The 55,973-nt window shown below is 64.8% G+C and carries 52 protein-coding genes and 1 pseudogene; 12 read left to right on the forward strand and 41 right to left on the reverse strand.

Annotated elements, in window-relative coordinates; genetic code table 11:
- Together ACQKKX_RS18370 and ACQKKX_RS18375 are read right to left on the reverse strand one after the other, a co-directional pair.
- The coding region (locus ACQKKX_RS18370) for a response regulator (protein ID WP_427572709.1) at positions 1 to 375 on the reverse strand (375 nt) is incomplete at its 3' end.
- A complete protein-coding gene (locus ACQKKX_RS18375) occupies positions 372 to 1,079 on the reverse strand; it encodes an ATP-binding protein (protein ID WP_427572711.1) in 708 nt (235 codons plus the stop codon). The genes ACQKKX_RS18375 and ACQKKX_RS18370, both read right to left, overlap by 4 nt.
- Positions 1,080 to 1,098: 19 nt before the next feature.
- On the opposite strand from ACQKKX_RS18375, the pseudogene pepN reads away from it, so the two are divergent.
- Positions 1,099 to 3,126, forward strand: a pseudogene (pepN, locus tag ACQKKX_RS18380) (aminopeptidase N); the annotation flags it as partial.
- Between the two features lie 62 nt (positions 3,127 to 3,188).
- Here the strand turns inward: pepN and ACQKKX_RS18385 are convergent.
- Positions 3,189 to 3,737, reverse strand: coding sequence for a TetR/AcrR family transcriptional regulator C-terminal ligand-binding domain-containing protein (locus ACQKKX_RS18385; RefSeq protein ID WP_427572712.1), 549 nt, complete (start codon positions 3,735 to 3,737; stop codon positions 3,189 to 3,191).
- Positions 3,738 to 3,849: 112 nt separating this feature from the next.
- Here ACQKKX_RS18385 and ACQKKX_RS18390 point away from each other — a divergent pair, with 112 nt between their 5' ends.
- Entirely contained in the window at positions 3,850 to 5,043 is a 1,194-nt protein-coding gene (locus tag ACQKKX_RS18390) for an MFS transporter (protein WP_427572714.1), read from the forward strand.
- Between the two features lie 153 nt (positions 5,044 to 5,196).
- Positions 5,197 to 7,545, forward strand: coding sequence for a PAS domain-containing sensor histidine kinase (locus ACQKKX_RS18395; protein WP_427572716.1), 2,349 nt, complete (start codon positions 5,197 to 5,199; stop codon positions 7,543 to 7,545).
- A 7-nt stretch (positions 7,546 to 7,552) separates the two neighbouring features.
- Here the strand turns inward: ACQKKX_RS18395 and ACQKKX_RS18400 are convergent, their stop codons facing one another.
- The 4 genes from ACQKKX_RS18400 to ACQKKX_RS18415 all read right to left on the reverse strand — a co-directional run bounded on the left by ACQKKX_RS18400 (position 7,553) and on the right by ACQKKX_RS18415 (position 14,515).
- A complete protein-coding gene (locus tag ACQKKX_RS18400; protein ID WP_427572717.1) occupies positions 7,553 to 10,513 on the reverse strand; it encodes a bifunctional [glutamine synthetase] adenylyltransferase/[glutamine synthetase]-adenylyl-L-tyrosine phosphorylase in 2,961 nt (986 codons plus the stop codon).
- A gap of 170 nt (positions 10,514 to 10,683) precedes the next feature.
- Positions 10,684 to 12,075 (reverse strand): sensor histidine kinase, encoded by a 1,392-nt coding sequence (locus tag ACQKKX_RS18405; protein ID WP_427572719.1) that lies wholly within the window; start codon positions 12,073 to 12,075, stop codon positions 10,684 to 10,686.
- A gap of 26 nt (positions 12,076 to 12,101) precedes the next feature.
- Positions 12,102 to 12,872, reverse strand: a complete 771-nt coding sequence (locus ACQKKX_RS18410) for a response regulator transcription factor (protein WP_427572721.1) — start codon at positions 12,870 to 12,872, stop codon at positions 12,102 to 12,104.
- Between the two features lie 80 nt (positions 12,873 to 12,952).
- Positions 12,953 to 14,515 (reverse strand): Do family serine endopeptidase, encoded by a 1,563-nt coding sequence (locus ACQKKX_RS18415; protein WP_427572723.1) that lies wholly within the window; start codon positions 14,513 to 14,515, stop codon positions 12,953 to 12,955.
- Between the two features lie 341 nt (positions 14,516 to 14,856).
- On the opposite strand from ACQKKX_RS18415, the gene ACQKKX_RS18420 reads away from it, so the two are divergent.
- Positions 14,857 to 16,638 carry a methyl-accepting chemotaxis protein gene (locus ACQKKX_RS18420; protein WP_427572724.1) on the forward strand — a complete coding sequence of 594 codons (1,782 nt, stop codon included), beginning with the start codon at positions 14,857 to 14,859 and terminating at the stop codon, positions 16,636 to 16,638.
- Between the two features lie 81 nt (positions 16,639 to 16,719).
- Here ACQKKX_RS18420 and ACQKKX_RS18425 read toward each other — a convergent pair whose 3' ends face one another.
- The 18 genes from ACQKKX_RS18425 to ACQKKX_RS18510 form a co-directional block, all read right to left on the reverse strand.
- Positions 16,720 to 17,175, reverse strand: a complete 456-nt coding sequence (locus ACQKKX_RS18425; protein ID WP_427572726.1) for a cytochrome c-type biogenesis protein — start codon at positions 17,173 to 17,175, stop codon at positions 16,720 to 16,722.
- Positions 17,172 to 19,169 carry a heme lyase CcmF/NrfE family subunit gene (locus ACQKKX_RS18430; RefSeq protein WP_427572727.1) on the reverse strand — a complete coding sequence of 666 codons (1,998 nt, stop codon included), beginning with the start codon at positions 19,167 to 19,169 and terminating at the stop codon, positions 17,172 to 17,174. Before ACQKKX_RS18430 ends, ACQKKX_RS18425 begins: the two co-directional genes overlap by 4 nt.
- Positions 19,166 to 19,684: a cytochrome c maturation protein CcmE gene (ccmE, locus tag ACQKKX_RS18435; RefSeq protein ID WP_427572729.1), complete on the reverse strand. Its 519-nt coding sequence runs from the start codon at positions 19,682 to 19,684 to the stop codon at positions 19,166 to 19,168. Before ccmE ends, ACQKKX_RS18430 begins: the two co-directional genes overlap by 4 nt.
- Positions 19,681 to 20,880 (reverse strand): c-type cytochrome biogenesis protein CcmI, encoded by a 1,200-nt coding sequence (gene ccmI / locus ACQKKX_RS18440; protein WP_427572730.1) that lies wholly within the window; start codon positions 20,878 to 20,880, stop codon positions 19,681 to 19,683. The genes ccmE and ccmI overlap by 4 nt, the downstream gene beginning before the upstream one ends.
- A 218-nt stretch (positions 20,881 to 21,098) precedes the next feature.
- Positions 21,099 to 21,452, reverse strand: coding sequence for a hypothetical protein (locus ACQKKX_RS18445; protein WP_427572896.1), 354 nt, complete (start codon positions 21,450 to 21,452; stop codon positions 21,099 to 21,101).
- Between the two features lie 240 nt (positions 21,453 to 21,692).
- Positions 21,693 to 23,087 carry an ATP-binding protein gene (locus tag ACQKKX_RS18450; protein ID WP_427572732.1) on the reverse strand — a complete coding sequence of 465 codons (1,395 nt, stop codon included), beginning with the start codon at positions 23,085 to 23,087 and terminating at the stop codon, positions 21,693 to 21,695.
- Positions 23,077 to 23,748 carry a response regulator transcription factor gene (locus ACQKKX_RS18455; protein WP_427572734.1) on the reverse strand — a complete coding sequence of 224 codons (672 nt, stop codon included), beginning with the start codon at positions 23,746 to 23,748 and terminating at the stop codon, positions 23,077 to 23,079. Before ACQKKX_RS18455 ends, ACQKKX_RS18450 begins: the two co-directional genes overlap by 11 nt.
- Positions 23,749 to 23,805: 57 nt before the next feature.
- Positions 23,806 to 24,024 (reverse strand): hypothetical protein, encoded by a 219-nt coding sequence (locus ACQKKX_RS18460; RefSeq protein WP_427572897.1) that lies wholly within the window; start codon positions 24,022 to 24,024, stop codon positions 23,806 to 23,808.
- Between the two features lie 174 nt (positions 24,025 to 24,198).
- Positions 24,199 to 24,411, reverse strand: coding sequence for a hypothetical protein (locus ACQKKX_RS18465; protein ID WP_427572736.1), 213 nt, complete (start codon positions 24,409 to 24,411; stop codon positions 24,199 to 24,201).
- Positions 24,412 to 24,432: 21 nt separating this feature from the next.
- Positions 24,433 to 28,251, reverse strand: coding sequence for a baseplate multidomain protein megatron (locus tag ACQKKX_RS18470; protein WP_427572738.1), 3,819 nt, complete (start codon positions 28,249 to 28,251; stop codon positions 24,433 to 24,435).
- Positions 28,252 to 28,708: 457 nt separating this feature from the next.
- Entirely contained in the window at positions 28,709 to 29,164 is a 456-nt protein-coding gene (locus ACQKKX_RS18475; protein WP_427572739.1) for an NlpC/P60 family protein, read from the reverse strand.
- Positions 29,161 to 30,036: a DUF2163 domain-containing protein gene (locus tag ACQKKX_RS18480; protein WP_427572741.1), complete on the reverse strand. Its 876-nt coding sequence runs from the start codon at positions 30,034 to 30,036 to the stop codon at positions 29,161 to 29,163. Before ACQKKX_RS18480 ends, ACQKKX_RS18475 begins: the two co-directional genes overlap by 4 nt.
- The gene (locus ACQKKX_RS18485) at positions 30,033 to 30,668 is read right to left on the reverse strand and encodes a phage distal tail protein, Rcc01695 family (RefSeq protein WP_427572742.1); all 636 of its coding nucleotides are present in this window, start codon (positions 30,666 to 30,668) and stop codon (positions 30,033 to 30,035) included. The genes ACQKKX_RS18480 and ACQKKX_RS18485 overlap by 4 nt, the downstream gene beginning before the upstream one ends.
- 919 nt (positions 30,669 to 31,587) lie before the next feature.
- Positions 31,588 to 31,788, reverse strand: a complete 201-nt coding sequence (locus ACQKKX_RS18490) for a hypothetical protein (protein WP_427572744.1) — start codon at positions 31,786 to 31,788, stop codon at positions 31,588 to 31,590.
- A 309-nt stretch (positions 31,789 to 32,097) separates the two neighbouring features.
- On the reverse strand, positions 32,098 to 32,637 hold the full coding sequence (locus tag ACQKKX_RS18495) for a phage tail tape measure protein (RefSeq protein ID WP_427572745.1): 540 nt from the start codon (positions 32,635 to 32,637) through the stop codon (positions 32,098 to 32,100).
- A 63-nt stretch (positions 32,638 to 32,700) separates the two neighbouring features.
- Positions 32,701 to 32,934, reverse strand: coding sequence for a rcc01693 family protein (locus ACQKKX_RS18500; protein ID WP_427572746.1), 234 nt, complete (start codon positions 32,932 to 32,934; stop codon positions 32,701 to 32,703).
- Positions 32,931 to 33,323: a gene transfer agent family protein gene (locus ACQKKX_RS18505; RefSeq protein ID WP_427572748.1), complete on the reverse strand. Its 393-nt coding sequence runs from the start codon at positions 33,321 to 33,323 to the stop codon at positions 32,931 to 32,933. The genes ACQKKX_RS18500 and ACQKKX_RS18505 overlap by 4 nt, the downstream gene beginning before the upstream one ends.
- On the reverse strand, positions 33,323 to 33,730 hold the full coding sequence (locus tag ACQKKX_RS18510; RefSeq protein ID WP_427572749.1) for a phage major tail protein, TP901-1 family: 408 nt from the start codon (positions 33,728 to 33,730) through the stop codon (positions 33,323 to 33,325). The genes ACQKKX_RS18505 and ACQKKX_RS18510 overlap by 1 nt, the downstream gene beginning before the upstream one ends.
- Before the next feature lie 256 nt (positions 33,731 to 33,986).
- Between ACQKKX_RS18510 and ACQKKX_RS18515 the strand changes: the two genes are divergently transcribed.
- Positions 33,987 to 35,207 (forward strand): MFS transporter, encoded by a 1,221-nt coding sequence (locus tag ACQKKX_RS18515; protein ID WP_427572750.1) that lies wholly within the window; start codon positions 33,987 to 33,989, stop codon positions 35,205 to 35,207.
- Here the strand turns inward: ACQKKX_RS18515 and ACQKKX_RS18520 are convergent.
- The 5 genes from ACQKKX_RS18520 to ACQKKX_RS18540 all read right to left on the reverse strand — a co-directional run bounded on the left by ACQKKX_RS18520 (position 35,170) and on the right by ACQKKX_RS18540 (position 38,507).
- Positions 35,170 to 35,580, reverse strand: a complete 411-nt coding sequence (locus ACQKKX_RS18520; RefSeq protein ID WP_427572898.1) for a DUF3168 domain-containing protein — start codon at positions 35,578 to 35,580, stop codon at positions 35,170 to 35,172. The two genes, ACQKKX_RS18515 and ACQKKX_RS18520, sit on opposite strands and share 38 nt — an antisense overlap.
- Positions 35,580 to 35,918, reverse strand: a complete 339-nt coding sequence (locus tag ACQKKX_RS18525) for a phage head closure protein (RefSeq protein ID WP_427572752.1) — start codon at positions 35,916 to 35,918, stop codon at positions 35,580 to 35,582. The genes ACQKKX_RS18520 and ACQKKX_RS18525 overlap by 1 nt, the downstream gene beginning before the upstream one ends.
- A 3-nt stretch (positions 35,919 to 35,921) precedes the next feature.
- Positions 35,922 to 36,491, reverse strand: coding sequence for a head-tail connector protein (locus ACQKKX_RS18530; protein WP_427572754.1), 570 nt, complete (start codon positions 36,489 to 36,491; stop codon positions 35,922 to 35,924).
- A 115-nt stretch (positions 36,492 to 36,606) separates the two neighbouring features.
- Positions 36,607 to 37,887 (reverse strand): phage major capsid protein, encoded by a 1,281-nt coding sequence (locus ACQKKX_RS18535; protein ID WP_427572755.1) that lies wholly within the window; start codon positions 37,885 to 37,887, stop codon positions 36,607 to 36,609.
- 44 nt (positions 37,888 to 37,931) lie between these two features.
- Positions 37,932 to 38,507: an HK97 family phage prohead protease gene (locus ACQKKX_RS18540; protein WP_427572756.1), complete on the reverse strand. Its 576-nt coding sequence runs from the start codon at positions 38,505 to 38,507 to the stop codon at positions 37,932 to 37,934.
- A 111-nt stretch (positions 38,508 to 38,618) separates the two neighbouring features.
- Between ACQKKX_RS18540 and ACQKKX_RS18545 the strand changes: the two genes are divergently transcribed.
- Positions 38,619 to 38,858 (forward strand): hypothetical protein, encoded by a 240-nt coding sequence (locus ACQKKX_RS18545; protein WP_427572757.1) that lies wholly within the window; start codon positions 38,619 to 38,621, stop codon positions 38,856 to 38,858.
- A 3-nt stretch (positions 38,859 to 38,861) separates the two neighbouring features.
- Here ACQKKX_RS18545 and ACQKKX_RS18550 read toward each other — a convergent pair whose 3' ends face one another.
- From ACQKKX_RS18550 to ACQKKX_RS18570, 5 genes are all read right to left on the reverse strand, one after another.
- A complete protein-coding gene (locus ACQKKX_RS18550) occupies positions 38,862 to 39,203 on the reverse strand; it encodes a DUF6107 family protein (protein ID WP_427572758.1) in 342 nt (113 codons plus the stop codon).
- A gap of 325 nt (positions 39,204 to 39,528) precedes the next feature.
- Positions 39,529 to 39,678, reverse strand: coding sequence for a hypothetical protein (locus ACQKKX_RS18555; protein ID WP_427572760.1), 150 nt, complete (start codon positions 39,676 to 39,678; stop codon positions 39,529 to 39,531).
- A 146-nt stretch (positions 39,679 to 39,824) separates the two neighbouring features.
- Positions 39,825 to 40,088 carry a CopG family ribbon-helix-helix protein gene (locus ACQKKX_RS18560; protein ID WP_427572761.1) on the reverse strand — a complete coding sequence of 88 codons (264 nt, stop codon included), beginning with the start codon at positions 40,086 to 40,088 and terminating at the stop codon, positions 39,825 to 39,827.
- Positions 40,089 to 40,143: 55 nt separating this feature from the next.
- Positions 40,144 to 41,343 (reverse strand): phage portal protein, encoded by a 1,200-nt coding sequence (locus tag ACQKKX_RS18565; RefSeq protein ID WP_427572762.1) that lies wholly within the window; start codon positions 41,341 to 41,343, stop codon positions 40,144 to 40,146.
- Positions 41,344 to 42,325: 982 nt separating this feature from the next.
- Entirely contained in the window at positions 42,326 to 42,937 is a 612-nt protein-coding gene (locus ACQKKX_RS18570) for a glycoside hydrolase family 19 protein (protein WP_427572764.1), read from the reverse strand.
- Positions 42,938 to 43,118: 181 nt separating this feature from the next.
- Here ACQKKX_RS18570 and ACQKKX_RS18575 point away from each other — a divergent pair, with 181 nt between their 5' ends.
- Complete coding sequence (locus ACQKKX_RS18575) at positions 43,119 to 43,244, forward strand: hypothetical protein (protein ID WP_427572766.1); 126 nt, start codon at positions 43,119 to 43,121, stop codon at positions 43,242 to 43,244.
- Positions 43,245 to 43,416: 172 nt separating this feature from the next.
- Here ACQKKX_RS18575 and ACQKKX_RS18580 read toward each other — a convergent pair whose 3' ends face one another.
- On the reverse strand, positions 43,417 to 44,673 hold the full coding sequence (locus tag ACQKKX_RS18580) for a DNA-packaging protein (RefSeq protein ID WP_427572900.1): 1,257 nt from the start codon (positions 44,671 to 44,673) through the stop codon (positions 43,417 to 43,419).
- A 1,129-nt stretch (positions 44,674 to 45,802) separates the two neighbouring features.
- Complete coding sequence (locus tag ACQKKX_RS18585; RefSeq protein ID WP_427572768.1) at positions 45,803 to 46,354, reverse strand: hypothetical protein; 552 nt, start codon at positions 46,352 to 46,354, stop codon at positions 45,803 to 45,805.
- On the opposite strand from ACQKKX_RS18585, the gene ACQKKX_RS18590 reads away from it, so the two are divergent.
- The 3 genes from ACQKKX_RS18590 to arsC are packed head-to-tail and all read left to right on the forward strand — an operon-like array spanning position 46,353 to position 48,225.
- The gene (locus tag ACQKKX_RS18590) at positions 46,353 to 46,817 is read left to right on the forward strand and encodes a hypothetical protein (RefSeq protein ID WP_427572769.1); all 465 of its coding nucleotides are present in this window, start codon (positions 46,353 to 46,355) and stop codon (positions 46,815 to 46,817) included. The genes ACQKKX_RS18585 and ACQKKX_RS18590 overlap by 2 nt on opposite strands.
- Before the next feature lie 35 nt (positions 46,818 to 46,852).
- Positions 46,853 to 47,761 carry a dihydrodipicolinate synthase family protein gene (locus ACQKKX_RS18595; RefSeq protein ID WP_427572771.1) on the forward strand — a complete coding sequence of 303 codons (909 nt, stop codon included), beginning with the start codon at positions 46,853 to 46,855 and terminating at the stop codon, positions 47,759 to 47,761.
- A 38-nt stretch (positions 47,762 to 47,799) separates the two neighbouring features.
- Positions 47,800 to 48,225, forward strand: a complete 426-nt coding sequence (arsC, locus tag ACQKKX_RS18600; protein WP_427572773.1) for an arsenate reductase (glutaredoxin) — start codon at positions 47,800 to 47,802, stop codon at positions 48,223 to 48,225.
- A 436-nt stretch (positions 48,226 to 48,661) separates the two neighbouring features.
- Here the strand turns inward: arsC and ACQKKX_RS18605 are convergent, their stop codons facing one another.
- Positions 48,662 to 50,284 carry a protein adenylyltransferase SelO gene (locus ACQKKX_RS18605; protein WP_427572775.1) on the reverse strand — a complete coding sequence of 541 codons (1,623 nt, stop codon included), beginning with the start codon at positions 50,282 to 50,284 and terminating at the stop codon, positions 48,662 to 48,664.
- A gap of 487 nt (positions 50,285 to 50,771) precedes the next feature.
- Between ACQKKX_RS18605 and ACQKKX_RS18610 the strand changes: the two genes are divergently transcribed.
- Positions 50,772 to 51,386 (forward strand): Uma2 family endonuclease, encoded by a 615-nt coding sequence (locus tag ACQKKX_RS18610; protein WP_427572777.1) that lies wholly within the window; start codon positions 50,772 to 50,774, stop codon positions 51,384 to 51,386.
- 1,305 nt (positions 51,387 to 52,691) lie between these two features.
- Positions 52,692 to 53,114 (forward strand): SufE family protein, encoded by a 423-nt coding sequence (locus tag ACQKKX_RS18615; RefSeq protein ID WP_427572778.1) that lies wholly within the window; start codon positions 52,692 to 52,694, stop codon positions 53,112 to 53,114.
- A gap of 186 nt (positions 53,115 to 53,300) precedes the next feature.
- On the opposite strand, the gene ACQKKX_RS18620 is transcribed toward ACQKKX_RS18615, so the two are convergent.
- The 3 genes from ACQKKX_RS18620 to ACQKKX_RS18630 form a co-directional block, all read right to left on the reverse strand.
- A complete protein-coding gene (locus ACQKKX_RS18620; protein WP_427572780.1) occupies positions 53,301 to 54,317 on the reverse strand; it encodes a DUF6456 domain-containing protein in 1,017 nt (338 codons plus the stop codon).
- Positions 54,310 to 54,714, reverse strand: coding sequence for a helix-turn-helix domain-containing protein (locus ACQKKX_RS18625; protein WP_427572782.1), 405 nt, complete (start codon positions 54,712 to 54,714; stop codon positions 54,310 to 54,312). Before ACQKKX_RS18625 ends, ACQKKX_RS18620 begins: the two co-directional genes overlap by 8 nt.
- 675 nt (positions 54,715 to 55,389) lie before the next feature.
- Complete coding sequence (locus ACQKKX_RS18630) at positions 55,390 to 55,818, reverse strand: MucR family transcriptional regulator (protein WP_427572783.1); 429 nt, start codon at positions 55,816 to 55,818, stop codon at positions 55,390 to 55,392.
- Between the last annotated feature and the right edge of the window lie 155 nt (positions 55,819 to 55,973).

A 55,973-nucleotide genomic window follows, 5' to 3' on the forward strand; every position in this document is an offset into this window, starting at 1 on the left:
GATGACGCGCTCACCGGCGAGCACCTTGCGTACGGCTTCCGCGAGTTGGGCCGCGGGGGCGTCCTTGACGAGGAACGCGTGGGCGCCGGACTCCATCGCCGTACGGAGATAGCCGGGGCGGCCGAACGTGGTGAGGACGACGACCTTGAGGGCGGGCAGGTGCTCGCTGAGCTGGGCGGCGGCCTCGATGCCGGTCATGCCGGGCATCTCGATGTCCAGGAGCGCCACGTCGGGGCGGTGGGCCTGCGCCAGGCTCACCGCCTCGCGGCCGTCCGCCGCCTCCGCCACCACCTCGAAGTCGCCGCCCGCCGCGAGGATCGCGCTCACGCCCGCCCGGACCATCGCCTCGTCGTCCGCCAGCAGCACTCGGATCATCTCGCCCACTCCCGCCTCTGTTCCTGCACCTGGTCCGTTGTGCCTGGCCTGGGGATCACACTCTTCTCCAGCAGTTCGTGGCGGTCGTCCTTGTCGAAGCAGAGCCTGAAGTGGTCCACGGGGACGAACAGTTCGCCGCTCGCCCTGTAGTAGCGGCAGTCCGTTCCCGGTGGTGGTGGGGTCGGCGCCCGGTCCACCGGCGGGTCGCTGATCGTGCGGTCCGGCAGCCGCGGGACCGTCTCCTCCAGCGGCGTTCCGATCTTCAGGGCCACGTACGCGGTCGGCGTCAGCACCGCGTGCGTCTTCGTGTACGCGTACCAGGCGAACGCCCCTCCGATCAGGACCGCCCCCACCGCTGCCGCCGCCCCGAACGCCACCCCGACCCTGCGGTGTGCCAGGCGCCTCGCCGATGTGAAGAGGGCCCCCGGTGTTGCGGTGTCGGGGCCGGCTGTCTTCCTGGTCGGGATGTTGGCGCTGACGCGGTAGCCCTCCCCGTGCGGGCCGGCCTCGAACGAGCCGCCCAGTGCCGTGACGCCGGCCCGCAGGCCGATGAGGCCCGTGCCGCTGCCCGCCGGGCCCGCGCGGTGCCGGGGGCGGCCGTTCGTGATGTCCACCGTCGTCCCGCTCTCGTTCTGCGCGTGTTCGACGGTGACGGGGGCTCCGGGGGCGTGCTTCGCCGCGTTCGTCAGTGCTTCCTGGATCACTCGGTAAGTGGTTCGCTAGTTCGTCACGATGTCAGAGCGTGAAGTCACGCTGAAAATCTATGTCGAACACGGCAAGGAAGACCGCGCCCACTACGCCATGGACGCGTTGAAGCGCTCCATGAAGTGGGACGAGGAACGCTTTGGCCGCGAATACGATCTCGACATTTTCCAGATCGTCGCGGTCTCAGACTTCAACATGGGCGCCATGGAGAACAAGGGCCTCAACGTCTTCAACGACAAATATGTTCTGGCCGACCCGGCAACCGCGACCGACCAGGATTACGCCAATATCGAGGCGATCATCGCCCACGAATATTTCCACAACTGGACCGGCAACCGCATCACCTGCCGCGACTGGTTCCAGCTGTGCCTGAAGGAGGGTCTCACGGTCTATCGCGACCACGAGTTTTCCGCAGACATGCGCTCGCGCGCGGTCAAGCGTATTGCCGAAGTGCGCCACCTGAAATCGGAACAGTTCCCGGAAGATGCCGGCCCGCTCGCCCATCCGGTGCGCCCGACCGTCTACCGAGAGATCAACAATTTCTACACGACGACCGTCTACGAAAAGGGATCGGAAGTCACCCGCATGATTGCGACCCTGCTTGGTGCCGAGGGCTTCAAGAAGGGCATGGACCTCTATTTCGAACGTAATGACGGCGATGCCGCCACGGTCGAAGACTTTGTCAAATGCTTCGAGGATGCCACGGGCCGCGATCTGTCGCAGTTCTCGCGCTGGTATCATCAGGCCGGCACGCCACTTGTCTCCGTTTCCACCGCCCATGATGCGGCCGCCGGCACCTTCACACTGACGCTCGAACAGACGATCCCGGCCACACCCGGCCAGGCGAACAAGGAGCCGATGCATATCCCGCTGTCCTTCGCGCTGATCCTCGACAACGGTTCGATTGCCGAACCGGCATCGGTGTCCGGCGGTGAGGTGACCGGCGATGTCCTGCATCTGACCGAGCGCAGCCAGACCTTTGTCTTTGCCGGCATCTCCGCGCGTCCGGTCCTGTCGCTCAACCGGTCCTTCTCGGCGCCGATCAACCTGTCCTTCGATCAGACGACCGAAGATCTGGTCCACATCGCCCGCCACGACACCGACCTCTTCTCGCGCTGGCAGGCGCTGACCGATCTCGCCCTGCCGAACCTCGTCAAGGCGGCAGGCGACGCCCGGGACGGCCAGCCGGTCACCTGCGACAAGGCCTTCATCGCCGCGCTCCTGGAAGCTGCCGCCGACGAGACGCTGGAGCCGGCCTTCCGTGCACAGGCATTGGCACTGCCGAGCGAGGCAGACATTGCCCGCGAACTCGGCGGCAACAACGATCCGGATGCCATCCATGCCGGCCGCCAGGCCGTGCTTGCGGCAATCGCAGATGCCGGCCGTGACACTTTCCTGTCGCTCGTTGACGCGATGCGGGTCGAGGGTGCGTTCACGCCGGATGCAGAGAGCGCCGGCAAGCGTTCGCTGCGCAATGCGGCCCTCGGTTATCTGGCACTGGCCGAAAACACCCCTGCACGTGCTGCCGAAGCTTTTGCCAAAGCCGACAACATGACGGACCTTGCCCAGGCGCTGACGCTGCTTGCGCACCGCTTTCCGGCATCGACCGAAGCGCGCGAAGCCCTCGACACATTTGCCGAGCGCTTTGCCGACAATCCTCTCGTCATCGACAAGTGGTTCCTGATCCAGGCGACCATTCCGGGTGACGATGCGCTTGCCCGCGTCAAGGCACTGATGGCGGACGAAAGGTTCAACGGCAGCAACCCGAACCGCGTGCGCTCGCTGGTCGGCGCGTTTGCCTTCTCCAACGCCACCGGCTTCAACCGCGCCGATGGCGAAGGTTATCGCTTCCTCGCTGGCCAAATCCTCGCGATCGACCCGAAGAACCCGCAGCTCGCGGCCCGCATTCTCACCGCGATGCGCTCCTGGCGCTCGCTGGAATCCGCCCGCGCCGACCATGCCCGCGCGGCCCTGATGGACATCGAGCGCGCACCGCAGCTGTCGACCGATGTGCGCGACATCGTCGAGCGCATGCTGAAGGCCTGATCGGATTTCAGGTCTGAACGAAATCGACGCCGGGGTTTTGCCCCGGCGTTTCCGTATGTGCTTTACGCTTCGAAATACCGGGCGATCAGGCCGCGGCAATAGTCCGGCGACGGTTCGCGATCGCCGAACAGGATATGGTAGACGATCGGCGCGATGATCAGGTCGATGGCCAGATCCACGTCAAGCTCGCCCTCGCCGCGGGCCAGAGCGCGCGCGCGCAGGGTCTCGAGATGCCGGGTGGTGAAAGCGCAGCATTTGATCGCTGCCGTATTGCCGCCGGACAGAACGTCGGTCAGCATGTCCCGTCCCACCCTCGTGGACATTTCCTCGGCATATTGCAGAATGAAGGCTTCCAGATCGCTCTCCAACGCGCCGGTATCATCCGGGTCGGCGATCGGCCGCATATGGGCAACGGCCACATCCGCCAGAAGATCGGAAAGATCGCCCCAGCGGCGGTAGATGGTCGAGGGCGTCACCCCCGCCCTTTCCGCAATCATTGGCACGGTGATCGCGCTGCGGTCCATCTCCTGCATAAGCTCGTGCACGCTGCGATGCACTTCCGCCTGAATGCGCGCGCTGCGCCCGCCCTGGCGGACCATTTCCTTTGCCACTCGCCTCTCCCTGCCGCTCGCCGCATCGGTATTCTTAATGCAAAGATATTGCTTTAGTAGCAATACGCAACTACATCACCTTAACGCAAATATTTTGCATTAAGGTGATCCCATGCCGCAAGCGCCCCACCCGCGAAACCACAGCCGGATGATGGTCTACAGTTTTTTCGGCGCCGCGCTGATCTCGGCCACCAGCAGCGCCCCGACGCCACTTTACGGCGTCTATCAGACGCTGTTCCATCTGTCCCCGGGCATGGTGACGCTGATCTTCGGCGCCTATGCCTTTGCGCTCCTAGTCGCCCTTCTCATCTTTGGCAGCCTGTCGGACTATCTGGGCCGCAAGCCATTGATCCTGATGGCGTTCGCCCTCAATGCGCTGGCCCTTTGCCTGTTCATTCTCGCACAGTCGGCGGGGATGCTGTTTGCGGCACGCATCGTCCAGGGTCTCGCCACCGGCATCGCCTTCCCCACATTCGGCGCCACGCTGCTCGACTGCGACAAGACCCGCGGACCGCTCCTCAACAGCATCACCGCCTTCATCGGCCTGATGATCGGCACGCTCGCCGGCGGCGTGCTTGCCGCCTTCGCTCCCTTCCCGACGCAACTCGTCTATGTGCTGCTGCTGGCGTTCACGCTCACCGCCATGCTGGCGCTGGCCGGCATGCCGGAAACCGCGTCGCTGCGCTACGGCGCGCTTGCCGCGCTCAAGCCGAATGTGGCCGTGCCCCTCGGCGCACGGGCCAGCCTCCTGCGGCTGAGCCCGGTCAACATCGCCGGCTGGTCGCTCGGAGGCTTCTATCTGTCGTTGATGCCGTCGCTGGTCAGCGCCGTCACCGGCATCCGTTCGCCCTTTGTCGGCGCTGCCGTCGTCGCCACGCTGATGCTGTCCGCCACGCTCTCCGTACTTGGCCTGCGCAGCATGGCGCCCCGGCTAGCGCTGAAGATCGGCACCGGCAGCCTGATTGCCGGCGTCACCGTCACCCTGTTCGGCATTGGCGCGCAGGCCGTCGCCCTGCTGTTTCTCGGCACTGCCATCGCCGGGCTCGGTTTCGGCTCGAACTTCGCCAATGTCCTCAAGCTGGTTCTGCCGCTGGCGCAGGGCCATGAACGGGCGGGCCTGTTTGCGGCCTTTCTCGTGCAAAGCTATCTCGCCTTCTCGCTGCCGGCAATTCTGGCCGGCCTTGCCGCTCCCTGGGCGGGCCTGCCAAACACGGCCTTCGCCTATGGCGCCGGCATCATGACGCTGGCGCTGGTTTCCCTCGCCGCAACGCGCAGTCGGCACGTCGGAGCACAGTCCGGCCTCTGAGGCAAGGGGCTGAGCCGGTCCGAATCGTCAGTGGAATCAATTCGTTAAAAATTTGTTATCGCCCCTCTGGACATGAAGAATCACTAATGATTCACTGTCTTCAGTTCGCGGGCGGCACTGCGAATCATCACGAGGTTCAAACGAACGGTCACCATGGCGAACGTGCAGCGGGCAACCGCAGCCGATGAGCGGCTGCGTCTCAAATTTCCTGTCTTCACTGCGCTACGCAGCCTGATGTCCGGCGGCGGCCTTTCGCTGCGACCGATCCTGTCCAGCCGCATTCCGCGTGCAGAGCTTTTCCTGAAGCGTTCCATTCCGCTGCTCATCATGGCCTTCCTGATGGTCATCGCCGCCTCGCGCCTGCTGGCGCTGGTGTCGGAACATGACCGGCTCCAGGGCGCCTCGCGCGAAACCACGCGCCTCGTCGCTGCCACCGCCAGCGCCGCCTTTGCGGGCAATGCCCAGAGTTTTGCCGGCAGCGATCGCGCCGCCGCCGAAGCGCGTCTGTTCGCCTTCCTGCCGAAGGATCGCTTCGAGCCGGGCGCCTTCATCATGTTCGTCAATGCGTCGGGCACGATCTTCGGCGGCTCTTCCGGTGCCGCCCCCTATATCGGGCGCCGGCTCGACGCGCTGTTGCCGGAAACCGCGGCGCTGCGCCGTTTCGACGACCAGGACGGCATTATCGAAACCGTCTTCAACGACATGCCGCTTTACGCGGCCATCCGCCCCGTCGGGACCGATGGCGGCCTGATCATTTCCGCCCAGTCCCTGGTCGAATCCAACGCGCTCTGGCGCCAGCAGGTATCGCTCAACGTCACCCTGTTTGCCGGAATTTCCGCCATCCTGCTGATCGTGCTTTACGCCTATTACATGCAGGTGAAGCGCGCCCGCGACGCCGACGAGATCTTTTTGGAATCCAATCTGCGGGTCGAAACGGCGCTGTCGCGCGGGCGCTGCGGTCTGTGGGATTTCGATCTGCCCAATCGGCGGCTCTACTGGTCGCGGTCGATGTATGAGATGCTCGGCCTGCCGCCCGGCGGCAACATGCTGACCTTTTCTGATGCCGCCCGCATGATGCATCCAGCCGATGGCAACCTCTTTGCGCTTGCCCGCGCCGTCGGTCGCGGCAATGCCAAGCAGATCGACCAGGTGTTTCGCATGCGCCACGCGGCCGGTCACTATGTGTGGATGCGGGCCCGCGCCCAGGTGATGGAGACCGGACAGGGCAAGACCCATGTCATCGGCATTGCCATGGACGTTACCGAACAGCACCGCCTCGCCCAGCGCTACGCCGAAGCCGACCAACGTCTGGCCGATGCGATCGAATGCACGTCGGAAGCCTTCGTGCTGTGGGACAAGAACGACCGTCTCGTCATGTGCAACGAGCACTACCAGCAGGCCTATGGCCTGCCCGACACCGTGCTCGTGCCCGGCACCGAACGCAACAAGCTGATGATGGCCGCCGCACGTCCGGTGGTCGAGCGAAGGGTTGCAGATCCCGATATCAGCGGCTTTTCGCGCACCACCGAAGTGCAGCTTGCCGATGGCCGCTGGCTGCAGATCAACGAGCGCCGCACCCGCGATGGCGGCATGGTCTCGGTCGGCACCGATATCTCGCTTCTCAAACGCAACCAGGAACGCCTGCGCGAAAGCGAACGCCGCCTGATGGCGACGATCGGCGATCTCTCCTCCTCGCAAAAGAAGCTTGAGCGCCAGAAGGCCGAACTGTCGCTCGCCAACAGCAATTATCAGGCCGAGAAGGAACGCGCCGAAGCCGCCAACAAGGCGAAATCGGAATTTCTGGCTAATATGAGCCACGAGCTGCGCACGCCGCTCAACGCCATTCTCGGCTTCTCCGAGGTTCTGGTGAACGGCATGTTCGGCCCGGTCGGTTCCCCGAAATACAGCGAATACGCACGCGACATCCACGACAGCGGCAAGCACCTGTTGAACGTCATCAACGATATTCTCGACATGTCGAAGATCGAGGCCGGCCACATGATGGTGCAGGCCGAGCGCATGGATCTGGCGCCGCTGATCGAGGAAAGCCTGCGTCTGACGGCCATTCTTGCGCAGGAAAAGGGCGTCAGCGTCAATCACCGCCTCACCGACAGCCTTGCGATGGTCGGCGATCGCCGTGCCATGAAGCAGATCCTGCTCAACCTCCTGTCCAACGCGGTGAAATTCACCGACAAAGGCGGCCACGTGGAATTGCGCGCCCGGCGGACTGACAAGGGCCTGATGCTGTCGATTGCGGATACCGGCATCGGCATCCCGAAAGCGGCGATGAGCAAGATCGGCCAGCCGTTCGAACAGGTCCAGAGCCAATATGCCAAGAGCAAGGGCGGATCGGGCCTCGGGCTTGCCATCTCCCGTTCGCTGGTGGCGCTGCATGGCGGACGCATGCGCATCCGCTCGCTGATGGGCAAGGGCACGGTCGTGTCGCTCTATATCCCGCACCAGCAGCTTGCCGGCACCACACTGCACAAGCGCGCCGGCTGAACCTTTTCTACCCGCGCACCGACACCACGCGGCCGAAAATCTCACGTCCCGCCTTCGACAGCCGTTTGACCTCGCCCTCCAGCATTTTCAGGTCGGCGCAATCGCCGGCGCGACACAACTGTTCGATCAGGCCCTGCGGTGCCTCGCCGGGATCGAAATCGCCGTCGATACACAGGCGCACCGTCTGCGAGAGCGCGGTGAACAGCGCAAGCGCGTCCAGCGCCGTGTCGAGATCGCCCGGCGCCATCATCTCAGCCCCGAGCGCCTTCAGCGCCTCGGACGTGCTCATCCCTCGCGTATCTGCCCTTACTCCGCGCGCGGGGGCGATCAGCCGCAGGTACTGGGCCATGAATTCGAGATCGACCAGGCCGCCGGCGATCAGCTTGAAATCCCATATGTCCCTGGGCGGCTTTTCCTGCGCAATCAGCGCCCGCATCTCAGCGACTTCGGCCGTTACCCTTGCCACATCGCGCTTCTGTGCGAGCACCGCGTCGATGATCGCATCCACCTCGTTTTGCAGACTGTCGTCGCCGCATATGACCCGCGCCCGCGTCAGCGCCAGATGCTCCCAGGTCCAGGCCTCTTCGCGCTGGTATTTGCCAAAGGCGTTGATGCGTGTCGCGACCGGTCCCTTGTTGCCGGAGGGGCGCAGGCGCAAGTCCACTTCGAACACGATGCCTTCCGCCGTCGGCGCCGAAAGGGCGGCGATCAGCCGCTGCGTCAGCCGCGCGAAATAGCGCATCGCATCGAGCGGTTTCGCCCCCGTCGATTCGTCAGCCGTGTCGTCGTAATCGTAAAGCAGGATGAGGTCGACATCGGAACCCGCGGTCAGTTCGAAACTGCCAAGCTTGCCCATGCCGAGCACGATCACCCGCCCACCCGGAAACGGTCCGTGCGCCGCCTCCATCTCGCCCAGCACGGCGGAAAGCGCACGCTCGATCAGAAGATCGGCGAGATCGGTGAAGGCCCGCGCCGCCGCATCGGCGGTAATCGCGCCGGTCAGCAGACGCACGCCGATCAGGAACCGCTGTTCGGCGGCAAAGATGCGCAGCCTGTCGAGCACGTCTTCATGATGGGCGGACGTGCCGACGAAGGCATGGAGCCGCCCGGCAACCTCCGTCTTGGCCGGCATTTCCGCCATCAGTCGCGGATCGAGCAGACCATCGAAGACATGCGGTCGCGCTGCAATGATATCGGCCATGCGCGGCGCCGATGAGAGAATGGTGACGAGCAGCGACAGCAGGGCCGGATTGCTGCCCAGAAGCGAAAACAGCTGGATGCCGGCCGGCAGGCCCGACAAAAAACTGTCGAAGCGCAAAAGCACGTCATCGGGGCGTCTTCCGGCCGCAAAGGCGCTCAACAGGTCCGGCATCAGGGCCGTCAGCCTTTCGCGCGCCTCGGCCGATTGCATGGCGCGGTAACGACCGGCATACCAGGCGCGGATCAACCGCGACATGTCGGAAGCGCGCTCGAAACCCAGCGTGCTCAGATGATCCAGTGTCTTCGCATCGTCCTGTCCGGCCGCAAAGATCAGCGGCGCCCTTGCCTCGCCGCCCTCCGGCTCCTTCTCGAACAGGCGGGCATAACACCGCTCGACGGTGCGAAGCACCGTGTCCATGCGCGTGGAAAACGCGGCCGTATCGGCAAATCCCATCATCAGGGCGATGCGCTTCAGCTCGGCTTCCGTGGTCGGCAGTTTGTGGCTCTGTTCGTCGCGCACCATCTGGATACGGTGTTCGACATCGCGCAGGAACCAGTAGGCCGCCGTCAGCTCGCGTTCCACCACCGGCGTGATCCAGCGGGCCTGCGCCAGCGCCGCCAGCGTCTCGTCGGTGCGGCGCGAGCGCAGATCCGTCATGCGGCCGCCGGCGATCAGCTGCTGCGTCTGCACAAAAAACTCGATCTCGCGAATGCCGCCGCGCCCCAGCTTGACGTCATGGCCCTTGACCGCGATATCGCCATACCCCTTATGCGCATGGATCTGCCGCTTGATGGCGTGAATGTCGGCAATTGCCGCGTAATCGAGGTATTTCCGGAAAACGAAAGGCTGCAGCTGCTTTAGAAACAGCGTACCGGCCGCAAGATCGCCGGCAACCGGCCGCGCCTTGATATAGGCGGCGCGTTCCCAGTTCTGGCCGCGACCTTCGTAATAGATCATCGCCGCGTCCATCGAGACGGCGAGCGGCGTCGAGCCGGGATCGGGCCGCAGCCGCAGGTCGGTGCGAAACACATAGCCATCGCCGGTGCGCTCCTGCAGGATCCTCACCAGCCGGCGCATCATCCGCCCGTAGATTTCCGAGGCGTCGAGCGGATCGGGCAGGATACCGGCATCGGCCTCGTAGAAGACGACGATATCGATATCGGAGGAATAGTTCAGTTCGCCGGCGCCATGCTTGCCCATGCCGATCACCGCAAGCCCGCTGTCGCGGCTCGGCGCGTCGGGATCCGGCAGCTTCAGCTTGCCGCCGGCATGCGCATTGAGCAGCAGGTGATCGATCGCGGCGGCAACGCAGGCATCGGCCAGCGCGGTCAGCCAGCGGGTGGTGTCGAAGGCGGAAAAGATGCGGGCCAGATCGGCGATCGCGATCACGAAAGCGGCTTCGCGCTTGGCGCGGCGCAGCGCCACCATGACTTCGGCTTCGGTGGGAATGGCGCCATTCACATCTGCGCGACAGCAATTGCGGGCACGGTCAACGAGACGCGCGAGAAGCGGCTCCAGCGGCTCGTTCATGGCGGCGGTGAGAATGGAAGGTGTAATCGTCGCCGTCTCGCGCAGATAAGGCGACAGGCTGAAGGCCGCGACGACGAAATTCCTGAGCGGGCTGTCTTCGGCAAGCAGCCCAGCGATTGCCGGTTCGGCGGCCGCCATCTCCTTCAGCGCGGCCGTTGCGGCCTTGGCTTCCGTCTTGTTGAATGGCTGGATGACATCCGCCTTCACCGCATCGAGCCGGTTTCCGGTCTCCGACATGGGCACCTCCTGGTTACTCCCCGTCGAAAGCCTATAGCATCTGGCAGATGGATGTATCACCTTTTGACTGTCGACAGCACTACGAACCTCTCCGCCGTCATCCTCGGGACAAGCCCAAGGATGACGGAAAGACCAATCGGCATGTCGACGTCCACCGAATCAGGGTGCAGTCACCCCTTCACCACCGGAAACACCATCGTTACCGTCAGGCCCGGAAGGGCCGCCTCATCGCCATTGGTCGATGAAAGCTCGAGCGTTCCGCCATGCAGTTCCATGACCGCTTCGACCAGCGACAATCCGAGCCCTGTGCCCGGTTTGGTGCGGCTCTCGTCAAGCCGCACGAACCGCTTCTTCACCTCGTCTCGCTTGTTGGCCGGAATGCCCGGCCCATTGTCACACACGGAAAGCCACAATCCGTCCGGCGCCTTCATCAGCTTCACCAGGATCGTCTTGTCGCCATCCGCGTCGGCCGCGTATTTGATCGCATTGTCGATCAGGTTGAAGATCGCCTGGCCGATCAGTTCGCGATTGCCGTTGACGCTCAAACCCGGCTCGATCTGCGTCGTCAGAACCAGACCCGCCTCATCCGCCACGGGCTCGTAAAGCTCGGCGCAGTCGGCAGAAATGGCGGACAGTTCGACCGGCGACATTTCGGCGGCAATCGATCCTGCCTCCACCCGCGAAATCATCAAAAGGGCGTTGAACGTGCGGATCAGCTGGTCGGATTCGCCGATGATCCCCTCCAGCGCGTTGCGGCGCGTGGTGTCGTCGTCCTCGCCGAGCGCATCGGCGGCCTTGTTGCGCAGCCGCGTCAGCGGCGTCTTCAGGTCATGGGCAATATTGTCGGAGACCTGCCGCAGGCCTTCGTTCAGCTTTTCGATCCGCCCCAGCATGGCATTTAGGGAATCAGACAAACGGTCGAACTCGTCGCCGGAGCGGCCGACCGGCAGCCGCTGCGAAAGATCGCCGTCCATGATCTTCTGGCTCGCCGCCGACATCCGGTCGATGCGTTTCAAGGTATTGCGGCCGATGCCGAACCAGATGATCAGCGCGCCAACGCCCATGATCGTCAGCGCCACCATCAGGGCCTGGCGCACGATCGTGCGAAAACGACTCGGGTCGCCAAGGTCGCGCCCCACCATCATCCGCAGGCCGTTATCGAGCTGCTGGACGTTGGCGATGGCGAAATGCCGGCCCGGGCGCGGCGATTCCGAATAGGGCTCGTAGGTGAAGGGCAAGTCGGTCCAGCCGATGGTCTCAAGCAGGCCCGGCTGCACGGAGGCCACATTGCCGGCCAGCATTTCCCCGTTCGGTCCGGCGATCACGTAAAGGTTCGCCCCCGGCTGCCGGGCCCGGCGTTCCATCATGCGCAAAAGCAGGTTGACGCCGCCGCGCTCATAGGCGCGCTGGATGTCGTTGATCTCTTCCTGCACGGTCTGCCGCGTCTGCTGCACCAGCAGCCGTTCCGACATCGCCGTCACATAGAAGACGAGGAAGGCGGCGCACAGCGCAAACAGAATGATATAGAGGCCCGACAGCCGCACGGCAGTCGACCGCAGCATCAGACGAAGCCTCGTCGAAAAGCGGGTCACGCCTCGTCCTTGATCATGTAGCCGGCGCCGCGAATGGTTTTCAGCAGTGGCTTGTCGAAATCCTTCTCGATCTTGGCGCGCAGCCGCGACACATGCACGTCGATGACATTGGTCTGCGGATCGAAGTGATAGTCCCACACATGTTCGAGCAGCATGGTGCGGGTCACGACTTGACCGGCATTCTTCATCAGATATTCGAGCAGCCGGAATTCGCGCGGCTGCAGCAGGATTTCCTTGCCCGCGCGCTTCACCTCATGGGACAGGCGGTCAAGTTCGAGGTCGCCGACACGGTAGACCATGTCCTGTTCCGGCGCGCCCTTGCGGCGGCCCAGCACCTCGACACGGGCCAGCAATTCGGAAAAGGCATAGGGTTTGGGAAGGTAATCGTCGCCGCCGGCGCGCAGGCCCGTCACGCGGTCATCGACCTGGCCCAGCGCCGAAAGGATCAGCACCGGCGTGTTGACGGCGCGTTTCCTCAGCTCCGAAATGACGGAAAGCCCGTCGCGGCGCGGCAGCATGCGGTCGATGACCAGCACGTCATAGGTATTTTCCGTGCCCATGAACAGGCCGCTGTCGCCGTCGCTCGCATGATCGGCCACGATGCCCGCCTCGCGAAAGGCCTTGGTCATGTAGGCGGCGGCTTCGAGATCGTCTTCAATCACCAGAATCTTCATGTGCGGGACAATAGCCTCGCGCGCGGCTTCGGTAAAAGCGGATTTCGTCACGCCGATCTTCTCGCCCACATCCTGATCGCGACTGGCGTCCATCTTGCCTCTCCCTTGAAACATGAAGGGCGTCCGAACGGCTTTCGCCCGGACGCCCCCTTCCCATCACGACTGACGAAACATCAGCCCTCGTTGATCGGCAGCGCCACGAACCGGCTCGTCCCATTGGCCTCGATCTGGAACAGCGCGCGGGTACGGCCGTCCTTCTTGGCCTGCTCGACGACCTTCTTGAGGTCGGCGGCGGAAGAGACTTCCTGGTTGTTGACCGAGGTAATGGTCTCGCCCTCCTTGATGCCGCGCGAAGCCGCTTCGGAATCGGGGTCGACATCGGTGATCGTCAGGCCCGCGCCCTCATCGGAAGGCTGCACGCTCATGCCGAGGCTGGCGAGCGCCTGTTCGGTCGACGGCCTGGTGTCTTCCGCGCCGGACGCTTCTGCATTGACAGCTTCGTCGGCGGCCATGTTGCCGAGCGTGACCGGAACTGACTGCGACTTGCCGCTGCGCCAGATCGAAAGCTCGACCTTGGTATTGGGGGCAAACGCCGCCACCTTCTTGGCGAGATCGCGGGCATCCTCGACCGGATCGCCGTTGACGGCGGTGATCACGTCACCCTGCTTGATACCGGCCTTGAGACCCGGGGAACCCTCCTGCGGAGCAACGACCAGCGCACCCTTGGGCTCCGCCAGGCCGAGGCTTTCGGCGATATCCTTGTTGACCGGCTGGATCTGAACGCCGAGCCAGCCGCGCTCCACCTTGCCGTCCTTCATCAGGTCGGCGACGACATCCTTGGCGGTCGAGGCGGGGATGGCAAAGGCGATGCCGACATTGCCGCCGGAAGGCGAGAAGATCGCGGTGTTGATGCCGACCACTTCGCCATTGAGGTTGAAGGTTGGGCCACCCGAATTGCCGCGGTTGACAGCGGCATCAACCTGGATGAAGTCATCATAAGGGCCAGAGCCGATGTCGCGGCCACGCGCCGAAACGATACCCGCCGTCACCGTTCCTCCGAGGCCGAACGGGTTACCGACGGCCACGACCCAGTCGCCGACCCGCGTCTTGTTGTCGTCGGCGAAGTTGACATAGGTGAACTTGCGGTTCTCGACCTCGACCTTCAGGACCGCAAGATCGGTGCGGCTGTCCTTGCCGATCAGCTTGGCGTCGAGTTCGGTACCGTCATTGAGCACGACCGTATAGGCCGAACCGTCGGAGACGACGTGGTTGTTGGTGACGACATAGCCGTCCTCGGAGATGAAGAAGCCGGAGCCCTGGGCGGTCGGGCGCAGGTGATGCGGACGCTGCGGGCCGCCGCGCTCGGCGCGGTCGCGTTCACGCGGGCCGCCCTGCTGGCCACCGAATTCGCGGAAGAAGCGCTTCAGCGGGTGATCGTCCGGCAGGTTTTCAAAACCGCGACCGCCAAAGGAGAAACCGTTGCCGCGTTCGTCATTCGACGCCGTTTCGGCATCGGTATCGGACTGGACGCGGACCGAGACGACGGCAGGCGAGACGGCCGACACGACATCGGCAAAGCTTGGAACCTGCGGCGCGGTCACGGTGACCGGGGCTGCGAAGGAGTTGACAACCTGGGCCGGAATACCGGTCGAAAGCATGACCGCTGCAAGACCGGCAACGGTGGTGGTCTTCAATACGGTCTTCAGCGAGGGGCGGCCGAATGTGCTCTTGGGCATGGTGAACCTTCTTCTCTTCAAGTGGTGCGCCGCGGGGGGACGACTGCGGTGGATGAAGAGAGATATAGGGGCGTCCACCTTAACTGCACCTGTCCGCTGAATGAAATCTTGGTAATGTTGGAGACCGGATTTGTCGCAGGAGCGAGACCGGCAGGGAGCGGACCCGTTGTCCGCCCGCATGCGATCCTCGGCCATGCGGGACATATCTGACACCGAGACATGTTCCGACGACTTAAGTAGCAGAAATGTAAAAGAAATATTGTTGAAACCGGCTTCTTCGTAACGCCGAATTAATGACTTTTATCAATATTCTCGGAAAATTTTATTTGTCGGAGATTTCTGTGAGCTTCAGGTCCTTCATTGCCGGTGACGCGTCGGATGTTCTGGACGCCTTCAACCGTTCCCAGGCCATCATCTCGTTCAAGCCGGACGGCACGATCCTTGATGCCAACGACAATTTCTGTGCTGCCGTGGGCTATGCCCGGAGCGATATTGTCGGCAAGCATCACCGCATCTTCGTGGATCCCCGCGAAGCGCAAACCAGGGAATATGCCGATTTCTGGAAGAAGCTTGCCGCCGGCAAGTTCGACCGCGGTCAATACAAGCGTTTCTCCAAAACCGGCCAGGAAATCTGGATCGAAGCGTCCTACAATCCGGTCATCCGCGGCGGCAAGGTCGTCAAGATCGTCAAGATCGCCAGCGATATCACCGCGGAAAAGGTGCACAGCCTGGAAAGCGACGGCAAGCTGGTGGCGCTGGAACGCGCTCAAGCGATGATCGAATTCACGCCGGAAGGCAAGATCCTCAACGCCAACGACAATTTCCTTGCCGCCTTGGGCTACACGCTCGAGGAAATCGTCGGCAAGCACCACAGCATGTTCTGTGAACCGGCCTATGTCGCCACCCAGCAATATGCCGAGTTCTGGCCGCGTCTGGCGGCCGGCGAATTCTTCAACGACGAATTCAAGCGCTTCGACAAGTCGGGCAAGGCCATCTTCATCCAGGCGACCTACAACCCGATCCTCGATGACGAGGGCAAGGTCTTCAAGGTCGTCAAGTTCGCGACCGACGTCAGCGGCCGCGTGCGCGCATTGCAGGAAATCGGCGCCGGTCTGCAACGGCTTGCCGAATGCAATATCCGCTTCACCATCGATCAGCCCTTCGTGCCGGAATTCGATCATCTGCGCCATGACTTCAACGAATCGCTGGCAAAATTCCAGCAGACGCTGGAACTGGTTCTCACGCAGACGAGCATGCTTTCGACCAAGAGCGGAGAAATGACCGATAGCGCCACCGGCATCGCCCATCGCTCGGAGCAGCAGGCCACCGCACTCGAACAGGCGTCCGCCGCGCTTGAGGAAATCACCGTCACCGTCGGTCAGTCGTCCGAGCGCACGGCGGAAGCCCGCAAGCTGGTCATAGATGCGCGTTCGGCTGCCACCCGGTCGGTCGAAGTGGTCACCTCCACCGTCAACGCCATGGACCGCATCGAAGCGGCATCCAAGGAAATCTCCAACATCATCGGCGTTATCGACGAGATCGCCTTCCAGACCAACCTTCTGGCGCTCAATGCGGGGGTCGAAGCGGCGCGAGCGGGTGAAGCGGGCAAGGGGTTTGCCGTCGTTGCTCAGGAAGTGCGCGAGCTTGCCCAGCGCTCCGCCTCGGCGGCCAAGGAAATCTCCGGTCTGATCCTCAATTCCTCGCGCGAAGTGCAGGAAGGCGTGCGCCTCGTCGGCGCCACCGGCGATGCGCTCAAGGATATCGAGCGCTACGTCCAGTCGATCGACGTCAATATCGAGGCGATTTCTGTTGCCGCTTCGGAACAGTCGACCAGCCTGGGCGAAATCAACTCGGCCGTGGCCTCGCTCGACAAGATGACCCAGGAAAACGCCGCCATGGTCAGCAATATGAGCGCCATTGCCGGCGCGCTCGCCGACGGCGCGACCGAACTTGAAACCCTGGTCAGGCGCTTCAAGCTCAACCGCCGCAAATGGGTGCGCGAGCCGGGTTCGGATGCCGCGAGCCGCGGCACGGATTCCCGCGGTTTCGGCCGCCAGACGCTGTATCTGCCGGCAACCGAGGTCCCCGGCGCCGCTGCGTCGATGATGAAGGCGGTCGCCTGACCGCTTCGATGAGCCGCGAATGACGGAAAACGCCGCGTGTACCAGCACGCGGCGTTTTCTTTTGAACGGATGTTGGCTGGCTCATCGGCGCGAGAGCGCGTCGATCCGCGCCTTCTCCTCCTCGGAGAGCGGCGCTACGGCCTTGAGCGGCGGGCGACGGCGGCTGAACAGGATCATCGTCACCACGCCGATCAGAAGCAGCGCGATCGGAGCCGCCCACAACAGCACCGTCTTGGCGCTCAGGCGCGGCTTCAGCAGCACGAACTCGCCATAACGCGACACGACGTAATCCAGCACCTGCTTGTCGGTGTCGCCATCGGTCAGGCGCTCGCGCACCAGCACGCGCAGGTCCTTGGCCAGTTCGGCATTGCTGTCGTCTATCGACTGGTTCTGGCAGACCATGCAGCGCAGTTGCGCCGAAAGATTTCGGGCTCGCTGTTCCAGAGCCGGGTCTTTCAGGACTTCGTCCGGGTTGACGGCTAAAGCCGGCATGGCGCTTGCCAGAACGAAGAGAGCAATTATCAGACGGCGCATCATTGCGCAGGCTCCATCGCAGCCTTTGCCGTTCGTGCCGCCTTCGCCTTGCGGCTCGGTGCTCCGACACGCAACCGGCGATCGGACAACGATACGAAACCGCCCAGCATCATGATCAGGCAACCGCCCCAGATGCACAGGATGAACGGCTTCCACCAGATGCGCACGACAATGCCGCCATCATCCATCGGGTCGCCCAGCGACACGTAAAGCTGGCTGAACCAGAAGGAAACGATACCGGCCTCGGTCGTCGGCATGCGCCGCGCCGTGTAAAGCCGCTTGGACGACCATGTATCGGCCACGACAACGCCGTCCCTGCCGATGGAGAAATGCCCCTGGTCGTCGGTATAGTTCGGGCCGACCGCATGGCGCATGCCGTCGAACACGATGCTGTAACCGCCCGCCTCAGCCGTCATGCCCTGTTTCATCTCCACCACCGTTTCCGTCTGGTAGGTGGAAACGATGATGATGCCGAGCACGGTTACGCCAAGACCGAAATGCGCCAGCGCCGTGCCGAAAGCGGAACGTGGCAGACCGACGAGACGCCGCCATGCAACGTTGAAGGCGAGCTTGCCGAAATTGGCGCGGTACCAGAGGTCGGCCAGCGCCCCAAGCATCAGGTAACAGGCAAGCGCCAGCCCCAGAGCCGCCATCACCGGTCCGCCATTTTCGATATAGTAGAGCACGAGACCTGCCAGAAAAGCGAAACCAACCACCGCATAAAGCCGCTGCATCGCAGCCAGCAGATCCCCGCGCTTCCACGCCAAAAGCGGCCCGAACGGCACGGCGATGAGAAGCGGGATCATCAACAGGCCAAAGCTGAGGTTGAAGAACGGCGCGCCGACCGAAATCTTTTCGCCCGTCAGCGTTTCCAGAACCAGCGGATACAGCGTGCCGGTCAGAACGGTCGCGCAGGCAACCGTCAGGATGAGGTTGTTGAGAACCAGCGACCCTTCACGCGAAATCGGCTGGAACAGGCCGCCACTCTTCAGGCGCGGCGCGCGCCATGCAAACAGCGTGAACGCGCCGCCGATGAACAGCGTCAGGATGCCGAGGATGAAAATGCCGCGGGTCGGGTCGGTGGCAAACGCATGCACCGAGGTCAGCACGCCCGAACGCACCAGAAACGTGCCGAGCAGCGACAGCGAAAAGGTCATGATCGCCAGAAGCACGGTCCAGATCTTCAGCGCCTCGCGCTTTTCCATCACCAGCGCCGAATGCAGAAGCGCGGTGCCGGCCAGCCACGGCATGAAGGAGGCGTTTTCCACCGGGTCCCAGAACCACCAGCCGCCCCAGCCGAGCTCGTAATAGGCCCAGTAGGAGCCCATCGCGATGCCGGCGGTGAGGAACGTCCAGGCGGCCAGCGTCCACGGCCGCACCCAGCGCGCCCAGGCCGCATCGATGCGGCCTTCTATCAATGCCGCCACCGCAAAGGAGAAACAGACGGAGAACCCGACATAACCGAGATAGAGAAGCGGCGGATGGATGGCGAGGCCGAGATCCTGCAGGATCGGGTTGAGGTCTTGACCCTCTGCCGGCGCCGGATCGAGCCGGATGAACGGATTGGAAGTCAACAGGATGAAGAACAGGAAGGCCGAGGCGATCCAGGCCTGCACCGCCAGGACATTGGCCTTCAGTGTTTCCGGCAGGTTGCTGCCAAACGCCACAACCAGCGCGCTGAACAGCGCGACGATCAGCAACCACAGCATCATCGAGCCTTCGTGATTGCCCCATACGCCGGTGAACTTGTAGAGAAGCGGCATCAGCGAATGGGAATTTTCCCAGACGTTCTTCACCGAAAAGTCGGAAACGACATAGGCCCAGGTCAGGACGCCAAAGGAAAACGCCACCAGCGCAAACAGGATGAGCGAACCGACCGGCGCCAGCGCCATCATCGCTGCATCGCGCCGGGCCGCGCCGATCACCGGCACGACGGAGAGGATCAGCGCCACGGCGAGCGCCAGAACGAGCGCAAAATGACCGATCTCGATGATCATGGTTTGGTCGCTCCCGTTGTCTCGACCTTGGTGGCCCCATCATTTGCCGGTTTTTCCTTGGGGGCGGCCATGCCCTTGCCCGAACCGTCTTCCCACACGCCATCCTTCTTCAGGCGGTCGGCAACTTCCTTGGGCATATAATTCTCGTCATGCTTGGCCAGAACCGAGTCCGCCACGAAGGCATGCGACGTGTCGAACGATCCTTCCGTCACCACACCCTGCCCCTCGCGAAAAAGGTCTGGCAGGATGCCGGTATAGCTCACCGGCACGGTATTCGTGCCATCCGTCACCGTAAACGAGACGGTCGATCCGGCGCCGCGCTTCACCGATCCGGCTTCGACAAGCCCGCCCAGACGGATGCGCGTGCCGGGAGAAATCTGCGCCGTCTTGAGATCACCCGGCATGAAGAAATAGGCGACCGACTGGCTGAAGGCGAACATCACCAGAAGCACTGCCGCCATGTTGAAGCCGACGCCACCGGCAATCACCGCCATGCGTTTCTGTTTGCGGGTCATGGTCTTGCTCCTTCGCCGGCGGAATTTGCGGGGGCGACGCCCATTTCGGTGCCCAGCGCCACGAGCTGGCGACCCTCGCCGGTCGTCGGCGCAAAGGTTTTCAGGCCGGTTTCCAGCGCCTCTGCCGCCTTCTGCCGCTCGCCCAGCACCGCATAGGAGCGAACCAGCCGCAACCAGCCCTCGATATTGTTCGGTTCTTCCTCAAGCCTTGCGGCCAGCGTGTCGACCATGCCGCGGATCGCCGCCTGCCGATCGGGCGCCGCCATCGCGCCGATCGTCGCCACGTCCGCATCGGTCGGATTGCCGGGCGCGCGGCCGGCGCCGGCAACGTCCCTGCCGGCCACGTCTCTGGATGGCACCGTCCCGCCGGTCTTGGCAATATGTTCGTTGACCAGCGCAAGCCATGGCGCCCCCGGCGGCGTATCCCTGGCGAGCGCCTCAAAGGCCTGTCGCGCCTCATCCTGTCTGCCTGCCTGTTCCAGCGCCAGCGCCAGGTAGAATCGCACCCGCGCGTCATCGGGCTTCAGCCTGATCGCCGTCTGGAAGGCGTTACGCGCATCCTCGACGACAATGCCGTCATTGGCCGCCACCAGCGTTTCGCCGAGCCCCGCCAGTCGCGGCGCGCTTTCGCCAAGCAGGCGGATGGCGTTGCGATAGGCCATTTCGGCATCACCGAGACGCTGGGTGCGAAAATAGATCGGCGCCAGAAGATCCCAACCCGCGCCATCGCTCGGGTCCTGCGCCAGATGCCGCTCGGCGCGTGCGATCAGGAGGTTGAGGTCGTTGCCGGGGTTTTCCAGGCGTGCGGCAAGCGGCTGCGCCGGCAGCCAGGGGCTGCCAAGCGCCACGTAAAGACAGAGGCCGATGGCCGGCACGACCAGCGTTACGCCGACGGCTGCCAGCGGCATGCGCCGCCGCGTTGGAACGCCCTTCGCCTTGCCGTACCCGGCCGCCCGTTCGACCTTTTCGGCCGTGGCGATCAGCCGGCGGCCGATTTCAGCACGCGCATATTCAGCCTCTTCCTCACCGATCAGTCCGGTCGCCTTGTCACGCTCGAGTTCCGCGAGCTGGTCGCGATAGACAGCTGCCTCCCCCTCAAGTGTATCGGTCACCGGCGCAGCGGTGCGCACCAGCGGAAAAACGAGAAGCGCGGCCACAGCCGCCGTCAGAAAGGCAAGAATAATCCAAAGCAACATAGGCGCCCATTACCGCAAGCGGCCAAACAGTCAAACCGCATGGCACGCAGTGACGCGAATGTGAGAGCTTCAGAGCCTCGTTGCGCGCCTTTATAGAATGGTTCGAATATACCCGGCTTCGGTCTGGGACAAATGAAATTGACGTCCGGCCGTCCGGATGGCGACCAATTCACCGTTTTGCACGGGAATTTGAAGTCGCTGTGCGCGGCTAAATCCGTTCAGATCAAAGGTGTCCAGGTCCCGTCGGCATTGCGGCAGGCCGTGCCGCGGGCCTTCACCTCGGCGCGGCCGTCCGGCGTGATCGTGTGGGTGTATTGGCGGCAATTTTGCGCGCCGACCTGGAAGGGCGCATTGGCGACGACCTGTCCGCGAATGCCGCTCCCCGCCCAGGTGACCGGCTGACCGCCCGGCGATCCTTCGAGCGCCCGATACTCCGCCTCCAGCGCGCGCTGACGATCGCTTTTGTCGAATTCGATGCCGCTGCGCGAAATCACGCCGCCCTGCAGGGCGGCAATATAGGATGCCGAAGAGACGCGCGTCCCGCTGCCGGAGGTCGTGCAGCTTGCCAGCATGCCCGCCGACAGCAGGGATGAAACAGCGATTCGGACAAAATGAAAGCGCATGCGTCTCCAACCGGTTGGGCCATCGTTACAAGGGTTTCCGGCGTCACGGCCGCAATGCCGTCATCATCGGAAACTTCTGTCAGGCCTCTATTATTTAGCGTCTAATCCCCGCCGGTCGAGGTGGAAAATCGGCCAGCCTCGCTTTTTCCAGCACCGTGTCGCGAACAGCCAAGGGATCGCGCCCTGCCGTCAGGCAGCATCGCGAATGACCGCCGGCAGCAGCAGCCGTGCCCTCAGGCCGCCGCGCGCCCCGCGCGACAGCGCGATCTGGCCCTGATATTCCGAGGTGATCTCGCGCACGATCGAAAGGCCGAGCCCCGTTCCGGGTTTGCTCTCGTCAAGCCTGCGGCCCCGTTTCATCGCTTCCTTGATTTCGTCCGGCTCCAGTCCCGGTCCGTCGTCTTCCACGACGATTTCGATCCAGGTCTTGACCGAGTCGGTGCCTTCCGGCGCCTCGCTCGGGGTGGCCGTCAGGGTCACCGCCAGCTGCGAATGGCGCGCCGCGTTCTCCAGAAGGTTGCCGATCGTCTCCTCGACATCCTGCTGTTCCATGGCCAGCGCCAGACCGCCCGGCGCGACCGAAAGCGCGAACGATTTTTCCGGGTTGAGACGTCGCATCACCCGCACCAGCCGTTCAAGCACAGGCTCCACTTCGGTGCGGGCCAGAAGCGATTCCCGCTGTGCGGCGATGCGGGCGCGGTTGAGATAGGACTGGACCTGTCCCTGCATCGCCTCCGCCTGGCTGCGCACCAGTTCGGAATGTCCCTTGTCGAGCAGCCGCGATTCGTTGAGCAGCACAGCGATCGGCGTCTTCAGCGAATGCGCCAGATTGCCCACCTGCATGCGCGCCCGCTCGACAATGCGGCGGTTGCTTTCGATCAGGGCGTTGGTTTCCACGGCCAGCGGCCGGATCTCACGCGGAAACTCGCCTTCCAGCCGTTCCGCCTGGCCGCGCCGCACCTTTTCCAGCGCCCGCCGCGCCTGGTCGAGCGGCCGCAAGCCGAACAGGATGGCGAACCCGTTGACGATCAGGCTGCAGACCCCGAAAATGACGAGCGCGATATACAGGCTGCGGGTAAAGGCGGCGATATCGTCCGCGACCACGTTGAGGTTGCCCGACACACGGAACCGCGCCGCCCGCCCCTCCCCGTCGAGCACGACCTCGGTCTCCGCCACCAGGACATTGTTCCCATAGGCGTCGGTGGTCGGATAGAAACGCTCATACCGGTTGTTGAAGGGAACTTTCAAAATCGTCGGCACGGCGATGTTGGATGCGCCAAGCGAGGAGGAGGAGAGCGGCTGCGAGGCAAATGTGCCGAGCGGCTCGATGATCCAGTACCAGCCGGTTTCGGGCTGCGAGAAACGCAGATCGCCCAGCTGTGGGCTGCCGGCCAGGTTGTTGTCGTCGCCGATCGCGACCGAATTGATGACGTTGTAAAGCTGCGCCCGCAACAGGTCGGTAAAGGCGCGTTCGGCCGATTGCCGGTAGAGCGCCGTGATGACGAGCGAGATCACCACAAGCGCCACCGCCGACCACAAGGTGGCCAAGAGCAGAACGCGGGCGGTGACGGATCTAATGATCATCGTTCGGCGCTTGCATGCGGTAGCCGAGGCCGCGCACGGTTTCGATCAGGTCGACGCCGATCTTCTTGCGAAGACGGCCGACGAAAACCTCGATCGTGTTCGAGTCGCGATCGAAATCCTGGTCGTACATGTGCTCGATCAGCTCGGTACGCGACACGACCTCGCCCATGTGATGCATCAGATAGGACAGAAGACGGAATTCGTGCGAGGTCAGTTTCAACGCCACGCCGTTGACGGTCGCCTTCGAGGCCTTGGTGTCGAGCCGCACCGGCCCGCAGGCGATCTCGGAGGATGCATGACCGGCCGCGCGACGGATGAGCGCGCGCACCCGTGCCAGGACTTCCTCGACATGAAAGGGCTTGGCGACGTAGTCGTCGGCGCCGGCATCGATGCCCGCCACCTTGTCGCTCCAGCGGTCACGCGCCGTCAGCATCAGCACCGGCATGACCTTGCCGTTACCGCGCCATTTCTCCACCACGGTAATGCCATCGAGTTCCGGCAGGCCGATATCGAGGATCACCGCGTCATAGGGTTCGGTATCGCCGAGGAAATGCCCCTCCTCGCCGTCGAAGGCCTGATCGACGACGTAACCGGCTTCCTTCAGCGCATCGGCCAGCTGCCGGTTGAGATTGACGTCGTCCTCGACCACGAGAATACGCATGTCGGCCTTTCAAAAAATATCAACTGAATATCCCGGCAGCGCCCGCCACCGGACAAGTTACATCGGAACCCGGACGGTCACCTTGCGCGGACGTTCGCCACTGCCCTGCACCAGAACCGTGACGATGCAGGTGCGCCCGTCATTGGAGGGCTGGGCCGACAGAAGCTGCCCGCCGGTATCGCGCACGACCTTGGTCGCGGCATCGCCGCAGTCGCTCGCCACCAGCAGCAAATAATCGCGCGCGCTCGCCTGGATCGGCGAAAGGCCGAACAGCATGCAGGACAGCATTGCGCCGATCATCGATTTTTTCATAGCCACCATTTCCACCCGCAAGAGGGACAGAGTGCGTTTCCGATCCTGATGGAACTATGTAGTGAAAGGCGGCTGAATGGCAAATGAATGGGGCAGACGGCAGGTCCCCCCGCCCCATTCACACCTTATTGTGAGGCGTCACGCCCCGCCGATTTCGGTCCTGGCTGCAATGCGACCGTAGATCGCCAGAAGCCCGCCGATTGCGCCGACGGCGGTGACCGCCAGATCGGCGATTTCACCCTGCGTCGCGTCGTCGATCGTCAGCCCGGTCATCTGCAGAAGCGACGCGGCGATCGCAATCAGCGCGCCCCATACGGTTTTCGACTGGTACCATGCTTTCATGCCATCCATGAGCTTTCTCCTTCGTCACGTTTAAGAACTGATCGTCGCGCTCGTCGCGCCCCCGAGCGCCACCGCGCGCCCCAGTTGGCGCAGCCGCAGCGAAAGGCGCGATTGCAACGCCCCGAAATCACCGGTCTGCGCACCCGCTGTATAAAGGAAGAACGGTTCGGAGACCTCGACCACGCGGACCACCGAATGGTCGGCGAGGATGTCCAGCCGGTAGCGTTCATCGGGCTCGTCGGCGGGAATGTCCGCACCTTCCCAGCTGTCGGCATCCGCTCGCCCACGTCGCCGCCAGGAGAGCGCAATGCTGCCGTCGGCCCGCCAGTCACCCCGCAGATGCACGGGCGAAAGCGGCGTTTCGGCCCGCAATCCGCCGGTAAAGGCAAAGGGTCCGGCCCGCTCGCCCGACAGTCCGGCCGCTTCCACGATCCAGTTCAGCCCCGCGCCACGCTCCTCAAAAGCGAGACCGAGCGGCACCACGGCGGCATCGAGAACCACCACGGCCGCGCCCGCATCCGCACCGGAAGCCATCGCGTCCTCGCTGCCGCCCAGCCCGCGCAGAAGCTCCGTCAGCCGCCAGCGGCCCGCCGCAACCTCCTGCGCCGTGGCAAAGCCGATCACCTCCCAGGCGCCGGAGGTCGTCCTGACGGCCAGCCGGTTGTCGCCGTTCAGCACCGAGAGCCTGTCCGCCGAGGCCAGCCCGTCGAAGAACAGTTCGCATTGCAGATCGCCGGCACGGTCGATCCGGCCGCTGACACGACCGGCGGCCAGCGGCGCCGTCAGCCGGCCGATCCGGGCCGGCCGCTCGATCAGCGTGCGTGTCCGGAAGCCTTCGCCGCTTGCCGAAGACGATATCGCCATGCGCCGCCACGGCCGGCAAAAGGCCGCTACGCGGGCAAAGCTCGCCGCCTCTCCCGGTTCGAACCGCGGCAGGTCGAGGAAATGCACGATGGGCGCGAAGGCAGCCGACGCCTGGCCGGTAACGAGGCGGCCACCACCCCTTGGCGGCGAAACCGCGCTCGCCGCTGCCGGCATGTGCCGGCACGCCTCGATGCGCCGCACTGCCCCGTCCTCGATGCGCTCGATCAGAAAGACGCCATCCGGTCCTCCGGCGATGCGCACCGCATCACCGGTCTCCAGCGCCAGTTCCGTAGGCGACAGGGCAAAGGCAATGCTGCGCCGCGCCGTCCGGTTGTCGCGCAACAGGTCCTCGGCCGCGGCCTGGGCGGTCTCCTGCGCCAGCACACCGGCCAGGTCGCAGCGCAGCACGCGCCGACTTTGCGCATCGGCCATGCGCGAGCGCGCGCTGGCCTGTTCGTAATCGAGCGCCGGGTCGAACGAGGTCAGGATGGCTTCGGCGGCAAAATCGCTGTCATGGCCGCGCGTTTCCGACCAGAGCGGCTGCTCGTCGAGGTCCGCCAGTACGCCGATGTCGCGCGGCGGATGGCTGGTCTTTCCGCGCGATCGGAATGTTAGGCATCCATCCGCCTCCGTCACATCGATGCGGAAGGCCAGAAGCAGAGGCTCGATCAGCGCGCGCGCGGAGGCAAGCTCGCCCTGCACATAGCCGGTCAGATCGCCGCTAACCTGCGATACGTCGAAATCCTCGAACCCGTGCTCGCTCAGGATGGCGGCAATCGTATCGGCGAGCGTGGTCGCGCCCAGCCGCCCGTTCAGCCAATGGCCGGTGCGCCAGTTGCCGCCATCGCTCCACACCGAAAGATCCTCGGGAAAGGCGGGATAGGGCCGCGCATCCCAGCTCCAGACGAAAATATGACCGGGATCGACCATGCGTTGTTCGACCTGCGGGCCTGCCTGCCACCAACCGTGATGCGCCTCCAGAAAACGCCGCTGCATGCTGTCGCAGCGCGCCCCGCTGGAAAAGCCGGGCGCCTGGCTTTCCGAGGATTTCGGGTCGAGAAACAGGTTCGGTGCGTTGGCGCCCTTGTCGATCGCCGCACAGCCGAGTTCGGTGAACCATATCGGCTTTGCGCCCGGCCGCCATGCCGTCGGCTGCGCGCGTTCGCGTCCGCCCGCCCGGTCGAAATGCAGGTTGCTCCACCAGCCGGACAGATCCTTGTTGCGGAACGTCCACGGCTTTGCCGCCAGTCCGTCCTCGATCGGCAGGCGACGCCGTGCCGCCCGGTCGTCATCGCTGGCATAATACCAGTCGAACCCCTCGCCGCCGGTGATCGCCCTTTGCATCGCCGCCGCGTCGTCGGCAACGCGTGCGCCGTCCGGGTTTGCCGCAGCCAGATCGTCATCGCGCCAGTCGCTGAGCGGCATGTAATTGTCGATGCCGACCGCATCGATGGCGGCAGAGGCCCAAAGCGGATCGAGATGGAAGAACACATCGCCGGAACCGTCCTGCGGATGATAGCCGAAATATTCGCTCCAGTCGGCCCCATAGGTCAGTTTCGTCGCGGGTCCGACGATCGCCCGGACATCCTGCGCCAGCCGCACGAGTTCGCGCACAAAGGGAAAGCCGCCGTCCTCGTCGCGCACCTGCGTCAGCCCGCGCAGTTCCGAACCAAGGATCAGGCCGTCGACGCCGCCGGCCGCCGCGCACAGGCGCGCGTAATGCAGGAGCATCCGCCGATAGCCATCCGGGCGGGCCGAGAAACTCTCGATCTGCGCCCGCGCAGCAGAGCTCCGGTCAGGCGAGCCTGCCTGCCCCGGCGCCGGGTGGCAGGTCATGCGCCCACGCCAGGGATAGGCCGCCTGCATGGCCCCACCATAGGGATCAGGCAAACCGTTGTTCGTCGGCACATCCATCATGACGAATGGATAGAGATAGACTTCAAGACCGCGCGCCTTCAGGTCAGCGATGGCTTGGCGCAGGTCCGCATCACCCGGCGTACCGCCATAGGCCGGCCCGCCTCCTTCACCATCGCCGGCCCTGCTGCTGATGAGATGCGCATCGCCGCGACCGAGGCCCGCGACCGACCATGTCAGGCTTTCGCCGTCGCGATGGCGTACTTCCACGCCGGGCAGGATGCGGCAGGCGCCGGCCCGCAGATCGGTCGCGAACCAGGAAACGACCAGCGCCACCCGTTCGAGGTTCGGGCAGACCGATACCAGTTCGTCGATCGACGCTTGCCAGTCGGTCGCCGCCGTCAATGTATTGCGGTTGAGGATCCGTGCCGACCCCTCTGCGACCGTCTCCTTGACCGGCACCGTCGCATAGCCATGCTCCGTCGCGCCGGGAATGATCGTGACCGCGCGGATCTGCTTCTCCAGCACGCCCACCGGACGCAATACCTCGAACTGCATCAGCGGCAACCGGTTGCCGAACGTGTCGAGCGGCAGATGGTCGAACACAGCATAGGCGAGCCCGCGATAGGCCGGCGCGCGGCCCTCGCCCTGCTTGGCCTCGATCAACGGGTCCGGCAACTGGTCCGGCGAACCGTCATAGACCCGCATTTCGATGCCGGTGAGGTCCAGTTCCCTTCCGTCCGCCCAGACCCGCCGCACCCCGGCAATCGGTCCCTCGCAGATCCCCACGGCCAGATTGCCGAAATAGGAAAACGTCTCGATCGTCGGCCCGCGCGTCGCCTTGGCGCCGCTGCGTTCGCGCGTCACTCTTTCCTGAAAGCGCGTCGCCCAGATCAGCGTGCCGCCAACCCTGGCGGTGCCATAAACCCGGTTGATGGCCGTGCCCTCGTCGGCGCCGGGAATACGCGCCGTCGCCAGCCGTGCGCCCGAAACCGTGCGGCTGCCATTGATCAGTGCACGATCGACGGCGCTACCAGCCAGCGCGCCCGCCGCCCGCCCGATAATCGCCCCAACAGGTCCGAAGACGCCGCCAAGCGCGGCCCCCGCCGCCTGGAAGAGGATCGTGGCCACAGAAAACCTCACATCTGTCGAAAAGGAAAAATGGGCCGATGCCCGTCACCCAGCGGAACCCGACGGGCCTCGCCGTCCATCGTCTTGTAACGCAGCCGATCAGCAGCCGATCAGCAGCCGATCAGCAGCCGATCAGCAGCCGATCAGCAGCCGATCAGCAGCCGAGGCGGCCACCCGACAACGGAACGCTGTCAAGGCGTCACAACAGCCGCGCCCGTCCCGCTGCTCACAGCGGTCGCCCGGCCACGCCTGTCATGTCCACCATATCGAAACGCCCAACAGCACATGCTCGGCTGTTCAGCCCCCGCTATCATCCCGGCAGACATCAGGAACGCCGACGCAGGAAGGCTGCAATGGCCACCGGACCTTCACGCCTCCGAGGCCACGACTTGCCCGGACACGTTAGCCACGCCAGACTCCCATGACGCCATCTGTCGTGGCCGCCAGCAAATCGACCTCAACGGCTCTGCGCGTCGCCGAACCGGTGCACGGCCGCAATGCGTCGCCGCCATGAGGGCACCAGCACCGAGCGCGTCACCGCCGCCTGCTCGTAGGCGTGGATGAACCGATCGTCTCCGCAAAAAATGCCGGCATGCTTGGCCGCGCAATCGGGCCGCCAGCGAAACAGGAGAACGTCGCCCGGCATCATCGCGGCCATTGCCACCGGCGGCCCGAACAGACGCAGCCCGGCCGCCAGCAGCCGGTCGTTGCCACCGCGTTCGGCCCAGTCCGCGGCGTAAGGCGGAACGACCTCCGGCTCGGCGCCATAAAGCGCCCGCCACACGCCGCGGATCAGCCCGATACAATCGCAGCCGACGCCGAGTGTGGCGCCCTGATGCCGATAGGGCGTGCCGATCCATTGTTCGGCCAGTTGCACCACGCGTGCGCCGGTCGGCGTCTCCACGGCGATCACGGGAAGATCGGGCTGCCGTCATGCAGCCGCTCCCCATCGGCGAAGGAATAGGCGAAATCCGCCCCGGGCACATGCGGAAACCCGCGAAAGTTCAACTGATTGGCAAATTTCTCCCGACATGTCGCAAAGCTCTTGTCGCAGCCGGCCGTCACGGAAAACGCCTCGCCTGCAGCAATCTCCCGCTCGGCCGGCAACCACAGGTCAAGCTGCGCCGTGCCGTCAGGCGCAAGACCATGGCTGTCGATCTCGAACGCGTCCCCCGCATCGAACGACAACCGGCCTCGACTGAAAAAGCCGCTGGCGAAACCCGCAAGGCCGGCAACCGTCAGCCGCGAGCGATCGCGTGCCGTCAGCACCATGCCGCGGCCGCGATAGGCGGAAATATCCACCCGGCACCGGCCGTCTCCCAGGCGCGCATCGCAACGCCGCCCATAGACCCGTCCCTGCGGCTGGTCGAGCCGGTGCGCCAGGCTGCGCAGCTCGGCGGTAAACTGCCCGCCGGCGCGGCTGACTTCGCCGATCTCGCGCAGGCTGAGCCGCATCGTCTGATCCGGCGCTTGCCAGTTGACGGCGAGAAGCTCCACCCGCGCGCCGTCGAAGACGCCGGATGCCAGATCCGCCTCGGCGATGAGATCGCTGGAAAAGCCGCCCGCCACCGTGTCGGCGCTTGCCGAAAGCCCGCTCTCGGTCTGCGCCTCGCTGGCGGCAAATCCGCTCGACGCAAAAAACAGCGTGCCGTCGGCGATAAGGTCGCCGTCGTGATCTGTAAAGCCGAGGACGACCCCGTCGCGGCGTGTCACCCGCCAGCAATGACATAGGGTGGTGACATCGCCTTCCAGATGCGCCGCAAGCGGCGCCGGTATGGCTCTCATGGCAGGATCTCCGTCAGCGGAATGGTCGGAATGCGCCCGGCATCGAAGCCGGAAAGGTTGACATCGATCCGGTCGATATCGAAGCGCACTGGCACGTCGAATTCGTAGCCCGCCGTCACCACGGCTCCAGGCGCCGGCACCGCCTCGGCGGCGAAGGTCACTGCGCCCGTGCCGGGATCCAGCGCCCACCCTTGCGCAACCGGATCGCCGTCCACTGCCAGCAGCAGCGATCCCGCCACCGGCTTTGCGATCGCGCGCTCGAAGCCGCCGCCGGCATCCGCATAGGTCTTCGCCAGCTGGAACACGCGGCGCTGCCCGTCGCCCACCCCGATCACCTGATCGTCCGCCGACACCGCCTGCAACGGCCCGCAGGATTTCCAGTCGAGCGGATCGCGAAAGCGAAAGCCGTAAAGCTGCCCGCCGCGGGCTTCGAAAAACGCCAGAACTTCGTAGAGATCGGAGATCGAGCGGATGCCCGAACCGGCATCATAGCTGCGCCGCGAATGGCGCCAGCGGCCGTTGCGCTGCTCGCGGCCGTTGGAAAGATTGACGATCTCGGTGCGCCGCACGGGGCCGCCGCTCACCCCCAAAGCCACCCGGAGGGGAAACCGCACGTCATGAAAGCCACTCATCCTTGACCGCTCCATTGATTGTCATTGCCGCCTCCCCGCCATCGTCGAGGCCGCCCGACCCGCATGTGGCTCCGCAACGGCGTGCCGGCACGGAGCCAGATCCGATCGGCTCGCCTTCGGTTCGCCCTAAGCCGCCAATGTGCCACGCGGCCGTCCCACGCGCCGGTCCCGTCCCGCGCCGCGCGGTCTTGTCCAGCCCAGCACAGCCCAGACGCACTCCGAAACCCATATGCGCTTCGCCCTGCGGCCAGACATTGCCAATCTCCGGGCTCAAGGCGTGCGGTCTCACGCGCCGCTGTCCACGCGCAACGCTACCCTCCCGAACGGCGATCTGGCTTTCGCTCTCGCAAAAGCGCACCGCATCGCTCGCCGCCACCTTGGGACGATCTGCGACATCGAGGCATGGCCGCCGCCGGGCGCTGCGGCCGCCGGTCACCACCCGAGCGCGCCGTCCACGCCGCAACTGTTAGCCGCTCCACAAGGCAAGCGGACGCGTCCCGGCCCAAGGCGCGCCGTCCTCAGCGCCGCACTGTCAACCCGCTACGCCGCCCGCCGGAAGGCGACAATCTGGCCATCACTCTTGCGAAGGCGCACCGCATCCGTCGCCGTCACCTTGAGACGATCTGCGGCATCGGGCACTGCCGCCGCCGTCGCCACCGAGCGCGCTGTCTAGTCCAATCCACGCCGCAGCCGTAGCCGTTCCGTCATGCCGGCCGACGCCTCCATTCCTGTCCGGGGCGCCGTCTCACACGCCGCACTGTCCGCGGGCGACGCTGCACGCCGGAAGGCGGCAATCTGGCTTTCACTCCAGCGAAAGCGTGCCGTATCGCTCGCCGTCACCTTGAGACGATCTGCAGTATTGGGACACTGCCGCCGGCAGCTGCTACGCCGAACCAGTCGCACCGTCAGCGCCGCAACGTCACCCGCCCCGCAATGCAAGCGAACGTGTCCATTCCCCGACCAAGGCGGGCCATCTCACACGCCGCTGTCCACGCGCAGCGCTACCCTCCAGAACGGCGATCTGGCTTTCGCCCTTGCAAAAGCGCACCGCATCGCTCGCCGTCACGTTGAAGGCGATCTGCGGCATCGGGGTACGGCCGCCGGTCGCTACGCCGAGCACACGATCCGGTCCGCGCTACAGCGGAAGCCACCCGTCATGCCGGCAGACATCGCCATTCTCCCGCCCAAGACGCGCTCGCTCACACGCCGCGCTGTCCGCGCGCCACGCTGCGCACCAGAAGGGCGGCGATCTGGCCTTCTCTTGGAAAAGAGCGCCGCATCGGTCGCCGTCACGTTGAAGGCGATCTGCGCATCAGAGCGCCGCAGCCGCCAGTTGCCACGCCGAGCACACGATCCGGTCCGCGCTACAGCGGAAGCCGCCCCGCCATGCGGGCAGACATCGCCATTCTTCCGCCCAAGACGCGCTCGCTCACACGCCGCGCTGTCCGCGCGCCACGCTGCGCACCAGAAGGGCGGCGATCTGGCCTTCGCTCTTGCGAAAGCTTGCCGCATCGGTCGCCGTCACATTGAAGACGATCTGCGGCATCGGTGCGCCGCCGCCACCGGTTGCAACCCCGAGCGCGCCGTCCGGTCCGCGCCGCAGCGGCAGGATCGCCTCCGCGCCGGCTTCGCCCATCAGGCCCAGGTTGCCGCCGCCCATGGGAAAGAAGCTTGGGCTGCGCACCACGCCGCCATCGGCAAAGGGCGTCACGGAGCCGACGAAGGAGCCGATCGCATTCGACAGGAGGCCCTCCAGCGGCTTCAACCCTGCGGCAAGCGCGATATCGGTCAGCCGGTTGCCAAGTCCCTTCAGCACGTCGTCGAGCCCGCGCCCGCCGACCGTGGCCGAACGCAGGGCCGCCGTCAGCGCCGACCCGAACCGGTGCGAGCGCGCCTCGAGATCGGCCATGACCTCGCTCAGCGCCTGCGCGCCCGAAACCGTGTCGGTCATCGTCCCGTCTTCTTCCATTCCACAGCTCCGATCTGCCGGTCATTGTCACATTCAAGGCCAGGCCTTCGCCGGCTGCGTTTTTCATCCGTCCGGAAAGGCCGTCATCAATCCTTGCAGTTGCTCACGCGACAGGAGCGGCCCGGCGCTCTTGCCGGCGACGCTCCTGGCCAGACCGCCGGCCATGGCAAAAAATTCCCGCGGCGTCAGCGCCCAGAACGTCGAGGGGGCCAGCCGCAGCCGGCAAAGTCCGACATGGATCACCGCATCCCATGGAAACGGTTCCACACCCGTCGCTTCGCCCGCTGCGGCACTCAAGGGTTTGCGACAACCACTCCTTGCGCCGTCTCGTCGCCGCCCGAAGCCTCCCCGAAGGTCGCCTCCAGCAGATCGCCGACGACGCGCGCATAACCGGCAAGTCCGCCCTCGACGCTCATCGCCGCCACATCGGCGTCCGACAACAGGTTGCCGCCGCCGCGCAGGCCCGCCCCGATCAGGCAGATCATGTCGCCGGCCTTGAGCTGTCCGGACGCGAAACGGGCCGCAAGCCCGGTCAGGTCGCCGACCGCAAAGGCGGTTTCCAGTTCCGCCAGCGCGCCGAGCGTCAGGCACAGGATGCGGCACTCGCCGTCCAGCACCGCCTCCACCTCGCCACGCCGGCGGTTGGCGCGCGCGCCGGGTTTTGCCGAAAGGCCCGCCGCCGCCATCACACGGCTCCAAACGCAAGGCTGCCGGCCGATTCCAGCGCCAGTTCGAAACGCACCTCGCCGTCGTGATCGCCGGAATATTCGAGCGCGGTGATCTGGAACGGTCCGCTGATCCTGCCGAAATCGGGGATCAGCACCTGCCAGACGAGAATGGCACCAGCAAAAAACGTCTCGCGCACCAGGGCATCCGATGCCTGGTCCTTGAAAATGCCGGCCCCGGTCAGCGAAGCCCGCTGCACGCCGGCGCCCCCCAGCAGTTCCCGCCAGCGCCCCGCGCTTTCGGCATCGGTCACATCCACCGTCTGCGTATTGAAGGCCAGCCGGCGCGACCTAAGCCCCGCCACGGTCTGAAAGCCGCTGCCGCCGTCCAGCTTCAACAACAGGTCCTTGCCCTTTTGCGCCACCATGCCCGTGCTCCCTTGCCAATCCTTCTAATCTGGGTGCCCTGTATCTGGGGGCCTGTATCTGGGCCCCCGTGATCTGGACACCCGTGATCTGAACACCCGTGATCTGGGCTCCTGTGATCAGACGCCGCAAACGCGCTTCCCGCCTGCGGCAGCGCCTGCTAGACATCAGGACCGACGGGGACCGGCATGACCTTTTTGCCCGGTCCCGCCCGCCCTCTTGTCCGCCCCCTTGCCCGTTGTCGAGCCGCGTCTTCCCATGTCCTCTTCACGCCGTTCAGCCCGGATCATCGGCGTTCTTGCCGTCACGCAGCTGATCGGCTGGGGCACGACCTTCGAATCCGTCGGCGTGCTCGGCCGCAGGCTGGCGCCCGATCTCGGCCTTGCAAACGAGGTCGTCTATGCCGGCCTGTCGGTGATGATGATGGTGAGCGCGCTGGTCAGCCCGCTTGTCGGACGGCTGATGGAGCGCCACGGGGCTGCCCGCGTCATGGCGGCCGGCTCGCTGTTCTTCGCCGCCGGCCTGTGTCTTCTCGCCGCATCGGGTGGCCTCTTCACCTATGCCGCCGCCTGGGTCGTTCTCGGGCTCGGCGGCGGCTTCGTCCTGTCCGCACCCGCCTTTACCGCCGTCGTCGAGCGCGAAGGTTCAGACGGTCGCCGCACGATCGCCATCCTGATGCTGTTCACCGGCCTGTCGGCGACGATCTTCTGGCCCCTGCTCAGCCTTGCCACGGACATGGCCGGCTGGCGCCAGACGTTTCTGATGGCGGCCGTCCTGCATGCGGTCGTCTGCGTACCGCTCTATCTGTTCGGCCTTCCCAAGCCCCTTGCCCATGAAACCGCGGATGCCAGGAGCGATCTTGAACCGGTGCCACTACGCGAGGGCGAACGAAAACGCGCCTTTCTTCTCGTGGCGATCACCACCTCCATCGCATCCTTCGTCACCTTCGGCCTGTCGCCGTCGCTTCTCGAAGTGCTGGAGCGGTTCGGCGCCACGCCGCAATTTGCGCTGCAGCTCGCCGCCGCCCGCGGCGTCCTCGGCATTTCCGCCCGCGGCGTCGACATGGCGCTCGGCAGGCGCGGCAGTCCTTTCGTCACCTCGGTCACCGGCTGCAGCCTCATGGTCGCGGCCTTTGCCGGCCTTCTCATTCTGCCGGCATCGGCCGCAACGCTCTGGCTTTTCATCGCGCTTTACGGCTTCGGCTCGGGCATCCTCGTTGTGGCCCGCGCGCTTCTGCCGCTGGCGCTGTTTTCGCCGCGCGACTACGGCCGGCAGGCGACCCGCCTCGCCATGCCGCAAAACATCGCCAATGCGCTAGCTCCCGTCATTTTCACCGGTCTGATCGATCGCGCCGGCAGTGCCAGTGCCGTCGCCATCGCCATCCTGCTCGCGGGCGTCGCGCTTGCGGCCATCATCATGCTGATCGCATTGGTCCGTCGGGTCAAAGCGCGGGCGGCGGCTGCTCCGTCACGGCCCTGAAACGCATCTCTGCCAGCTGAAATTTCGTCTTCGGCTCACGCCGCGTGCGCGTCCCGCGATGCAGCAGGCTGACCAGCAATCCGTCCCCCAGCACCAGCGCCGCGTCGTGCAGAAGCGCGTGCACCCGGGCCGCGATCGCTTGCGCCTCGCGCCGCCCTTCCGCCAGCGACCACACATCGAGCGTGATCAGATGCACCTCCAGCGTCTCCCCGTCGGCCGGGCGGCTGTCGATCCCGCCGAACACGATACAGGGCATTGTCGCCCGCGCCAGCAGGCGGTCGCGCACGCCTTCAGGACCCACCAGAGCGGTCAGTTCGGGATCGCCGGAAAGCCGCGCGAAAATCGCCGTCATCAGCGCATTGGCCGCCACCATCATACGCCCTCCTCCTCGCAATGACACACGAGGTAACGCCCCGTCTCGTCGGGGTCGCGCACCGCCTTGATGGCAAATACCCGGCTGCCCCGGCAAAACCTTTGCCCGCCGGCAATGCCGTCGCGAAACCGCACCCAGATCCGGTGCGTCACCACCGCCGTCTCCGCCGCCGCGCCCTTTTCCGTCACCACGAAGGAAACCGGTTCGATCCGTGCCCACATCGACGAGACGACCGACCAGCGAGGTACTGCCCCACCCTGCCCGTCCGGCTGGGGCTCGGCCGTTTCGAGATCCAGCCGCGCCGTCATCTGTCCGGGATCGAAAAACGTAACCGGCATGGCTCAAAGCCTCCGCTGGCGCCAGGCGGCAATCAGCCGCTCATAGCCTTGCGGAATGCCAGCGGGCTGATCCTGCGCCGCCACGACACCACGAAACGCAAACATGTGCGCCACATGCACCAGCAATGCCCGTTTCAGCACGTCCGGCACGTCGGTTCCCGCCTCCCCGAAACCGGCAGCAAACGTAATCTCGATCCCGTTCATCGCCTGTCCCGGTGCCGGCGGATCGCGCAGCCAAAGGCGTGCCGGCCGCGCCTCGCCATCGAGCAGATGCGCGTTAAGCGATACTTCGGCCGGCATGCCGGCATGGTCGTAAACCGTCACGGCCTCGATGGCGCGCAGAGGATATCTGGCAATCTTCACGATGCCGTCTCGCGGCCAGGCATCAAGACACAGCCGCCAGTTCTGCGCCAGCAGGCAAAGCCCGGTCTCGCGCTCCAGATGCTGGCGAGCCGTGGCGACGAGAGACGCGACAAGCGCATCCTCCTCGTCGCCGTCGAGGCGCAGATGCGCTTTGGCTTCGGCAAGCGTGATCGGCTCCGCCGTCGGTGGAGTGGTCAGGATATAGGTCATCAGAGGTCCCGCAAGGTTGCGATATGAGGTGCAAGGCGCGAGCATGCCGAACGAAAGAAGGCGACCGCCAATCCGGGTCGCCCTCTACTTACCATTCGCCATTCACCACCGCCGCTCACGCAGCAGAAAACTTCACCACCTTGATCGCTTCGAAATTCTGTACCCCACCACCGACACGCTTGGTCGTGTAGAACAGCACATAGGGCTTGGCCGAATAGGGATCGCGCAGAATACGCACGCCGGCCCGATCGACCACGAGATAGCCGGAGCGGAAGTCGCCGAAGGCGATCGCCGGCGCATTGGCGGCGATATCCGGCATCTCCTCGGCCTCGGCCACCGGGAAGCCGATCAGCGAGGCGGCCTGCCCGGCCACGGCCGGCGGACGCCACAGGTAATTGCCGTCCGCGTCCTTGAATTTGCGCAGCTCCGCCTGGCTGCGGCGGTTCATCATGAAGGTGGCGTTCTGGCGGTGCTTGGCCTTGAGCGCATAGATCACGTCGACCAGCGTGTCGGAAGGGTTGGCTGCCTTGAATGCACCGGCGACGCCGGTTGCCACGTGACCGAGGCTGCCCCAGCTCCAGTCCTTCTCGGCAACCGTCGGATAGGACAGGAAGCCCTTGGGCTTGTTGATGCCGTCGCCGCGGATGAAGGCGTCGCCCTCCTGCTCGGCGAACACCATGTCCACCTCGCCGGCGATCCAGGCTTCGATGTCGACAGCCGCATCGTCGAGCAGCGCCTGCGTGGCGGCCGGCATGGCGTAGAGTTCCATGGTCGGGAAGGTCAGTTCGGAAAGCTGCGGCGTATCGGTCTGCGGCCGCGCCGCCGTTTCGGAGACCCAGCCGGTGGCCAGCCCCGCCGCCGCGAACGGCTTTTTCAGCACTGCGCCCGAAACCGTGCGCACCGTCGAAAGCGCGCGCATCGGCGACACGACGGAAATCCGCCGGCCGATCTCGTCGTCGGTTTCCGGCGGCACCAGATAGCCGCCATCGGCCCCGCCGGCGCCGGAAAACGCCTTGGCCTCGAGTTCGCGCAGACCCTGGTCGTCGCCCCGCCGGATATAGGCGTCGAAGGCCGCCTTGTGCTCGGCAAATTCCGGTCCCGTCTCGCGCGATGTCGCGTCCCGGCCCGCCCCCAGCGCCGGGCGCGCCTTTTTCAGAAGCAGGTGGTCCAGTGCCTTCTTGTTGTCGTCGATTGCGCGGTTGATGCGCTCCATCTTGTCGCGCGTCACCACATCGGCGCTCATCTTTTCCTCGATCTCGCCGAGGCGCCGGTCATTGACCTCCTTGAAGGCTTCGAACGCCTCCATGAAATCTTCGAAAGCCGCCGTCACCGTATCCGGCACGGCCTTCACTTCCGGCGCCATTTTCGGCACTGCCATACGCGTCTGTTCCGTCATGTCGGTCATCCTCACAGGTTGGAATTTCAGGTTCGAACTGCCTTTCAGGTCGGCTTGAAGCGCGGGGCGAACATCATCCGGGCCGCCCTTCGCATCTGGCGGGCAAGCTCGGTTTCGCGGTCGCGGAAAAAGCGCGCATGCTTGACGTCCGACACCCGCGCCGAAGGCAGCATCGGAAAGGTGACGACGGAAATTTCCCAAAGCTCGGCTTCGAGAATACGCCGCACGCCGGTCTTGGCGTCCGTGCGCGCCTTGACGCTGCGAAACCCGATCGACAGCCCGTCCAGCGCGCCCGTCTTCATCAGCGAAAACACCTCGCGGGCCCGCGTCACGCCGGGCGACAGCAGGCCTTCCACATAGAGCCCGCGGGCATCCTCGCGGATGGTCTTCCAGGCGCCGATCGGCTCGGCCGGGTCGTGCTGGTAGAGCATGCGCACCTGCCCGGCGCCACGCTCGACAAGCGAATGCCGGAACGCGCCGCGCTCGATCGTGTCACGGCCGAGATCGACCTCGCCAAACACGCTGGCATAGCCGCAAAACACCCCGTCGCCGGTGACGCCGGCCAGTTCGAGATTGGCAAATTTGCGCGCATGGGGGCGTGGCCCGCGATAAGCGTGCATGAAATCCTCCTCGTCATGGTATGAAAGGCCGCAAAACCGGTCGGCGCCCGCTCTTGAGGCCCGCAACCGCTCGCGCTATGATCGTCTCCGCACCCCGCGCGGGAGGAAGACATGCAGACGCTGTTCCTGATCGCCCTCGGCTTCGTGTCCGGCTCCGCCATCATCGCCGGCGCCATCTACCTTGCCATCAGGCTCCCCGGTCTTTCCAGAAAGCGGCGCTTCGCCGCAGCGACCGTCCATAGCGACAGCAAGCCCGACGGCATGGTGTTCACCGCCGCCGCCATCAGCCATTGCATTTCGGACAGCGGTTTCGGTGGCAGCGGCGATGGCGGCGGCGGTGGCGACTGCTGACGCCTATCCCGATTTTCGCCCATAGCGGGACGCGATCCTCGACAGCGCACCCAGCACCCACCAGGCACACAGGCTGGCCGCGGCCGAGCCGGCCAGCATCATGTCGGTGGCCGATACCGCATCGGCGATGTCGGCGCGCTCGGCCAGCCAGATCCCGGCCGGCCCGCCGAAGATCAGCCCGCAGCTGACCCCGGTGACGAAGCGGCTCAACGCCTCGCGCCGGTTTTCGGGCAGAAGATAGATCAGCGAAACGGCCGCACCGGCCACGGCGCCGAGCGCCCTTGCGGTCCACACGCCGGCATCGTTTCCGAGACCGGCTCCCAGATCGGTGCCGAGTTCAGCCATTGTTAATCATTCCCTGCAAGACTGAGGATCTGTCAGATGTCGGACCGCGCTCGCCTTAGAGCTGCTCGGATCCCGTTCTCGATACGGCCATTCGCCTGGGCCTCGTTCCAGGCAGAAGGCGGGAGGCAGCAAAACCCGCTGCCGGGGCATCGCCCATAGCGCGCCGCTACGTTCCCGGTTGCATAACCCCGGCCAGAACGCTCACAAACCGCTTTAACGTTTCCGGTTTTTTACAGTCCGCATAATCACTTGCCTCCACGTCTTGCAAGGTTGAGTGCGGAGCTTGCGCGGTTGAGTGAATCTCTTCACCCTTCGGATGAAGCGATCAGATATCCGCGTCCTTTTCGAGATCGGCAGGTCCCTGGCGTGCATGGAGAATGGACACGATCAGGATACGATCGCTCTTGATGACGTAATCGAAGTGGTAAGGTGCGGATACCCAGCGCCGCACGCCTTCGACGGGAGCGACGCTCATGCCAATCTCGGAATATCGCCCGATCAATCTGATCGCCTTCTTTACCTGTTCGGAGAAAGCAAGCGATGCGCGTCTGCTATGAACGGAAAGATAAGCTTTTTCCCGATTCACATATCGTATTGCTTCCTCCGCTAGGATGACTTTCATTACGCAGCGTCCTCGCGGTCCATACGATCAAGCTGCGTGAAAAACTCCTCCGCATCCACACATCGGCCGGCCTCGATATCATCAAATCCGCGCTGAATGCTGAGAACTTCCGCTCCCTCCGCCATCAAATAATACTTCAAAGCCCGCACGATCACCCAGCTGCGACTGCGTTCGCTGGCCTGCGCGATCTTTTCGATATCATCGAGAATGTCGAGCGGTACGCGTAGCGTGATCGGATCGGACAGAACAGGCTTGTCGGTCATGGGACCCTCCTTTGTAATACGCCGTATTACAACCTACGCCCTTCTGCCCGTATTCTCAATAGCCCACGGCCTCGCGCTTCTCCTCATCGGTGAGAAACGTCGCCGCCCCTACCCGCGTCCACAGCGCGTCGCGCTCGGCGGCCAGGCCCACCACCTGGTCGAGATCCGGCGCCAGCCGCAGCGGCACGTCGAACGCTGCTGCGAGCCAGACCGAAAAACTCGCCGCCGTGCGAAAAATCATTGGCAGCACGGTCAGGCGGTAGAAGGCACGGTGCGCCTCCTGATAATTGGCATAGGTATTGTCGCCGGGAATGCCGAGCAGCATGGGCGGCACGCCGAGGCCGAGCGCGATGTCGCGCGCCGCACCGTTCTTCGCCTCCATGAAATCCATATCCTTGGGCGAAAGCGCCATCGCCTTCCAGTCGAGCCCGCCCTCCAGGAGCAGCGGCCGCCCCGCATTGACGGCGCCGGCATAACCGGCCTCCAGTTCCTCCTTCAGCCGTTCGTACTGGTCGGGCGAAAGATTGCCGCCGTCCTTGGGCTGATAGACGAGCGCGCCGGACGGCCGTGCCGAATTGTCGAGCAGCGCCTTGTTCCAGCCGGCCGCCGCATTGGAAAGGTCGAGCGCCGCGCCAGAGGCTGCAAGCGGCGACAGGCCGCAATGGTCGTCCAGCGGGTGAAACAGTTTCAGGTGCAGCAGCGCGGCTGCGCCCGATGTCGCCTCGGCTTCCGCCGGCAGACGCCGCACGACGCCGCCGGCTCGGTAGTCATAGGCCAAGGGCCAGCCGTCCCGCCCCTCGACGATCGCCACCCGGTCGGGCCGCAGCAGATGCAGTTCCCGCACCCGCCCGCCAACGGCCAGCGCCTCCACATAGGCATTGCCGGACAGAAGAAGATGCCCGTACAGCGTCTCGAAGAAATCCGCCCCGACCTGGCGTGCATTCGGTCGCGCCAGGAGCGTCAGCGCCGCATGATCGGCCTTCTCCTCAGGCCCTTCATAGGCCAGCCAGGGCACGCAGGCGGCCGCCTCGGTGATCATCCGCACCGCCCGATGCGCCACCGGGTTGCGCATGAACCCGGCCCGCGCCAGGGCGGCATAGCTACGGCCCGACCAATGCGCCGTCCCATCAGATGCAAGCATCGCAAAACCCGAAGCCAGGGCGGCCGCCTGGGCCTTCACTTCGGAGACAGGCGAAACCGTCCCCGCCTTGTCCTGCCGCGCAAGAAACCATGGCCGCCGAAAAGGAGATTTCATCGCGATCGATCCTCTGTTGAGCGCGGCCCCGCGCGCCATGTCCCCACTACCGGCCCTCATCGCCGAAGCCCGTGCGTCGTCAATAACAGCGCTGCGCCGTACCCCCGGCCCCTGCTGCAAACCGGCCTTTCTCAGCAACCCCGTCAATGCCGCAGCCTCCCTGCCCTCCGACCCGGCTGCGAGATCGCCCTTCTCGAAGGGGCCGGCGACACCGCCTGCTTTTCTGCCCCGCCATCAACGCCTCTCGCCGTCAGCACCCCGCATCGGCCCAGGCCGTCGCAGCTCGATAGCGATGCTGCGTCCACATCCTGGCCCCCTGCTGCAAAACCGGCCTTTCTCAGCGATGCCGTCAGTGCCGCAGGTTCCCTACCCCGAGCCGGCTGCGAGATCGCTTTTCTGGGGCACAGACGACACCGCCTGCTTTTCTGCCCCGCCATCAACGCCTCTCGCCGTCAGCACCCCGCATCGGCCCAGGCCGCCGCAGCTCGATAGCGATGCTGCGCCCACGCCCCTGGGCCCCTGCTGCAAAACCGGCCTTTCTCAGTGATGCCGTCAGTGCCGCAGGTTCCCTACCCCGAGCCGGCTGCGAGATCGCTTTTCTGGGGCACGGACGATGCCGCCTGTTCTCTGCCCCGCCGTCGGCACCCCGCATCGGCCCAAGCCGTTGCGACGCCCTGCGACAGGCAACCCGCTGCGCACCGCCGAACCCATGGTTCAGCGCCCCCGGCGATCACACGCAGGCTGCAGCTTTCCGCGTCGCGCGACGCACCAAACCTACGCCCCCAAGCAATTCGCCTCACCTGATTGGCGCGACTTGCCGTGCCTCAATCGATGCGCTCCAGTCGAAGCGCCCCAGTCGATGCGCCGCGGTCGATGCGCCCCGGTCGATGCGCCCCGGTCGATGCGCCCGTTGGCGGCTCCCCGCCGATGCCTCCCGGGCCAATGCATGCACTCCGCCGTCCGTCCACATCGCCGCGCCGCCCTAAAGCCCAGCCGCTGCCGCGGCAAATGCCCGGGCATGGTCCGCCACGCGCTCGGCCCTGTCGGTGCCGTTGACGATGCGGCGCGCCCCCGTCCAGTCGGCCTTGCCGGGGGTGAAAAAGACATCCAGCCGCCAGCCGGTAAAGAGACCGACCCGCATGCCCTCGACGAGAATCTTGGCGGCAATGTCGAGCCGCATGGCAAGCGCCGGCTCGGCCACCAGGTCGAAGCCCGTCAGGTCGGCCATCGCCTGGTAATTGCGTTTATGCGTCAGCTGAACGAAGCCGCGCCCAAACCAGCTCTTGCCCTGCGCATCGGGCCGCCAATACGGTGTGCGCACCGAAGGAAGACGGCCGGCCCGATAGGCGCGTTCCAGCCTTTCCACCGCCTGTCCGTCGCTATCGGCCAGCGTTTCGCGCACCGGCTGCATGGTCGCCGCGGTCTCGTGGAAGGCAGTCGCCAACACGTAGGCGAGCGCCGGGTCGGGCGTTTTCGAACGTCGGCCCCAGCTGTCCAGAATGGCGTCCAAGCCCGCCACCTGCGGCCTCGATAGCCTGCCGCCAAAGGGATTTGCGCGCAGGCGGGCAAAGAATTGGGCTCTGTCGATGGTCATGCTGCACCTCCTTCTCCCGACCGCTCTAGGGTCTCTCCGCTGCAAATTCCAAGTTTCAATCGGTTTAGAAAAACTAAATCGTTTTAAAGACTTACGGGCCGATTTACTTTCGCCGATCGGTATGGAACCAAGTTGGGCGCCCGGCGTTAGCTGTCGGTTTTGAACGAAGGAGATCATGATGATGAGCCAGCCAGCCTCCGTAATGCCCGTTGGGCAGCCGATCCCGCAGCATGTCGCCGAGCGTCTGGAATCCGAATGGCGTCAGGTCCGCGAAAGCGCACCCTCGCCGGTCACGGCCAAGCGCTGATCCTCGTCGTCCCGCGCATCGCCGCGGGACCGGCCCATCCCGGCCCGCCAGCCCCGCAGGACAATGCCGGCGGCGGCGGCACGCCGCGACAGTCGCCCACTGTCGTCGTCGCATCGCGCCGGTTTCGGCATCGACGTACTCTTCTCAACGCCCCTCCGCCATTCAACTGCCCTCAAATGCCGCGCACGCGCGGCTCGCCCTGGCCGTCCAGCACCAGAGCCGTCAGCGCCCAGACCAGAGCGTCCAGCCGGTCCGGCGAGCGGCCCGAGGACAGGCCGTCCGGTCCGAAATCGCACATCTGGTCTTCCAGCGCGGCAAATTTGCCGGCATGCAGCACACGTCCCTGTTCGTAGAGCGCCGCCACCGGTTCGGCGCGTGAAAACTTGCCCCGGGTCGCGCGCACCATCGTCACCGGCAGGCCGGCATCGACGCTTTTGAGCATGGCCATCACCATGTCGCCGCCCTGGTTGACCTCGGCCACCACGCGGTCGGCGGCAAAGCGCGCATAGGCTTTCCTGACCGCCTGCGCCCAGCCGGCCGGGCTTGCCCCCTCGACTGAGCAGTCGGCAAGAACCACCGCCCGCCCAAGGCCGCCCGCGGCCGCATCCCTGTCCTCGATCCCGGCCACCACGATGCCGCAGCACGATGCCTCGCCGGAACCCGATGGCGGATCGACCGCCACCACGATGCGCCGCGGCGGCGCAAAGGCGCGCGTCACGCAGGCTTCCAGATCGGCCCGTTTCCACAAGGCGTCGGCGCGGTCCTCGATCAGTTCACCGGCAATCTCCTGACGGCCAAGCCGCGTTCCGCCATACCGGCTTTCCAGCACCGCCAGGAAACCGGGCGCCAGATTGCGTTCATTGGCCGCCGTCGACATGCGCACCAGATGCGTGCCCGGATCGGCGATCAGCCGTTTCAGCACCGGCACCGGGCGCGGCGTCGTCGTCACCAGCTGGCGCGGATCATTGCCCAGCCGCAGACCGAACTGCAGCATGTCGAAGGTCTCCTGCGCATGTTTCCACTTTGCCAGTTCGTCGCACCAGGCGAAGTGAAACTGCGGTCCGCGCAGGCTTTCGGGGTCTTCGGAGGAAAAGATCTGCGCCACCGCGCCGTTCGGCCAGACCAGCCGACGCCGGGAGGCCTCGAAAACCGGCCGGTCGAGACGGGCAATGCGGCAGATGCCCGAAGCCCCGTCCACCATTACCTCGCGGGCATCGCCCAGCGTTTCCGCCACGAGCGCAATGCGCAGGTCGCTGCGCGGCGCCGCCGATGCCACGGCGTGCACCCATTCCGAGCCCGCCCGCGTCTTGCCCGAACCGCGCCCGCCCATCAGCAGCCAGGTACGCCATACGCCCTCCGGCGGTTTCTGGGTTTCGCGGCCGGTCAGCTCCCAGGTCCGACCGATGGCATGGACATGGGCGCAGACCAGCCGGTTTTCGCCGATACCATCGGCATCCCCGGCCCCCGCATCGGCCCGATCCCCATCCCCATCCCCATCCCCGACCGTAGCCCCAGCCCGGGCTTTGTCCCCGGCTCTGCCTCCTGCTCGGGGTCCTGCCTTTTCTGTGTCTCTGGCTCTGGCTTTGGCGCTGGCGCTTGCCCTTACTCCGTCCTCGAGCCCGTCGCCGTCGCTGGCTCCGTCCTCGACGCGATTGACCCTCGCACCGCTCTCGGCTTCATCCCCGGCACCGTCCTCGGCAACATTCCTGGCCCTTGCGTCGCCCTCAGCCCCATTGCCGTCGCTGGCTCCATCCTCGACCCAATTGTCGACCCTCTCGCCGCTCTCAGCAGCATCCTTATCCTGGGCTCTGGCTCTGGCTCTGGCCCCATCCCCGTCTCCGGTTCCATGCCCATCCCACGCTCTGGCCGCATTCCGGCTCTTGGCTCCAGTCCTGCCCGCATCCCCATCCTGGGCTGTAGCTTCATCCCTAGCGCCGTCCTCGGCTCCATCCTCGGCAGCATTCCCGGCCCCGGCTCCATCCTCGACCCAATTGCCGACCCCGGCTCCGCCTTGGGATCCATCGCTGTCGCTGGCCTTGGCCCCATCCCTGTTTTCGTCCACGGTCCCGGCTGCACCGGCCGCCGCAGGCAGAAAACGTTGCGCCCCCGCGCCGGCGATCAGGTCAGCAGAAGCGGTAACAGAAATGTCGCAATCGGCGCTTTCGCCTTGGTCGTTTCGTCTCCCGCCGGACGACGACATTGCCGCTCGAGCTTTCGCCCCGCGCTTCCCGCCGTTTTCATGCGGCAAGGTCGCAGTCCGCCCCGTCTCTCGTTCCGACCCCGTCGAGGGCTCGCCCGGTTGGGTGGTCCCGTTTCGCAGTAACGGCAAACGAGGATCGTCCCCCGTCTGCCGGTCGGCGCTCGCAACTGCGGGTAAAAATCCCGGCTTCTGCAGGTCGGACCTTGCCCCTTCAACACCGTCCGGCGGAAGTGCAACAGTTTTGCCGGCCTCGATCCCGTTCATGAGGTCCGCACCCGCTACGCGCGCCGTCTGCCAGACATGCCTGATCTTGCCCATCTGGTCCTCATGCGCAGCGAACAGACCGGAAAGCTTCTCCTCAACCGGTGTCGGGCAGTGGCGGTCCTTCCCCAGCCGCACCGCCGGGCTCGTCAGGATCAAGACCGGCCGCGCGACACCGCTGGCGATAGCGCTCCTGCGCGCGTTCATCGATAAGCCGGTCGACCTCAAGCAGCGCCTCCTGATAGCTGCCCGCCTCCGCCGCCCGTTCGGCTTCGTCCTGCCGGTCGCGGGCCAATTGCCGCTGCAGCGTGTCGATCTTTTCAAGCGTGCGCACGATCAGCGACATGGCATCGGTCGCAGCCTTGATATCGGCCCGCGCCAGTTTCTGCGCCGCGTCGTCGCCGCCGTCCAGCATGCTTTCCGCAGCGCTGCGCAGCCGGCGAAACGTCTCGAACTGGTCTTTCAGTTCCAGCACCGCTTCGTTGAGGATTGGCCGCATGTCGCTTGCCGCGCCTGCCTCGGCTCGCCGCTGTTCGACCGATTTCAGCTCGAGCGTCACGTCCCGCACGCTCTGCCTCAGACCGGCATGACCCGCCTCAGCAAAGGGGCCGAACAGGCCGAGATCGAAACTGTCGAGATCCACGGACATGCAAAAGCCCTCCGCGCCAGCCAGCAGACCGTCGCATCATCAACCCATCGAAAAATCGGAATTTGTTGCCGGAAGCGGATCCATCCGCACCTCTGCGACCATGCACAAACCCTATCAAAAGACCGTCACGCCGTCAAGGATTATTTTCCTATTTTGTTTCGCTTTTGCCGCCAGTTCTGTCAAAGGACGGATCAACGCCATCTTCTCGGGAACGGAAACGGGTGCGGATACGGCTCCAGATGGCACCCTCAACTCCTGCTCGGCGCGAGCCCCCTCATCCGTGGACGAGCTGTCCAGCGTCATCACGCGGATGCCTGCCAAGCCAGGTTTTGCGCGTGTGCAGCTTGGCCTCCCGCGTGGCCAGATCCGGCAAGGACTGCCGAGCGTTACGAAGGCCCTCGCCAACGCCCGTCCCACACCCCGCAACAATCAACGCTTGCGCATCCCGCCCCATGTCGCATAGTGGCGCCCGCTTTCCTGCCATCCGAGGTGCCGCTCATGTCCAACACGCCGCTGCCGCTATTTGCCGGCCTTTCCGCTTTCCCGCTCACGCCTGCGGATGAAGACGGCCGTGTTGAAACGGATGCGCTGCAGGCGCTGGTCGCCCGCATCGTCGATGGCAAGGCGACTTCCATCGGCCTGCTCGGAAGCACGGGTGCTTACGCCTATCTCTCTCGCGAGGAACGCCGCCGCGCGGTGGACGCTGCAATCGAGGCCGCCGCCGGCCGGATCCCGGTCATTGCCGGCATCGGCGCAATCCGCACCGATCAGGTTCAGGCGCTTGCCCGCGATGCCGCAGCAGCCGGTGCCGACGGACTTCTGCTCGCTCCGGTTTCCTACACGCCGCTGACGGAAGAGGAGGTGTTCCAGCATTACGCCACGGTCGCCGCCACCACCGATCTGCCGCTTTGCGTCTATAACAACCCCTCCACCACGCATTTCACCTTCAGCGAAAGCCTGATTGCGCGCCTGTCGGCCATCGAAACCATCCGGGCCGTCAAGATGCCGCCGCCAAAAGACCTCGATTTTTCCGGCGAAATGGCGCGTCTGCGCAATAACGCCGCTGCGGATTTCGCCATCTGCTATAGCGGCGACTGGCATGGCGCCGAAGCCCTGCTGGCCGGCGCCGATGCCTGGTACAGCGTCGTCGGCGGCCTGTTTCCGCATGCGGCTGCAGCCCTTACCAAATCCGCCCGCGAGAAGGATGCCGGCGAGACCGCCCGCATCGACACCATGTTCGAACCGCTCTGGTCGCTGTTTAAGGCGCATGGCAGCCTGCGCGTCATCTATGCCGCTGCAAACCTTCTCGGCCTCACAAAAGCTGCGCCTCCGCGCCCGATCCTGCCCTTGCCCGAAATGCTCCTGCCGGAGATCGAAAAAGCCATTGCCGCCCTGCCGGAACGGTGAGCCAACCTGCCCCAAAACCCTGCAACGAAAACACATTCATGCAAGCCAAAATCTACCACAACCCTACCTGCGGCACCTCGCGCAACACGCTGGCGCTGATCCGCAATGCCGGTATCGAACCCGATGTCGTCGAATACCTGAAGACGCCGCCCGCCCGCGCCGAACTGGTGGACATGATCGCCAGTGCCGGGCTCACGGTCCGCCAGGCGATCCGCGAAAAAGGCACACCCTATGCGGAACTCGGCCTCGATAACCCGATGCTTTCGGACGACACGCTCCTTGACGCCATGCTGGACAACCCGATCCTCATCAACCGTCCCTTCGTGGTGACGGATCTCGGCACGCGGCTGGCCCGTCCCTCGGAACTTGTGCTGGATATTTTGCCGGATACCCACAGAGGTCCGTTTTCAAAGGAAGACGGGGAATTGGTGATCGGCGCGGACGGGCGGCGCATCCGGACGTGATGGGTTGCCCACTTGTTGTTTTTCTCCCGCAGGCGGAGCGACAAGGCCACAGCATCTTTTCCTCTCGCGTTGCGGGAGAGATAGCCACTCCGCGAGAGGAAAAGCCGACCACCGGACGCGCGTGATGGGGCGCAAACACCCAACGCCAATCACGTCCCCCAGAGCGTTTGTGAGACCCGCTGATCCCTCGTTGGCGCAGTCGTCAGATCGGAAAATTCCTGCTGATCCTCACAGAATTCTTCAACGCCGTCGTCAGCCGTTCGAAGAAGCTCAGATCGCCGTAATTCGCCGCCGCGATCGCTTCTCGATGCGGAGCGGCGAACGCGTCACACGGAGGATGTTGCAAAGACGTCCGACAGCTTTGCCCGGAAATGCGACGAAGATCCTAAAATCGTTTCCGGGCAGGCCATAGCTTCCCCTCCCATCGTGACCGAAGTTACGTCCCGCAAAAGGTCCGCAACACCCGCTGGTCCACTGTCGGCGGCGTCATAAGCTCAGAGAATTCCGGCTGATCCTCATAGGGTCTCTCCAGCGCTGTCGTCAGCCGTTCGAAGAAGCTCAGATCGCCGTAATTCGCCGCCGCGATCGCTTCCTCGATGCGGTGATTGCGCGCAATGATCGCCGGGTTTTTGGCGCGCATGGCCACCTGCTGCGCATCGGCGCCCCTTCCGTCTCGCGCCAGCCTCTGCCGCCAATCCACCAGCCAATCCGCAGCCGCCTGCCTTGCCGTTGTCTGGCTGACCGTCGTCGTGCCTACTGTCGTCTCGCCTACTGTCGTCTGGCCCCCTGTCGTCTGGCCCCCTGTTATCCGGCCTGTCGACGCCCTGCCTGCTGCGGCCTGTGCGGCGTCCGCGCCCGCCTCCAGCGCCTCTTGTGAAAACAGGTCCAAAAACGGCGCCTCGCCCTCGACTGTTACCGCATCACCAAGCCGGCGGAAACTCAAGGTGAAATCCGCCTCGCCCGCATGCATGGCCGCCAGAAGGCGCTGCACCAGCGCACCATCGCCGTCTTCGTGGCCCGAAAGACCGATCTTCTGTGAAAATTCCGTCAGCCACGCCGCCTGGAACCGTTCGCCGAAAACCTTCAGCACGCCGTTGGCAGCTTCCACCGCCTTCTCCTCGTCGGCGTCCAGCAGCGGCAGCAGGCATTCTGCCAGGCGCGCGATGTTCCATTGGGCAATGCCCGGCTGGTTGCGATAGGCATAGCGCCCCTGCGCATCGATCGACGAAAACACTTTCATCGGATCGTATTCGTCGAGAAAGGCGCAAGGGCCGAAATCGATCGTCTCGCCCGAAATCGTCATGTTGTCGGTATTCATCACGCCGTGGATGAAGCCGACGCCGAGCCACCGCGCGACGAGCGCCGCCTGCCGCGCCGCGACGGCATCCAGAAGCGAAAGATACGGATTTTTCGCCGTCTCCAGATCGGGATAGTGCCGCGCAATGACATAGTCGGAAAGCACCTTGATGCCGTCCGTGTCGTTGCGTGCCGCCAGATACTGGAACGTGCCGATACGCACATGACTTGCCGCCACCCGCACGAAAACCGCGCCCTGCTGCGGCGTTTCGCGATAGACAGGCTCGCCGGTCGCCACCGCCGCAAGTGCCCGTGTCGCCGGTATGCCAAGCGCGGCAAAGGCTTCGGAGACCACATATTCGCGCAGCACCGGCCCCAGCGCCGCGCGCCCGTCGCCGCGGCGCGAAAATGGCGTCGGGCCGGCGCCCTTCAGCTGGATATCGCGGCGTTTGCCGTTCACGTCGATCACTTCGCCAAGCAGGATCGCCCGGCCATCGCCCAGCTGCGGCACGAAATTGCCGAACTGGTGGCCGGCATAGGCCATGGCGATCGGCTCGGCGCCCTGCGGCAGGACATTGCCGCCAAAAATCGCCGCCAGCCGGTTTTCATCCGCATCCGGCCCGAAACTGTGAGGCTCCAGCTGAAGCTCGCGCGCCAGATCGCCATTGAACTTCAAAAGCGTCGGGCCCTCGACCGCCTCGGGATAGACGGAGGTATAAAACCGCTCCGGCAGGCGCGTATAGCTGTTGTCGAAATGAAACATGAAACCTCCGGCACGATCGATCGGCTCCTCCGAATATGGGGAATGCCCGCCTATTCGCAACCACCCGGTCCGAACCGGCGCACCGGCTCGCGGTTCCCTGCCAGCCGCCCTCATCGCCGGCGGCCTTCGCCCCTCCCGTCTCTCCGGTTTCCACGGTTCCTCAGCTTTCCGCCTCTCCAGTTCCGGACTGCCGCACCGGCTCGCGGTTTTCTGCCAGCCGCCCTCATCGCCGGCGGCCTTCGCCCCTCCCGTCTCTCCGGTCTCCACGGCTCCTTCTCCGCCTCTTGCCTACACGGTCCCGGGTTGCGGTCTCCTGTCCGGCCGATTCCCTGCCTTCCCGTCTGGCTGCCTCTCGGGGTCCTTGTCCCCGGGCCCATGCCCCCAAATTCCCGGAATTAAGTAGCAACTGCCACCAACCAAGCCGAGAAGCGTAGTCACGACATGACGGCACTGATCTGCTATAGTAACCTGAAGAAGGGAGCACGACATGCAAGCTATTGAACACGGTCGTGTCTCGGCGGAGGATTTCCTCGCGTGGATTCTCGGTCAAGAGGGCAGATTCGAGCTGGTTGATGGTTATGTCATCGAGATGATGGCTGGTGCCAAGCAGGGCCACAACGTTGTCGTTTCGAACATCGTTTCCTCGCTGGGGCCGCAGTCGAAAGCTGGCGGCTGCCGAACGACTTCAAGCGACACAGCCGTCCAGACGCTGGCGAGCACCATTCGGTACCCCGACATTGTCGTGGACTGCGGTCCTCCCGACCCGGACGCGGTGGTTGCCGAAAGCCCCACACTTGTGGTGGAGGTCTCGTCCCCCGGCACGAGTTCAGTGGACACCACCGACAAGCTCGACGAATACCGGGAACATCCGGCGGTCCGGCTCATCATGTTCGTCGAGCCGAGCAGTGTCCTCGTCAAGCTCTACAGACGCGACAGCGAAGGAGCGTGGGGGGCCGAGAAGTACGATGACCTCGAAAGCGTGATCGACATGCCGGAGATCGGCGCTTCTCTCGCGATGTCCGAAATTTACGACACGCTCACGCCTCGCAACCGTCCACGCTTGCACTTTATTGAGGAGATCAACGGTCAAAAACCGCGTTGATCACTGAATCAGAGCGGCGGTAGCGGTTTGGTGGTGCCTCCGCCATCAGGCGTTCAATCTGCTCGCCAACTTCTCTCTGCTTCCGCTTTGTTTCATCCTCAATCCCGAACATTCGTTACTCGATACAAGCGAATGAATGCTAGGCGGTCATCCTGGCGAAGTCTGGTGGCAGTTGCTGCCGAATATCGCAAATTCCCTGCCCCCGGCGCCACGGTTCAGGCCGTTCTTGCCTTTGCCCGTGAACTTACGTTCTGCCCACTTCCCGTCGGCCCCGCTTGCGCCTCGCCGACTGTTCGCCTCCCACGACCCGCCATTCTCGTCCGTCCGGCTGCGGCGCGGCTGCTTCCGGTTCCGTGCTTCCCAGTTTCCTGCCCTTCCCGCCTTCGTGGGTCCTTGCCCCCGGCCCCTGTCGCCTCGTCCCTGCACCCTGCCTCTTGCGCCTTGCCTCTTGCGCCTTGCGCCGCGGTTCCGGCCTTTCTTGCCTGCGTCCATGCCACTCTCAATCTACCCGCCCTCCGATCAGCCCGCATTTCCGACCCTCCGGCCGTCCGCAACCCTACGGCCCACCATTCTCGTTTGCCCGGCTCCGGCGCGGCTGCTGTCGGCTCCGTACCTCCCCGGTTCCCTACCCCTCCATCCTCCGCGTGCCACCTCCGGCTTGCTTCCATCCGGCGAACAGCTTTTCCGCCGCGCCCATCGTCCGCTTCCAGCGAGCCATTCGCCTGCCCGGCTCCCGGCGCGGCTAATGTAGGCCCCGTGCCCTCCAGTTCCCTTCAGGCTCCGCGCGTCGCCACCGGCTTGCTTCCATCTGGCTGGCGCTTTCCGCCGCCTCAATTGTCCGCGTCCACGACCAGCCATTCTGGTTGGCTCCCGGCGTGGCCGCCTTGCGGCTTCTTGGCCATGCCGCGGCTTCCGTGTCCCAGTCCCCACCTTTCCCCGCTCCGAGCGCGCCGCCTGAAGCCTGCCACCGTTCCAATTGGCTGCTTTCCAGCCAATTCGGCTGTCTGTCCCCACAAGCCGCTCCCCTCGACTTCCCGGTCCTCGCGTGGCCGGCGCCCGGCTCCCTGCGTCCTGTTCCCCACTGTCCTGCCTCACGCGTTCCACTCCCGTCCCCCTTCCGGTTGGCCCGTTTCCGCCTCGCCGGCTGTCCGCGCCCTACGCCCCGCCCTTCTCGTTTGCCTGGCTCCCGGCCCGGCTCCCCACCCGTTTTCCGTCAGCGAGCGGATTATCCCATCCGCTCTGACCATTTTGGTTTGGCGCACTGGCCGATCCTGCCTATATGAAGCGGATCAAGCAGGAGTGCATATGGCCAGCCTCGACACCATCATCGACGATTTCGCCTTTCTCGACGATTGGGAGGATCGCTATCGCTACGTCATCGAGCTGGGAAAGGCGCTGCCGGAACTGTCGGATGACAAACGTGATGCGCGCTACAAGGTCAACGGCTGCGCCAGCCAGGTCTGGCTGGTCAGCCACATCGCCGATGACAGCGCCGATCCGATCATGACATTCGAAGGCGACAGCGACGCCCATATCGTGCGAGGCCTCGTCGCCATCGTGCTGGCCGTCTATTCCGGCAGGAAGGCGTCGGACATCGCCAAAACGGACGCGATCGCGATCTTCGATCGGATCGGTCTGGTCGAGAACCTGTCGTCGCAGCGCGCCAACGGCCTGCGCTCGATGGTCAAGCGCATCCGCGAAGAAGCTCTGGCGCTCGCACCGGCGTGACCCTCGCCTTGCAACCAAGCCCTTGCCTGCGATTGCGGAGACTTCGCTGACGCTACGATGTTGAACCACTCCCTCTCCGCCAAGGGAGAGAGACAGCCGCGGTGCCCACGCATTTCGCTGCGGGAGAGGATGGCCAAACCGCGAGCGGCAAAGTCGCTCGCGGGGCCGGTTGCCGAGAGGTATCCTTCACATCCGCGGCCGGAAATCGCCGTCGCCCCAGTGATGGTTGCGGCGGCTCTTGGCGGGTGGCGGGGCGTAATGGCGCGCCAGCGCCAGAAGCGCCGCCCGCAGCATCAATTTGGCCGAGCGCGCCGGCCACAGCCGTTCGCGCTCCACGCTTTCCAGCCCTTTCGCAAAGCAGCAGACATCCACCGCCACGCCGGCAAGCTCCGGGCCCATCGCCTCGACAGCGCGGGCAAAACGGTCACGCGCAGCCATCGCGCCATCGCTGACCGGTCCGTTTTCGGCGCCGCGCCGGCCGCTGCCGCTTTCCAGCCGTGGCTCCCAGGAGGCGGTGATGCGCGGCTGCATCTGGCCGCGCGTGAAATCGGCGGCCAGCCGATCGCCGGCATCGAAGGCGGCCTGCGGCAGGAACGGCGCGCCGCCGCGATCCTTGAGCCGCCCCAAGGGCGCAAGCGGCGATTCGTTGAGGTTGCGGCGCACCGCCTGACTGGCACCCTCCACCATCGCCGTATCGTCGACGAGGACACGATGCTGGTCGGCGAATTCCTCTTCACTGCCGCTCAGCGCCCGGCGCAGAAAGGCACGCGCGGCCGGCAGGGCTTCGAGCACCAGACCGCGGCGCTGCGCCAGCCCACGCGACAGCGCAAGCGCCACGATGGCTGCGGAAAACTCCGGGCCATCCGTCTTCTCCGATTTCGCTGCCCCCTGACCCTGACCCTGACCCTGACCCTGACCCTGACCCTGACCCTGACCCTGACCCTCCAGCCTGATCCGGCGCCCGTCGTCAACTGCAATCCGGCAGGGGCCGCGCATCAGCAGGCGCAGCAGTTTCAACACCATCCGACCGCTCGTGCCGCTGCCGATAGCGGACTCGCCCGCGCCGACCATGCCGACCCCGGACATCGTATCAACCGTATCTGCGGTAGCGCGAGCGTTGCCCACCGCCGCCCCCGCCATATCGAGGGCGCCCCCGTCGCTGGCGCCCGTGCCGGCCTGTGCCTTGCCTTCGTGGTCAATCATGCTCAAAACCCTCCGGTCGTCCGAACGCGGCCAGCGCCATGCGCTCGACACAGGCTACGAAAGCGTCGAACGACGGATTGTCGCGACGATCCTCGGTGATATGGCAGGCATGGCGGACGGTGCTGCGGGCGCAGCCGTTGACGCCGGCAATGGCAGTCATCGGCAGGCTGAGCGTTACATGGCAGACATACATGGCAATCTGGCGCACATGGCTGGCGATCTGGCCTCGCTCGCGAAAATCGGCCATCCGGCCGCCGGCAAGAACCATCGCCTCCCAGACCAGCAGGCGCACCGCCCGGCAGATGCGTCCGGCTGGCAAACCGACCGGCGCCGGTTCCGGCGGCGGCGCTGCGGCCGGGCATGTTCCGACCACGCGTATGGAAAAATTCGGATGCATCGAAACCCTCCCCATCCAAAATAGGCATTTATTCCTATATTCATAACAGGGAATGGATAAACTGCAACTGCCGCAAGCGTGATATCTGCGCTGGCGGCCAGAATAACGGCACAAGATATCTAAAATAAAGGATTATTTTCCTTGTTGGTTGGCTCGCACCTGTCCGCAACCGATAATCCCGCCCCGCGGCTCGGCCTTGCCTCGGTTTGCCTTGCCTTGCCTTGCCTTGCCTTGCCTTGCCTTGCCTTGCCTTGCCTTGCCTTGCCTTGCCGAGACTACCGACCTGCCTTGCCCTGTCCACCGGTTTCGCGGCCCAAGGCGAAAGGCGGGAGGTTCGCTTAGGCATGGTTGCTCCAGCCATCGAGCCGGAGACTTCTGTCAGCGAACCGCTCTTAATCCCGGGCATCAATTCTCGGGCGGTTGCGTCTTCAGCGCCCACTTGTCACCCGCCACGCAAAAACCGGGCCCGGATCCATCGATCCCGCCCGGTTTCCTTGTCGGCAAACAGAATGTCCCGTGCGGTCGGGATTGCTCCCGGCGACCCCGGCCGGCAGTCCCCAGCCAGCCAACGAGCCCTGAACGGCCTCCCTGGCGAGCCTACGCGGCCGGCCTGCGCAATCGCGACCGGACTACGATGTGTACCGCAATCCCGTGTCCGCGATGCCTCCCCGGCTTTTACTTGCCGCGCTTGCGGCGCTGGCCGAGACCCATTTCCTTGGCAAGGCGCGAGCGCGCTTCGGCATAGGCCGGAGCGACCATCGGATAGTCGGCCGGCAGGCCCCACTTCTCGCGATATTCTTCCGGCGTCATGTTGTAATGGGTCATCAAATGGCGCTTGAGCGACTTGAACTTCTGTCCGTCTTCCAGGCAGATCAGGAAATCGTCTTCGATCGACTTCCGGATCGGAACTGGCGGCTTGGGCTTTTCGACGGCGGCAGCCACCGGTGCGGGCGATGAAGTGTTGCTCAAGGCGGAATGCACATCGCTGATCAGTCCGGTAAGATCACCGACCTGAACCATGTGATTGCTGACATAGGCCGAGACGATATCCGCGGTCAATTCCACGAGAAGATCCTGGCCCTTGTCGGATAGGGTTTCTGTCATACTAGTCTCCTGTTCCATCCATCGACAGCGCGTTCGCACGCTGCCTCCGCAGAGACGCAGTGGCCGTTATCATCACATGCCGTGTCCGCAAGGACTGAGATCCACCCCTAGATCTCCGACAGGCGTTCAAGCCATGCCACCTGAAATTGACAGTC

This window comes from Neorhizobium sp. NPDC001467 (assembly GCF_050275975.1).
GTDB lineage: Bacteria > Pseudomonadota > Alphaproteobacteria > Rhizobiales > Rhizobiaceae > Neorhizobium.

Excerpts from the sequence above, each read along its gene's own strand:
- ACQKKX_RS18585 (WP_427572768.1), bottom strand. The coding sequence starts at position 46,354 with ATGTCCGTGGATCTCGACAGTTTCGATCTCGGCCTGTTCGGCCCCTTT.
- ACQKKX_RS18535 (WP_427572755.1), bottom strand. The coding sequence starts at position 37,887 with ATGACGGAACAGACGCGTATGGCAGTGCCGAAAATGGCGCCGGAAGTG.
- ACQKKX_RS18615 (WP_427572778.1), top strand. The coding sequence starts at position 52,692 with ATGGCCAGCCTCGACACCATCATCGACGATTTCGCCTTTCTCGACGAT.
- ACQKKX_RS18415 (WP_427572723.1), bottom strand. The coding sequence starts at position 14,515 with ATGCCCAAGAGCACATTCGGCCGCCCCTCGCTGAAGACCGTATTGAAG.
- ACQKKX_RS18540 (WP_427572756.1), bottom strand. The coding sequence starts at position 38,507 with ATGCACGCTTATCGCGGGCCACGCCCCCATGCGCGCAAATTTGCCAAT.
- ACQKKX_RS18505 (WP_427572748.1), bottom strand. The coding sequence starts at position 33,323 with ATGGCGGCGGCGGGCCTTTCGGCAAAACCCGGCGCGCGCGCCAACCGC.
- ACQKKX_RS18530 (WP_427572754.1), bottom strand. The coding sequence starts at position 36,491 with ATGACCTATATCCTGACCACTCCACCGACGGCGGAGCCGATCACGCTT.
- ACQKKX_RS18400 (WP_427572717.1), bottom strand. The coding sequence starts at position 10,513 with ATGTCGGAGACCGGAAACCGGCTCGATGCGGTGAAGGCGGATGTCATC.
- ACQKKX_RS18565 (WP_427572762.1), bottom strand. The coding sequence starts at position 41,343 with ATGAAATCTCCTTTTCGGCGGCCATGGTTTCTTGCGCGGCAGGACAAG.
- ACQKKX_RS18625 (WP_427572782.1), bottom strand. The coding sequence starts at position 54,714 with ATGCATCCGAATTTTTCCATACGCGTGGTCGGAACATGCCCGGCCGCA.
- ACQKKX_RS18425 (WP_427572726.1), bottom strand. The coding sequence starts at position 17,175 with ATGATGCGCCGTCTGATAATTGCTCTCTTCGTTCTGGCAAGCGCCATG.
- ACQKKX_RS18520 (WP_427572898.1), bottom strand. The coding sequence starts at position 35,580 with ATGGTGGCGGCCAATGCGCTGATGACGGCGATTTTCGCGCGGCTTTCC.
- ACQKKX_RS18610 (WP_427572777.1), top strand. The coding sequence starts at position 50,772 with ATGCAAGCTATTGAACACGGTCGTGTCTCGGCGGAGGATTTCCTCGCG.
- ACQKKX_RS18465 (WP_427572736.1), bottom strand. The coding sequence starts at position 24,411 with ATGGATGGCATGAAAGCATGGTACCAGTCGAAAACCGTATGGGGCGCG.
- ACQKKX_RS18450 (WP_427572732.1), bottom strand. The coding sequence starts at position 23,087 with ATGATCATTAGATCCGTCACCGCCCGCGTTCTGCTCTTGGCCACCTTG.
- ACQKKX_RS18485 (WP_427572742.1), bottom strand. The coding sequence starts at position 30,668 with ATGAGTGGCTTTCATGACGTGCGGTTTCCCCTCCGGGTGGCTTTGGGG.
- ACQKKX_RS18545 (WP_427572757.1), top strand. The coding sequence starts at position 38,619 with ATGCAGACGCTGTTCCTGATCGCCCTCGGCTTCGTGTCCGGCTCCGCC.
- ACQKKX_RS18555 (WP_427572760.1), bottom strand. The coding sequence starts at position 39,678 with ATGAGCGTCGCTCCCGTCGAAGGCGTGCGGCGCTGGGTATCCGCACCT.
- ACQKKX_RS18560 (WP_427572761.1), bottom strand. The coding sequence starts at position 40,088 with ATGACCGACAAGCCTGTTCTGTCCGATCCGATCACGCTACGCGTACCG.
- ACQKKX_RS18515 (WP_427572750.1), top strand. The coding sequence starts at position 33,987 with ATGTCCTCTTCACGCCGTTCAGCCCGGATCATCGGCGTTCTTGCCGTC.
- ACQKKX_RS18395 (WP_427572716.1), top strand. The coding sequence starts at position 5,197 with ATGGCGAACGTGCAGCGGGCAACCGCAGCCGATGAGCGGCTGCGTCTC.
- ccmE (WP_427572729.1), bottom strand. The coding sequence starts at position 19,684 with ATGACCCGCAAACAGAAACGCATGGCGGTGATTGCCGGTGGCGTCGGC.
- ACQKKX_RS18410 (WP_427572721.1), bottom strand. The coding sequence starts at position 12,872 with ATGGACGCCAGTCGCGATCAGGATGTGGGCGAGAAGATCGGCGTGACG.
- ACQKKX_RS18550 (WP_427572758.1), bottom strand. The coding sequence starts at position 39,203 with ATGGCTGAACTCGGCACCGATCTGGGAGCCGGTCTCGGAAACGATGCC.
- ccmI (WP_427572730.1), bottom strand. The coding sequence starts at position 20,880 with ATGTTGCTTTGGATTATTCTTGCCTTTCTGACGGCGGCTGTGGCCGCG.
- ACQKKX_RS18575 (WP_427572766.1), top strand. The coding sequence starts at position 43,119 with ATGAGCCAGCCAGCCTCCGTAATGCCCGTTGGGCAGCCGATCCCGCAG.
- ACQKKX_RS18390 (WP_427572714.1), top strand. The coding sequence starts at position 3,850 with ATGCCGCAAGCGCCCCACCCGCGAAACCACAGCCGGATGATGGTCTAC.
- ACQKKX_RS18590 (WP_427572769.1), top strand. The coding sequence starts at position 46,353 with ATGCAAAAGCCCTCCGCGCCAGCCAGCAGACCGTCGCATCATCAACCC.
- ACQKKX_RS18620 (WP_427572780.1), bottom strand. The coding sequence starts at position 54,317 with ATGATTGACCACGAAGGCAAGGCACAGGCCGGCACGGGCGCCAGCGAC.
- ACQKKX_RS18570 (WP_427572764.1), bottom strand. The coding sequence starts at position 42,937 with ATGACCATCGACAGAGCCCAATTCTTTGCCCGCCTGCGCGCAAATCCC.
- ACQKKX_RS18510 (WP_427572749.1), bottom strand. The coding sequence starts at position 33,730 with ATGGTGGCGCAAAAGGGCAAGGACCTGTTGTTGAAGCTGGACGGCGGC.
- ACQKKX_RS18460 (WP_427572897.1), bottom strand. The coding sequence starts at position 24,024 with ATGCTGTTCGGCCTTTCGCCGATCCAGGCGAGCGCGCGCGATTATTTG.
- ACQKKX_RS18630 (WP_427572783.1), bottom strand. The coding sequence starts at position 55,818 with ATGACAGAAACCCTATCCGACAAGGGCCAGGATCTTCTCGTGGAATTG.
- arsC (WP_427572773.1), top strand. The coding sequence starts at position 47,800 with ATGCAAGCCAAAATCTACCACAACCCTACCTGCGGCACCTCGCGCAAC.
- ACQKKX_RS18430 (WP_427572727.1), bottom strand. The coding sequence starts at position 19,169 with ATGATCATCGAGATCGGTCATTTTGCGCTCGTTCTGGCGCTCGCCGTG.
- ACQKKX_RS18445 (WP_427572896.1), bottom strand. The coding sequence starts at position 21,452 with ATGCTGGCAAGCTGCACGACCTCCGGCAGCGGGACGCGCGTCTCTTCG.
- ACQKKX_RS18455 (WP_427572734.1), bottom strand. The coding sequence starts at position 23,748 with ATGCGTATTCTCGTGGTCGAGGACGACGTCAATCTCAACCGGCAGCTG.
- ACQKKX_RS18605 (WP_427572775.1), bottom strand. The coding sequence starts at position 50,284 with ATGTTTCATTTCGACAACAGCTATACGCGCCTGCCGGAGCGGTTTTAT.
- ACQKKX_RS18405 (WP_427572719.1), bottom strand. The coding sequence starts at position 12,075 with ATGCTGCGGTCGACTGCCGTGCGGCTGTCGGGCCTCTATATCATTCTG.
- ACQKKX_RS18495 (WP_427572745.1), bottom strand. The coding sequence starts at position 32,637 with ATGGAAGAAGACGGGACGATGACCGACACGGTTTCGGGCGCGCAGGCG.
- ACQKKX_RS18480 (WP_427572741.1), bottom strand. The coding sequence starts at position 30,036 with ATGAGAGCCATACCGGCGCCGCTTGCGGCGCATCTGGAAGGCGATGTC.
- ACQKKX_RS18595 (WP_427572771.1), top strand. The coding sequence starts at position 46,853 with ATGTCCAACACGCCGCTGCCGCTATTTGCCGGCCTTTCCGCTTTCCCG.
- ACQKKX_RS18525 (WP_427572752.1), bottom strand. The coding sequence starts at position 35,918 with ATGCCGGTTACGTTTTTCGATCCCGGACAGATGACGGCGCGGCTGGAT.